The sequence below is a fragment of the Clostridium puniceum genome (assembly GCF_002006345.1).
In the GTDB taxonomy this organism is placed as follows: domain Bacteria; phylum Bacillota; class Clostridia; order Clostridiales; family Clostridiaceae; genus Clostridium; species Clostridium puniceum.
In genome coordinates this window covers 1-57,671 of the sequence record NZ_LZZM01000063.1, presented here as the reverse complement: position 1 = coordinate 57,671, position 57,671 = coordinate 1, and the positions used below count along the sequence as shown (strand labels likewise).

Annotated in this window: 50 protein-coding genes and 1 other annotated feature (1 of these 51 running past the window's edge); of the genes, 44 read left to right on the top strand and 6 right to left on the bottom strand. The window is 28.5% G+C overall.

Features of this window, described 5'->3' with window-relative positions; genetic code table 11:
• From CLPUN_RS05390 to mnmA, 5 genes are all read left to right on the top strand, one after another.
• A protein-coding gene (locus CLPUN_RS05390) for a replication-associated recombination protein A (RefSeq protein WP_077846304.1) crosses the window boundary here: on the top strand, window positions 1-953 show its 3' portion. The gene continues 295 nt to the left of window position 1, outside the view; only the last 953 of its 1,248 coding nucleotides appear in the window; its start codon lies off the left edge, out of view; its stop codon occupies window positions 951-953.
• Window positions 954-1,029: 76 nt separating this feature from the next.
• Complete coding sequence (locus tag CLPUN_RS05385; RefSeq protein WP_077846303.1) at window positions 1,030-1,482, top strand: RrF2 family transcriptional regulator; 453 nt, start codon at window positions 1,030-1,032, stop codon at window positions 1,480-1,482.
• Between the two features lie 2 nt (window positions 1,483-1,484).
• Complete coding sequence (nifS, locus tag CLPUN_RS05380) at window positions 1,485-2,666, top strand: cysteine desulfurase NifS (protein WP_077846302.1); 1,182 nt, start codon at window positions 1,485-1,487, stop codon at window positions 2,664-2,666.
• A gap of 1 nt (window position 2,667) precedes the next feature.
• Window positions 2,668-3,105, top strand: a complete 438-nt coding sequence (nifU, locus tag CLPUN_RS05375; protein ID WP_077846301.1) for a Fe-S cluster assembly scaffold protein NifU — start codon at window positions 2,668-2,670, stop codon at window positions 3,103-3,105.
• An 8-nt stretch (window positions 3,106-3,113) separates the two neighbouring features.
• Window positions 3,114-4,190, top strand: a complete 1,077-nt coding sequence (gene mnmA, locus CLPUN_RS05370) for a tRNA 2-thiouridine(34) synthase MnmA (RefSeq protein ID WP_077846300.1) — start codon at window positions 3,114-3,116, stop codon at window positions 4,188-4,190.
• Between the two features lie 661 nt (window positions 4,191-4,851).
• Here mnmA and CLPUN_RS05365 read toward each other — a convergent pair.
• On the bottom strand, window positions 4,852-5,139 hold the full coding sequence (locus CLPUN_RS05365) for a phosphotransferase (RefSeq protein WP_077846299.1): 288 nt from the start codon (window positions 5,137-5,139) through the stop codon (window positions 4,852-4,854).
• Between the two features lie 36 nt (window positions 5,140-5,175).
• Window positions 5,176-5,298, bottom strand: coding sequence for a hypothetical protein (locus CLPUN_RS29120; protein WP_278281602.1), 123 nt, complete (start codon window positions 5,296-5,298; stop codon window positions 5,176-5,178).
• 294 nt (window positions 5,299-5,592) lie between these two features.
• Here CLPUN_RS29120 and CLPUN_RS05360 point away from each other — a divergent pair, with 294 nt between their 5' ends.
• Complete coding sequence (locus CLPUN_RS05360; protein WP_077846298.1) at window positions 5,593-6,093, top strand: PRC-barrel domain-containing protein; 501 nt, start codon at window positions 5,593-5,595, stop codon at window positions 6,091-6,093.
• The gene (locus CLPUN_RS05355) at window positions 6,074-7,102 is read left to right on the top strand and encodes an AI-2E family transporter (RefSeq protein ID WP_077846297.1); all 1,029 of its coding nucleotides are present in this window, start codon (window positions 6,074-6,076) and stop codon (window positions 7,100-7,102) included. The genes CLPUN_RS05360 and CLPUN_RS05355 overlap by 20 nt, the downstream gene beginning before the upstream one ends.
• 128 nt (window positions 7,103-7,230) lie before the next feature.
• Here the strand turns inward: CLPUN_RS05355 and CLPUN_RS05350 are convergent, their stop codons facing one another.
• Window positions 7,231-8,580 carry a jacalin-like lectin gene (locus CLPUN_RS05350; protein WP_242954053.1) on the bottom strand — a complete coding sequence of 450 codons (1,350 nt, stop codon included), beginning with the start codon at window positions 8,578-8,580 and terminating at the stop codon, window positions 7,231-7,233.
• Between the two features lie 464 nt (window positions 8,581-9,044).
• Between CLPUN_RS05350 and CLPUN_RS05345 the strand changes: the two genes are divergently transcribed.
• The 21 genes from CLPUN_RS05345 (at window position 9,045) to CLPUN_RS05255 (ending at window position 37,681) form a co-directional block, all read left to right on the top strand.
• The gene (locus CLPUN_RS05345; protein WP_077846296.1) at window positions 9,045-9,875 is read left to right on the top strand and encodes a polysaccharide deacetylase family protein; all 831 of its coding nucleotides are present in this window, start codon (window positions 9,045-9,047) and stop codon (window positions 9,873-9,875) included.
• Between the two features lie 69 nt (window positions 9,876-9,944).
• The gene (locus tag CLPUN_RS27975; RefSeq protein ID WP_198944289.1) at window positions 9,945-10,100 is read left to right on the top strand and encodes a hypothetical protein; all 156 of its coding nucleotides are present in this window, start codon (window positions 9,945-9,947) and stop codon (window positions 10,098-10,100) included.
• Between the two features lie 272 nt (window positions 10,101-10,372).
• Window positions 10,373-13,384, top strand: coding sequence for a hypothetical protein (locus tag CLPUN_RS05340; RefSeq protein WP_077846295.1), 3,012 nt, complete (start codon window positions 10,373-10,375; stop codon window positions 13,382-13,384).
• The gene (locus CLPUN_RS05335) at window positions 13,374-15,182 is read left to right on the top strand and encodes a hypothetical protein (protein WP_077846294.1); all 1,809 of its coding nucleotides are present in this window, start codon (window positions 13,374-13,376) and stop codon (window positions 15,180-15,182) included. Before CLPUN_RS05340 ends, CLPUN_RS05335 begins: the two co-directional genes overlap by 11 nt.
• Entirely contained in the window at window positions 15,179-16,756 is a 1,578-nt protein-coding gene (locus CLPUN_RS05330; protein WP_077846293.1) for a reverse transcriptase domain-containing protein, read from the top strand. Before CLPUN_RS05335 ends, CLPUN_RS05330 begins: the two co-directional genes overlap by 4 nt.
• 494 nt (window positions 16,757-17,250) lie before the next feature.
• Window positions 17,251-18,627 carry an aldehyde dehydrogenase gene (locus CLPUN_RS05325; protein WP_198944291.1) on the top strand — a complete coding sequence of 459 codons (1,377 nt, stop codon included), beginning with the start codon at window positions 17,251-17,253 and terminating at the stop codon, window positions 18,625-18,627.
• 230 nt (window positions 18,628-18,857) lie between these two features.
• Window positions 18,858-20,243 carry a L,D-transpeptidase family protein gene (locus tag CLPUN_RS05320; RefSeq protein ID WP_077846291.1) on the top strand — a complete coding sequence of 462 codons (1,386 nt, stop codon included), beginning with the start codon at window positions 18,858-18,860 and terminating at the stop codon, window positions 20,241-20,243.
• 218 nt (window positions 20,244-20,461) lie between these two features.
• A complete protein-coding gene (locus CLPUN_RS05315) occupies window positions 20,462-22,126 on the top strand; it encodes a flavin monoamine oxidase family protein (protein WP_198944290.1) in 1,665 nt (554 codons plus the stop codon).
• A gap of 119 nt (window positions 22,127-22,245) precedes the next feature.
• On the top strand, window positions 22,246-23,631 hold the full coding sequence (locus tag CLPUN_RS05310) for a L,D-transpeptidase family protein (RefSeq protein WP_077846289.1): 1,386 nt from the start codon (window positions 22,246-22,248) through the stop codon (window positions 23,629-23,631).
• Window positions 23,632-24,178: 547 nt separating this feature from the next.
• Complete coding sequence (trxB, locus tag CLPUN_RS05305) at window positions 24,179-25,087, top strand: thioredoxin-disulfide reductase (protein ID WP_077846288.1); 909 nt, start codon at window positions 24,179-24,181, stop codon at window positions 25,085-25,087.
• 125 nt (window positions 25,088-25,212) lie between these two features.
• Complete coding sequence (gene tpx / locus CLPUN_RS05300; RefSeq protein ID WP_077846287.1) at window positions 25,213-25,698, top strand: thiol peroxidase; 486 nt, start codon at window positions 25,213-25,215, stop codon at window positions 25,696-25,698.
• 258 nt (window positions 25,699-25,956) lie between these two features.
• Window positions 25,957-26,946: an HlyD family secretion protein gene (locus tag CLPUN_RS05295; RefSeq protein ID WP_077846286.1), complete on the top strand. Its 990-nt coding sequence runs from the start codon at window positions 25,957-25,959 to the stop codon at window positions 26,944-26,946.
• Window positions 26,947-26,965: 19 nt separating this feature from the next.
• Window positions 26,966-27,619: an HlyD family secretion protein gene (locus CLPUN_RS05290; RefSeq protein WP_077846285.1), complete on the top strand. Its 654-nt coding sequence runs from the start codon at window positions 26,966-26,968 to the stop codon at window positions 27,617-27,619.
• 12 nt (window positions 27,620-27,631) lie between these two features.
• Complete coding sequence (locus tag CLPUN_RS05285) at window positions 27,632-29,155, top strand: DHA2 family efflux MFS transporter permease subunit (protein ID WP_077846284.1); 1,524 nt, start codon at window positions 27,632-27,634, stop codon at window positions 29,153-29,155.
• Window positions 29,156-29,179: 24 nt separating this feature from the next.
• On the top strand, window positions 29,180-29,662 hold the full coding sequence (locus tag CLPUN_RS05280; protein WP_077846283.1) for a MarR family winged helix-turn-helix transcriptional regulator: 483 nt from the start codon (window positions 29,180-29,182) through the stop codon (window positions 29,660-29,662).
• Window positions 29,663-29,888: 226 nt separating this feature from the next.
• Window positions 29,889-30,869, top strand: coding sequence for a LacI family DNA-binding transcriptional regulator (locus CLPUN_RS05275; protein ID WP_077846282.1), 981 nt, complete (start codon window positions 29,889-29,891; stop codon window positions 30,867-30,869).
• 4 nt (window positions 30,870-30,873) lie between these two features.
• Complete coding sequence (locus tag CLPUN_RS28550) at window positions 30,874-32,013, top strand: ABC transporter transmembrane domain-containing protein (RefSeq protein WP_242954052.1); 1,140 nt, start codon at window positions 30,874-30,876, stop codon at window positions 32,011-32,013.
• Window positions 31,929-32,663 (top strand): ABC transporter ATP-binding protein, encoded by a 735-nt coding sequence (locus CLPUN_RS28545; protein ID WP_341424242.1) that lies wholly within the window; start codon window positions 31,929-31,931, stop codon window positions 32,661-32,663. The genes CLPUN_RS28550 and CLPUN_RS28545 overlap by 85 nt, the downstream gene beginning before the upstream one ends.
• Window positions 32,602-34,380 (top strand): ABC transporter ATP-binding protein, encoded by a 1,779-nt coding sequence (locus CLPUN_RS05265; protein ID WP_077846281.1) that lies wholly within the window; start codon window positions 32,602-32,604, stop codon window positions 34,378-34,380. The genes CLPUN_RS28545 and CLPUN_RS05265 overlap by 62 nt, the downstream gene beginning before the upstream one ends.
• 297 nt (window positions 34,381-34,677) lie before the next feature.
• Window positions 34,678-35,916: an MFS transporter gene (locus CLPUN_RS05260; protein WP_077846280.1), complete on the top strand. Its 1,239-nt coding sequence runs from the start codon at window positions 34,678-34,680 to the stop codon at window positions 35,914-35,916.
• A gap of 355 nt (window positions 35,917-36,271) precedes the next feature.
• Window positions 36,272-37,681: an amino acid permease gene (locus CLPUN_RS05255; RefSeq protein WP_077846279.1), complete on the top strand. Its 1,410-nt coding sequence runs from the start codon at window positions 36,272-36,274 to the stop codon at window positions 37,679-37,681.
• A 115-nt stretch (window positions 37,682-37,796) separates the two neighbouring features.
• Here CLPUN_RS05255 and CLPUN_RS05250 read toward each other — a convergent pair whose 3' ends face one another.
• Window positions 37,797-38,294 (bottom strand): DUF6803 family protein, encoded by a 498-nt coding sequence (locus tag CLPUN_RS05250; protein ID WP_077846278.1) that lies wholly within the window; start codon window positions 38,292-38,294, stop codon window positions 37,797-37,799.
• A 302-nt stretch (window positions 38,295-38,596) separates the two neighbouring features.
• On the opposite strand from CLPUN_RS05250, the gene CLPUN_RS05245 reads away from it, so the two are divergent.
• Window positions 38,597-38,776 carry a hypothetical protein gene (locus tag CLPUN_RS05245; RefSeq protein WP_077846277.1) on the top strand — a complete coding sequence of 60 codons (180 nt, stop codon included), beginning with the start codon at window positions 38,597-38,599 and terminating at the stop codon, window positions 38,774-38,776.
• Between the two features lie 101 nt (window positions 38,777-38,877).
• Window positions 38,878-39,744, top strand: a complete 867-nt coding sequence (locus CLPUN_RS05240; protein WP_077846276.1) for a radical SAM protein — start codon at window positions 38,878-38,880, stop codon at window positions 39,742-39,744.
• Between the two features lie 726 nt (window positions 39,745-40,470).
• Here the strand turns inward: CLPUN_RS05240 and CLPUN_RS05235 are convergent.
• A complete protein-coding gene (locus tag CLPUN_RS05235; RefSeq protein ID WP_077846275.1) occupies window positions 40,471-41,364 on the bottom strand; it encodes an AraC family transcriptional regulator in 894 nt (297 codons plus the stop codon).
• Window positions 41,365-41,564: 200 nt separating this feature from the next.
• Here CLPUN_RS05235 and fabF point away from each other — a divergent pair, with 200 nt between their 5' ends.
• The gene (fabF, locus tag CLPUN_RS05230) at window positions 41,565-42,797 is read left to right on the top strand and encodes a beta-ketoacyl-ACP synthase II (RefSeq protein WP_077846274.1); all 1,233 of its coding nucleotides are present in this window, start codon (window positions 41,565-41,567) and stop codon (window positions 42,795-42,797) included.
• 66 nt (window positions 42,798-42,863) lie between these two features.
• On the opposite strand, the gene CLPUN_RS05225 is transcribed toward fabF, so the two are convergent.
• Window positions 42,864-43,313 carry a DUF1569 domain-containing protein gene (locus CLPUN_RS05225; RefSeq protein WP_158078708.1) on the bottom strand — a complete coding sequence of 150 codons (450 nt, stop codon included), beginning with the start codon at window positions 43,311-43,313 and terminating at the stop codon, window positions 42,864-42,866.
• 227 nt (window positions 43,314-43,540) lie between these two features.
• Here CLPUN_RS05225 and CLPUN_RS05220 point away from each other — a divergent pair, with 227 nt between their 5' ends.
• From CLPUN_RS05220 to CLPUN_RS05160, 13 genes are all read left to right on the top strand, one after another.
• On the top strand, window positions 43,541-43,732 hold the full coding sequence (locus CLPUN_RS05220; RefSeq protein ID WP_077846272.1) for a PspC domain-containing protein: 192 nt from the start codon (window positions 43,541-43,543) through the stop codon (window positions 43,730-43,732).
• A gap of 74 nt (window positions 43,733-43,806) precedes the next feature.
• Window positions 43,807-44,118, top strand: coding sequence for a hypothetical protein (locus CLPUN_RS05215; protein WP_077846271.1), 312 nt, complete (start codon window positions 43,807-43,809; stop codon window positions 44,116-44,118).
• A gap of 228 nt (window positions 44,119-44,346) precedes the next feature.
• Entirely contained in the window at window positions 44,347-45,408 is a 1,062-nt protein-coding gene (locus tag CLPUN_RS05210; RefSeq protein WP_077846270.1) for an iron-containing alcohol dehydrogenase family protein, read from the top strand.
• An 82-nt stretch (window positions 45,409-45,490) separates the two neighbouring features.
• Window positions 45,491-45,667: a binding site (T-box leader), on the top strand.
• A gap of 86 nt (window positions 45,668-45,753) precedes the next feature.
• Window positions 45,754-48,393, top strand: coding sequence for an alanine--tRNA ligase (gene alaS, locus CLPUN_RS05205; protein ID WP_077846269.1), 2,640 nt, complete (start codon window positions 45,754-45,756; stop codon window positions 48,391-48,393).
• Between the two features lie 137 nt (window positions 48,394-48,530).
• Window positions 48,531-48,788: an IreB family regulatory phosphoprotein gene (locus tag CLPUN_RS05200; protein WP_008424959.1), complete on the top strand. Its 258-nt coding sequence runs from the start codon at window positions 48,531-48,533 to the stop codon at window positions 48,786-48,788.
• Between the two features lie 50 nt (window positions 48,789-48,838).
• Complete coding sequence (gene ruvX / locus CLPUN_RS05195; protein WP_077846268.1) at window positions 48,839-49,252, top strand: Holliday junction resolvase RuvX; 414 nt, start codon at window positions 48,839-48,841, stop codon at window positions 49,250-49,252.
• A gap of 415 nt (window positions 49,253-49,667) precedes the next feature.
• Complete coding sequence (locus CLPUN_RS05190; protein ID WP_077846267.1) at window positions 49,668-49,943, top strand: DUF1292 domain-containing protein; 276 nt, start codon at window positions 49,668-49,670, stop codon at window positions 49,941-49,943.
• A 97-nt stretch (window positions 49,944-50,040) separates the two neighbouring features.
• The gene (locus CLPUN_RS05185; RefSeq protein ID WP_077846266.1) at window positions 50,041-50,505 is read left to right on the top strand and encodes a Fur family transcriptional regulator; all 465 of its coding nucleotides are present in this window, start codon (window positions 50,041-50,043) and stop codon (window positions 50,503-50,505) included.
• 62 nt (window positions 50,506-50,567) lie between these two features.
• Window positions 50,568-52,235: a ribonuclease J gene (locus CLPUN_RS05180; protein WP_077846265.1), complete on the top strand. Its 1,668-nt coding sequence runs from the start codon at window positions 50,568-50,570 to the stop codon at window positions 52,233-52,235.
• A gap of 374 nt (window positions 52,236-52,609) precedes the next feature.
• The gene (gene typA, locus CLPUN_RS05175) at window positions 52,610-54,436 is read left to right on the top strand and encodes a translational GTPase TypA (protein WP_077846264.1); all 1,827 of its coding nucleotides are present in this window, start codon (window positions 52,610-52,612) and stop codon (window positions 54,434-54,436) included.
• Between the two features lie 101 nt (window positions 54,437-54,537).
• Window positions 54,538-55,563 carry an endolytic transglycosylase MltG gene (gene mltG, locus CLPUN_RS05170; RefSeq protein ID WP_077846263.1) on the top strand — a complete coding sequence of 342 codons (1,026 nt, stop codon included), beginning with the start codon at window positions 54,538-54,540 and terminating at the stop codon, window positions 55,561-55,563.
• 79 nt (window positions 55,564-55,642) lie between these two features.
• The gene (locus tag CLPUN_RS05165) at window positions 55,643-56,287 is read left to right on the top strand and encodes an O-methyltransferase (RefSeq protein WP_077846262.1); all 645 of its coding nucleotides are present in this window, start codon (window positions 55,643-55,645) and stop codon (window positions 56,285-56,287) included.
• A gap of 6 nt (window positions 56,288-56,293) precedes the next feature.
• Window positions 56,294-57,514, top strand: a complete 1,221-nt coding sequence (locus tag CLPUN_RS05160; protein ID WP_077846261.1) for a peptidase U32 family protein — start codon at window positions 56,294-56,296, stop codon at window positions 57,512-57,514.
• Window positions 57,515-57,671 lie beyond the last annotated feature (157 nt).

Here is a 57,671-nt window from a genome sequence, read left to right as displayed (position 1 = left end):
TAGATGAGCTTCAGCATTTTAATAAAAAACAACAACAGGCATTATTAGAATTTATAGAAGATGGAAGAATAACGTTAATAGCAAGCACTACTGAAAATCCATACTTTGTTATACATAAAGCTATAATAAGCAGATGTAATATATTTTCTTTTAAACCATTAAATACACAGGATATTATAATAGGACTTGAAAATTCTATAGAGAGATTAATGAATGAGGGGTTAGAAATTCAGTATTCTGATGAAGCGCTTGATTATATTGGAGAAATATCTCAAGGTGATTATAGAAAAGCATATAATATTTTAGAACTTGCAATAAATTCTCAAGTAAAAAAAGTTAGAGAAATATCAAGTGAATATATAGAAAGTTTAGGTCAGTCTAATATGAGAGCTGATGCTAGTGGAGATGAGTTCTATAATTTATTAAGCGCACTCCAAAAGAGTATTAGAGGTAGTGATTCTGATGCAGCAATTCATTATTTGGCGAGATTAATTAAAGGTGGGAATTTAACTGCTATAGTTAGAAGAATATCAGTTATTGCAGCGGAAGATATAGGTCTTGCTTTTCCTAATGCCTTATCAGTTGTGAATTCAGGTATAGAGCTTGCATTAAAAGTTGGATTACCTGAAGCAAGAATAATTCTTTCTGAAATAGTTATATATTTAGCAACATTACCTAAATCTAATAGTGCTATTTTAGCCATTGATGTAGCCATGAAGGATTTAGAGAATATTAATTTTGGAGATGTTCCTATGCATTTAAAAGATGCACATTATTTAGGAGCAGCAAAGCTAGGTGTTGGCGGGTATAAATATCCACATAACTATAAAAATCACTATATAGAACAAGAATATTTGCCAAAGGAGTTAAAGGGAAAGAGGTATTATGAAGAGCAGCAAAATAAATATGAAGATAGCATAAAAAAATATTGGAATACAATAAAAAAGCGATAATTATGATTTGACAAAAGCAGAGTAGTTTGGTAAGATATAAACAAAATTAGTATTTAATATTAAAAGGGGTGAAAGAATGAAACTTTCAACAAAAGGAAGATATGGAGTTAGAGCTATGGTTGATTTAGCATCTAATTATGGTGGTGCCCCAGTTTCAATAAAAACTATATCAAAAAGAGAAAATCTTTCAGAATATTACTTAGAACAGTTATTTAGCCCACTTAGACGTGCTAATATTATAAGAAGTATAAGAGGTGCTCAGGGAGGATATGTTTTATGCAGACCACCGAGTGAAATAACAGTTGGAGATATAATGACTATTTTAGAGGGACCAATTGAAATAGCTGATTGCATTGATGGAGTAGACTGTGACAGCGCAGATTGTTGCGCAACAAAAGCTGTATGGGAAAAAATAAAAAATAGTATAGATAGTGTTATGAATTCAATAACATTACAAGATATACTTGATGACCATGAAGCTATGAATAAGAAAAAAGGTAACATCAAGATTGCCGATAGGAGTGAGTAATTATGAAAAATGTATATATGGACTATTCAGCTACAACTTATGTTAAACCAGAAGTTGTAGAAGAAATGCTTCCATACTTTACTGAGAAGTTTGGAAATCCATCTTCATTTTATGGAATATCAAGAGAAACAAAAAGAGCCATAGATAAATCAAGAGAACAAATAGCAAAAGCATTAAACTGTTTACCAGGTGAGATATATTTTACAGGTGGTGGATCAGAAGCTGATAACTGGGCAATTAAAGGTATTGCATCAGCTCATAAAAATAAAGGGAATCATATAATAACTACTAAAATAGAGCATCATGCAGTTCTTCACACTTGTGAATATTTAGAGAAAAATGGTTTTGAAGTTACATATTTAGATGTTGATGAAGAAGGTTTTGTTAGATTAGAGGACTTAAAGAATGCGATTACTGATAAAACAATTTTAGTAACCATTATGTTTGCTAATAATGAAATTGGAACAATTCAACCTATAAAGGAAATTAGTGAAATTTGCAAAGAAAAGAAAATTTTCTTCCATACAGATGCAGTTCAGGCTGTTGGAAATATTCCAGTAGATGTTAGAGAGATGAACATAGATATGCTATCACTTGCAGGACATAAAATTTATGGACCTAAAGGAATTGGTGTTTTATATATTAAAAAAGGAATTAAGATAGATAATTTAATTCATGGTGGAGCTCAAGAAAAGAATAGAAGAGCTGGAACAGAAAATATTGCATCAATTGTAGGACTTGGTAAAGCAATTGAAATTGCAACTGATAATTTAGAAGAACATATGAAAGAATTAACAGTACTTAGAGATAAATTAATGAATGGACTTTTACAAATTCCATATACTAAATTAAATGGCCCAAAAGGGGATAAGAGATTACCAGGTAATGTAAATGTATGCTTTAGATTTATTGAAGGAGAATCAATTCTTTTATCATTAGATTTTAAGGGCGTTTGTGCATCAAGTGGTAGTGCTTGTACATCAGGGTCTTTAGATCCATCTCATGTATTACTTTCGATTGGACTTCCTCATGAAATAGCTCATGGATCATTAAGGCTTACAATGGGGGATGGATCAACTGAAGAAGATGTAGATTATGTTCTTGATGTTGTACCGCCAATAATTGAAAGATTAAGAAATATGTCACCATTATGGGATGACTTTTTAAAGAAAGGGGAAAAATAATATGATATATAGTGAAAAGGTAATGGAACATTTCCAAAATCCAAGAAATGTTGGAGAAATAGAAGATGCAAATGGCGTAGGTGAAGTTGGGAATGCTAAGTGTGGAGATATAATGAAGATATACCTTAAGGTTGAAGATAATATAATAAAAGATGTTAAGTTTAAAACTTTTGGATGTGGCTCAGCCATTGCATCTTCATCAATGGCAACTGAATTAATTAAAGGAAAGACTTTAGATGAAGCTTGGGAATTAACTAATAAAGCAGTTGCAGAAGCATTAGATGGACTTCCACCAGTAAAAATGCATTGTTCAGTACTTGCAGAAGAAGCGATTCATAAAGCTATAAACGACTATAGAGCCAATAATGGATTAGAAGTAATACCAATGGAAGAGCATAGTGATGAGGATTTACATGCTACAGTACATGGAGAAGAATAGGAGAATTTATGAAGAAAAAAGTTTTAATAGGTATGAGTGGTGGTGTAGATAGTTCTGTTGCTGCATATTTATTGAAACAGCAGGGATATGAAGTCATTGGTGCTACAATGCAAATTTGGCAGCAAGATGATGAATTTGAAGAAAAAGAAGGGGGCTGTTGCTCCCTTTCTGCTGTTGAAGATGCAAGAAGAGTATGTGACAAACTTGATATACCTTTTTATGTTTTGAACTTTAGAGATTATTTTAAGGAAAAGGTAATAGAGCCTTTTGTTCAAGAGTATATAGATGGGAAAACACCTAATCCTTGTATTGAATGTAATAAACATCTGAAGTTTGATGAACTTTTAAGAAGAGCTAGAGGTATTGGTGCAGATTACGTAGCGACAGGTCATTATGCAAAAATTGAAAAACGTGGTGACAGATATCTTTTAGTAAGATCAGATGATGATAGTAAGGATCAAACTTATGCTTTATATAATTTTACACAAGATCAATTAGAACATACATTAATGCCTTGTGGAGAATATGAAAAAACAAAAATAAGAGAAATAGCAAAAGAAATAGGACTCGCTGTTCATAACAAAAAAGATAGTGAAGAAATTTGTTTTATTCCAGATAATAATCATGGTAAGTATATCTTAGAAGCAAAACCAGATAGAGTTAAACAAGGGAACTTTGTTGATAAAAATGGTAACATACTTGGAAAACATAAAGGAATTGTATATTATACTATAGGACAACGAAAAGGACTTGGACTTTCACTTGGAAGACCAGTTTTTGTAATAGGCATAAATGCTAAAACAAATGAAGTTGTATTAGGCGCTGAAGAAGATATATTCAAAACAGATTTAATTGCAATGGATATTAATTTTATTCCTTTTGATAAACTTGAAAAAGAAATAGAAATTAAAGCAAAAATAAGATATTCTGCAAAACCAGCAGATGCAATTTTAACTCCACTACCAAATGGTAGAGTTAAAGTATCTTTTAAAGAAAAGCAGAGAGCAATAACTAAAGGTCAATCAGTTGTATTTTATTATGATGAAATTGTTGTTGGTGGCGGAATAATCGAATCTATATTGTAAATTTTAATAATAAATATATTGCAATTGGAAATATATATAGAATTAAGTTGTAGGTTAAAATTTTATCAAGTGAAACTTGATTCAGGTGGTAATCTTCATCTGAATCTTAGTTGAACTCATAACCTCAAGGGTCACAATGTACCCTCAAGAGGTACCTAGTCAAGGAGCGTGCGGTCGTTATCTCCCCATTGAAGAAGGGGGAGGAATGCTAGCTATTGGATAAACGAATGATTTGCAATATTATAGAGAGTAATAGCTAAGAGTCAATTGATTCTTAGCTATTATTTATAATGGAAAATCCTTTTAAGTTCTACAGGATTTAAATATTTTTGTGTACTTTGATTTTTTAGAAATATATATGTTGTAAAAAATAATTTGCATTAAAACTAGCTATTGTTGTTTAGATTTCTTGTTTTGTGTTTTCATAAGAAATTGTATCATCAAAATTATTTATGGCAGATTGAATTTTTCCTTAATTTTTGTCAACGAAATAATATAAATTTGCAGCACCTTGTGCTAATAGTTCATCTTCATTATTAATGAAATATGCTACAAATAGTAATTCGATACAGCTCATAATGCAGCATATGCTTTCTTTTTCTAATTTTGTGAGTGGATTAGTTATTTCATAACCTTCTATAAATTTTGCAACTATATGATACTATTTATCTATATGTTCACTGTTTTTTTTATGGTCTATAAGAAGTCTTAGTAAAAAGTAGCAAATATCAAAAATTCTTATATTTTTTTGACTTAAGTCAAAATCTATATAACCTGAAAATTCGCAATTATTAAATAGGAAATTACCCAAATGAAGATCTCTATGAATTAGTTGTCTTTGAAGTTTATTGTAGCATCTATTTAATTTATCTAAATTTTTTTCAAAGTCAATGTTTTTCAAATATTTGTAATCATTTGCTTCCAGTGTATCACTTATCCAACCTGACATTTCGTCTAGGAGACTGTTATCCTAGCAAGTAATTTTCTATTCGCAAGTAATGAAGGCTGTATGCAGTTTAGCTATTCCTTTTTCAGTCTCATAAGCAATATTTATATAATCTGCTTCATATATATCTAAAATATGAGTTCCAGATAATTTATTCATCATAAGATAATACTGTTCATTAGCTTCTACATAATCCTAACCTATTATAGTTGGTATTGGATGTGCAACTGGTATTCCATATTCGTTTAAAGTTTTCATTAGTGTAATATTTCGATTTAAATCGTCTAAATTATTATTAGCCTTTATAACATAATTACATTTAATCTATAGAATCAGTGACTCAAGTTTATTTCTGATTAAATCTTAAGCAATCATAAATATAAAATGAATAAATTTCCTTATTAGAGGCAAGATATAAATAGTGATTGTATCCATATTAACAAATAGGAGGAGAACATGTTTAAAACTAGAGATTTTTACTTTAAAAAAGTTTATGATATTAAAGGCAAAAAAGTTGGAATTATCGAAGATATATATATAGATTTTTATTTAGGAAAAGTTATAGGATTTAAAGTATCCAACAGTATTTTGTTTTCTAAAAATAATTATGTTGATAAGGAGGAAATAATTGATATAGGTGAAGATATGATAATAAGTTATATAAGAAAGGGTACTGGTTTAGCTTTCAAAGAATTAAAATATATGGAGATCATTGATAAATTAAGTAATGTAAAAGGGGTGTTAGAAGATATAATAATAGATATTAAGGATTATTCAATTAAAGCTATAGTAATAAGTTCAGGATTAATAGATAAAATGATAAAAGGTAAGCAGATTATTCTTTTAAATAAATGCATACTTGGAGAAAAGTATATATTATATACTGGAAATGAAGGCATTTTATTTAAATCAATGCCACATAATATGGAAGGTTATAATGCAATTAAGAAAGCATAGGAAACTAATAATATCTATAATAATATTTACATGCGTTGTAGCTTTAATACTAGCTTATTTTTTTAATAATTCACTTAATACTATAGTCAATATTATTATAATATCATTTATACTAGCTTATACTTTAAGCCCTATTAGAGATACATTTGAAGTGAAGCTAAAGCTTAGCAGAAAAATAGCTTCGATATTAGTTATAACAATAATTATAAGTATTGTTGCTACTTGCATAATAGTTATAGTTCCAGCTTTGTTTAATGAAATGGTTAATATTAGTAACATATTTGATAACATAAGTAATTTCTTAGCTGATATGTTAGAAAAATTTAATTTGAAAAAAATTTTGTTAGCTAATTTATTGTATAGTGATATTTTGGAAAAAGGAAATACTATTTGGATAAAATTTTCAGAAAATGCAGTAGATAATTTGATTAAATTTAGTGACAATATTATTTCTTTTGCAATTATACCAGTAATGATTTACTATTTTTTATGCGATGGAAATAAGATATATTCGAAAAGTTTATTATTATTGTCCACAGAAAAAAGAGAAATAACTAGAAAATTTTTAAGTGATATAGATAGAGTATTAACTCGATATATAACAAGTCAGTTATTACTTTCCGGATTAATAGGAATATTAACTTTTGGCTTGCTTTTAATATTAAAAGTCAAATTTCCATTATGGATTTCTATTTTAAATGCAATATTAAATATAATACCTTATTTTGGACCAATTTTTGGTGCAGTACCAGCAGTTATTGTTGCACTTTTAGATTCACCGATTAAAGCATTTTGGGTGATTATTGGTATGTTTATAATCCAACAAATAGAAGGTGATATTTTAGCACCTAAAATGACTGGGGATAGTACAGATATGCACCCTTTTGTAATAATAATCTTATTGCTTATAGGAGATACGGTTGGAGGCTTTTTAGGAATGATATTAGCAGTTCCTATAGCTGTAATTATCAAAGTTTTATATGATGATATAAATTATTATTTATTTTAACTATTAGAAAAATCTAATAACTAGATTGTAAATGTATAATATTAAGCGTTTAATTTCATAAATCAAATTAAAAAAAGGTGGCTAAATTGCTACCCTTTTTAATTCTATATACACCTATTTAATATAAATTATTTTAAACTTTTATATATCGCACCTAATCTATCGACTTCTTTATCTGCAAAGCCATATACGCCAGCGATAGCATATCCATTTGGTGCAGTAAAGGTTGTAACATCATCTTTTGTACCACCTTCTAAGGTATGACCAAGATTTGTAGTTAGTTTAATATAAGAAATTCTATTTGTTCCAAGTACATTTTTTTGTGATTTGCAAAGGTCAATCGAAGTAATATATTCATTTTTGCCTAGGGTAAGCTCCTTATAGGTGCCACCGATGCCACCAACTTCAGTCACAACATTGTTGTAAGTGAAAGCTATTGAATCAAGACGTGTACCACTTTTAATAGCAACTTTTGTTGGGAAATTATCTCCCATTTTTTCACTGAAACTGAAGCCAGTTCCGCCACTACCGCCAAAGGTTTCACTCATTTTTATATCTTCATTAAGTGAATATTTAAATGTTGCAGTAATAGGATAATGATCAGAAAGTTGATTTCCGCTTGAATCTGTAAATTCACTTTCTAAAAGTGTATAGCTTGTTGTATTTAACTTAACATTTTTACCACTTCTATACCAAATTTTGTCAACCACCTCATTGTTTGGACCATTTCGTTTGGTAGTATCCATTAAAGCATCACCATCAGCAGGTACATTACCATTTCTAATAAGTTGAATCCATGCATCTGTTAAGCCACATTTTTTAACAACTGCATCTTCAAAATTATCTTCTGCTCTTGTGTAACGTGAATTAGTGTCTCCAATGACAATAACAGCTTTTCCAGTAGAACGCTCATCTATAAGATTTGCTAGTTGAATCATATTTGAACGTCTAGCAGCACAAGAATCAGCATCAGTATCGGCATCTGTATGGATATCATAAATATCTACAAGGTAGCCAGGTTCAATTTCTATAGAAGAATATAAAATGCCTTTTGGAGTCATCTGGTCAGCCCCATGTGAAATAAATCCAGATGAATCCTTCCATTTATAACGTGTTGTTTCATAAAGTGAAAAACGAGACATAAAGTTCATACCATCACCTAATGGAACATTTCCACTGGTTGGAGTCAAATATGTCAGAGTAACTTTTGATGTTAAATCATCATGATAAGCAAAATCTTCTTGAACACTAACAACATCATAGTTATTTAATAATGGACTCATCAAACGTGTATTTGCACTTGGGTTGCTACTAGAAAGTACTGCGGGTAATCCAGCTACATTTAAAGATAGAACATTAAAGGTTTTGTCTTGAACAGTAGCTTGAACAGTTTTACTTCCAGCAGGGAGTATAAATGTAGACATAATCATAAGGGTTGATAAAGTTGATACAATTTTTCTTTTACTTAATAAACTCACTTGAATTCCTCCTCAAAATAAATAATAGTTGCAATGTACACATAAGCCAATTTAAGTATAAGCCTTTTCAAATATAAATATTATATTTGAATAAGTATATGTAATAAGATGTAAAAAATAGAAATTAAATATAAAAATATAGTACTATAAATGGAGTTTTTTGTCTATTGCAAAAATGTTATTTATTGGTTAAATTATTTGTTGTTATTAAAAATACACTTAATAATAAATTTGATGGAGTTATTAATAAACAATTGAAAATAGAAATTCTGTATTGTATAATAATAACAATTAACTATACGTGCATTTCTTGAATTTAATAAATCAATAGGAGTTTTTTGCGTTTTTCGTCTCTTATAATAATAGGAGACTTTTTGTTTTTTATTAGTTAACAGTATAGGTGGCTTTATATAATTAAGACTGAATAATTTAGATAATCTAAGAATAAAAAGGAGTTGATTTATATGAGCAGTATTATTAATCTTTTTAAAGATGGAAGAAAAAAAGCTTTGACATTAAGCTATGATGATGGAATTACTCAAGATAAAAGGCTTGTTAGTATTTTTAACCAATATGCCTTAAAGGCAACTTTTAATATTAATTCTGGTATACAAAGTGAAGAAAATTATTGGATTAATAAAGGTAAGAAAATACAAAGAATGAATATTGATGAAATTGAAGAGGTATATAAAGGTCATGAAGTAGCTGCCCATAGTTTAACGCATCCTCAATTAGAAGATCTTCCAAGAGAAATGATTATAAATGAAATATTTGAAGATAGAAAGAATTTAGAAAAGATATTTGGTTATCCTGTAAGAGGTATGGCATATCCATATGGCACTTATAATGAAAAAGTGATTCAAGTAATGGAGAACTGTGGAATTGAATATTCAAGAACTGTAAACCAACACGAAAAATTTTATTTGCCAGAAAGATTTTTAGAATGGCATCCAACTTGTCATCATAAAAATCCTAAATTAATGGAGATAGCAAAGCATTTTATTGAAACTGACTTTAGAAGTATGTCATTACTATATGTGTGGGGACATAGCTATGAATTCGATATTGATGAAAATTGGGAACTTGCAGAAGAATTTTGTAAAACTGTAGGTAATGATGAGTCAATATGGTATGCAACTAATATTGAAATTGTAGATTATCTAAAGGCTTTAGATAGTTTGAGATATTCTGCAGATTGTGAAATTGTATACAATACTTCAGCAATACCTCTTTGGATAAGTGTTGATAAAAAGATTGTAGAAATTAAATCAGGTGCAACTATAAAAATAAAATAAATAGAATAAAAGTTTCTCTTTTAGGTAACAATAATTTATAATTTACTATTACTAAAGGAGGATTTTTTTGTGGAAATTTTGAAAAAAGGTGAACATGAAAAAGCTATGGAAAAAGCAAAAGAGATGCTTGATAAAGGCTGTGGTATGGGAGAAATAGTTAAAGAAACCCATCTTAGTGAAGAAAATGTGATGAAAGCAAAAAGAAAATGGGAAGATAGATCTTAAAATAAATAATATATATTTTTTTATAACTGTGAGCAAATCATTAAAACTCTTAAGTGTGATATGCTTACAGTTATTATATATTTATGAAGTATATAAGATTATAAAGAAGTCGTAAAGAATATTATTATGTTGATAAAACTAAAAAATATTTAGGGATTTTAGTATAATCATGGTAAAATTATCATATCTGATTAATTAAAAAATATTAATATAATCATAATATTGAAGAAGTAGTTTCAAGTTTAAATTAAAAAATAAGGTGGTTTACTATTATGTCAAAGTTTAAAGAAAACAGCTTTTTTAAATCAATCCGTTCTTTATTAAAGCTTAAAGAGCAGAAAACAGAAGAATTAAAGAAAAATGAAAATGAATATACTAAAAGTAGTTTAAGTGAAAAGTCTAGAATAAAAAAGAGAGTATGGAAAAAGGATTATAATCCATTAAGAAACGTGATTTTATGGGGATATGACAAAGAGAATAATCCAAGTTTTGTTATTCTTTATGGGGAGCATAAATTTAAAAGCAATGAAAATAATGGACAATCTATTAATAATGTTCTTGAAGAAAATATTAAATATACTAGCTATGCTTTATTTAAAGGTAAGGAAGGACACTTACCAGCCTTCCAAGCGGTAAAGATTATAGAGGAAAGTCCATATTATAATAAGCAAAAAGATGATAGAGCTCCAAAAATGTATTATAAAACAGGAATAAAATACTATTGGAGAAGAGACGAAAATTATAGGGTAAAAGAATTTAAAAGTCTAAATATAAAAGAACAAATTGTATTACCTTATTTTACATCAAATTCTTATGAAAAATATGTAAAGATAATTGAAACACAAAATATTAATTTTTTAGATTTTAAGTTAGCTAAACATCCTAATGAGATTTTAAAATTAAATGAAGATTCTTTTAAATACTATGAAATAATTTGTGATATGGTAAGCAATGAAAATCTTTATATGAGAAAAAAAGCATTAAATGAATTACTTGAAATGCAGCCTTCAAAAAATATATTTGAATTGCTTATGAAAATAGGAAGCGTTGAGTTAATAAGTGGTGTATTTTTAGAACTTGCGAAAAGAAAAAATTCAATATTAATTGATGAAGCTAAGACTATTTGCGAATCTGAAATAAAATGGGCAGAAGAAAGTTACATAAAGGGTGTAAAAAGATGCGCTCATATATACATGGCAGCTTTAAATGATGAATTAAGAGCTGAGAGAATAAAGAAAATATATGATTCACTACCACAAATGGATTTACATCTTATTAAAATTAATGATAATGATATTCCAAAAGGTAAAATTCTTGAAGGTTCTGCTTATAGAAAGTATGCAGCTCAAGGATTATTAAAAGAATATCAAGGAAGATATGATTATACTCAGAGTAAATGGATAGAGTATAGATGTTCTGAGCGTTATAACATAAGTACTTATAGTGATGGAGTAATACTAAAGACTTTAGAATTAAAAAATACTATTCAAGAAGCAGAAGCTTATGATCTTGCAGATGTTATTGGAAAAATAGCATATTATCTAGATGCACCAAGACTCAATTATTATTTCAAGGGAAATGAAAAGAGTAAGGAACTAAAATATTATAAAAGATACATACGAAGAATTCTTGATTCTTATGGAAAAAATGATCCTAAAAAATTTATACAAGCTATGAAAGCTCTTTTAACAAGTTATACAAAGTATGATTATGTATGTAAATTCCGTGGTAACTTTCAATTTAATGAGTTTTTAAAGCATTATTTGTATTATGATTTTACAGAAAAACCTCCTATTGGATGGGAAAATTGGCAAGCTAGAAGTAATTGGATGGAAAATGACCAATTAATGAGACTTCAAGGGCGTTATGAGTTTATGAAAGAAATTTGGGATAACCATCTTGAAGATGTATTGGAAATTGCAAGTTTAGCAAAAATAAATCCAGTATTAAAGGCTTGTTATTATATAATGAAGGCTTCTGAAAAGGCCAATGAGTTTATAAATAATATGTCTTATAAGGAGTTAGTTGCATTAGCAGAAGGTTCTTATGAACCACTTGCAAACATGTTTAAAGATTTACTTTGCAATAAATTAGATGTTGTTAATACTTTTGAAACTGAAATAATGCTTGTTTTAATGAGCAGTCCAAAGGAAGAAATTCATAATATTGCTAAGGAATTTATGAATAGAACTAATGGAGCATTTTCAGCTAAGGATTTAGTAGCTTTAATGCTGTTAGAAAATCTTGATATATGGATAGATTTATTTAAGGAAAGCATATTGTCTTTAGATAGCAATGAATATTGTAATTTTGTAAAAACTATTATAAATAGCAGTGAAAAATTCATAAATTCTAATACTGATATTTCCAAGGAAATAAAAGAAATACTTTCAATTTCTACAAATAAAATTCAAAATATATCAAAAGATGAAAAAGAAAATTTAATATCAAGTATGATTTCTGAAATTCTTAATGCAAGTAAAATGCCAGATTGGATGCAAGAATTTATAGAAGAAGTGATTTTTTCAGTTTCTTATGAAGATTTAGATAGTTTACTTAAGAAAATAACTATAGAGTCAACTAATAAAGCAATTTCACAAAAAGGTAGACAAGTTGTTGGGTTATTAGAAGCAATTCAAAGTAAGAAGTTGCCTTCAGATTCTGAGATTATAGGAATATTAGAAACTGGAACTTCTAAAATGATAAATATGTTATTTGAAGCTATTAATAATAATAGTGAAGAGCTAAGTACAAGATTTTCAACTTTATTAATTATGTTTGAATCTAATATAATTGTCTTAAATAAAATGGCAGAAGAGATTTTTGGTGGTATGACTGAGGAAAAGAGAAGGAAATTACATGGTATTATAATTGATTCTCCTGTAAATAAAGTTTATTCTTTTGGGATTAGAAAATTAGATGAATTTTATAAAGATTTAATTCCTAAGGAGTTTATTATTCAAATGCTTGAGCATACCTCTAGTGATGTTAAAGCTTATATTTCTAATAAGACAAATGAAATACTAGGTAATTTAGGCAATGGAGATAAAGAACTTTTTATGTATTATGTAAAAACTTTGATTTTTTTACCTAATAAAGTTTCTAAAAGTAAGGATAACCTTTATGAGGCTATTCCTAAATTTGTACTAAAGTATAAAGACAAAATAGAGGAATGTGAAGATATGCTACTAGATATTGGAGGCTCAAATATAATTATAGATTCAGAACGTGCACTTACAGCATTAGCAAAGATAAGAAAGGAGGTCGTGCAAGTTGAAGGTTAATTATCAATATTCAAGTCCATCCATGTGTGTTAATAAAGGTAACGAGACTGTTTTAGGTCTTAGCCCTGATCTTTCAAGAGATGAAAAGGTATCTTTCTTAGGGAAATTAAAGCATCCACTAATTTTTAGAGATGCAATGCTTATGTTACGTGAAATTGTCATTTCAGATACGAGTATAAAGAAAAAGGAAAGAGTTGAATTTTTTGAATGGCTTGATAGTGAAATAGAGAGAAGAATTTTAAGGCACGAACAATACTTGCCTGAAGTTAGAGAAAATTTAAACAAGGATATGAATGAATTATTAAGTATATTAGATGAAAAAAGTAGCGATATATCTAAGTTAGTTGAAATTAAAAATAAGCTTAAAAAAGAAATAGATAATCATGATGTATGGAAAGATTACTATAAGATTGAAAGAGATTTTTGGAAATTTATAAAAGATAGAGATTTAGATCTTTGGTTTGTATTAGATCCAGTAATAACAGTACATCCAGATCAAGTTTCCTTTGAAGCATTTTCTTTAGATGAATCTACCTATGGGTGTCTTTCAATTGATATGGAAGAATTTGAACTTCTACAAAAGCCTGGTTTAGGTACAACTAATATAGATTTTTCAGCTAAATTAGCTAAGGAAATTGAAAGATTTCGTACTTATAATGATGTTCAATTATCTGTTAATCCAGAAGGCTTTTCAGTAGATACAGGGATAATTCCAGAATATATGGAAAAGAAAATAGACCTTCCTGAAACTTGGATTAAAGGTTTTAATCAAGTTTCTTCAGCAGCAAGTCTAGGGGGAATAGATATTGAATTATCACCTGTAGATGTTTATGATATATGCTCATTTTTAAGAAGGCATAAAGCACAAAAAAGTCCTAGATATATGAAATGGATATTGGAACCGAAAAAGCCAGTGAAAATTGTTTTTGAACCCTTTGGTAGTGAGCTTACTCTAAAAGCAATATATAATGGTGAAAAATATAGAGAAGAAAAAATATGGGGAAGAAGACGTTGGCTAGTTATAGAAAAAACAATTCCTTTAGCAAAATCCTTTAAAGTAAGACTACTTAGCTTTGGAATGCCACAATTTATTACAGCTGATTTAGGTTCGATGAAAATGACTATTGGTTTTTCGGCATGGTCTTCTAATGACTGGGTTAAGGGCACTGCCTTTAATATCTTAGGAGGATTTATTGGGGATGGAAACTATGATAAAGTTTATAAATTAATGAAAGAAAAGCGTTTTGTTTCAATGGAAAGCATTTATGATAATTTAAAGGAAGATTCAAAAGCTACAAATAAGGCAGGGGTAGGTATGCTTTTAAAACGTGGTGAAGGTTATTTTGATGCCATAAATGATACTATAAGATTTAGAAGATTGTGCAATGAGTCTATTCCAAAGGAATTATATGAAACTACAGAAATGGAATTTAAGGTTAAAGAGCATATGAATGCAGGCATGGATAATTTCTCAGCAAGTATGAGTGAAGAAAATGAATATATTTTTAAACATTCTTTTAAAATGTCAAATAGTAAATATAAGAATTGGAAGTTCAGAGAAACAGAAGATTATAATAGAGAACATGATTTAACTGAAACAGAATTAATAATTGATGAAGATGGTCAAATTTCTAAAGTAAAATGTAAATGTAGAGAGTTTAATAAAGGACCTAGAAATATTTCAGCTCCTTGTGCACATATTCTTGCTTTATACTTAATTTCTTCAAAGTTTACAAGATTAAAACTAGAAAAGAATAAAGAATACAAAATTAATGATATTATGGAGACAATATTATGATTGAGAATCAAGAAAATACTAAAAATAAAAGACAAGATTATAGAGAAATAGTAAATCAAATGGGTAAAAAAGAATTTACCCTATTGAAGATGCAAGAATATGGATTTTGGCCAAAGAATTTACCTACACCTTATGAAAGACAAGAAAATGAGACAAAAGAAGAATATGCACAAAGAAAAAGCTTAATAAAGGAATACGAAAAAATCATCAATCAAATTTCAGAGTTATATGAAGGAAAAGATAAAATCAATCAAAAACTGCATGAGCTTAAGAAGAAATATGATGAAACTTGGGATTATGAGAAAATTAGAGTAGATGTAGCTAAAGCTATAATGGCAGAATCAATTGCAAGACGTAAAGAGAGAAAAGAAAAGAGGGCACTTGAAAAAAGGCAAAAAGGTGAAGCATGGGAAAAGAGAAAGTCAGAGAGTATTGTTTTTATTGGAAAAGGCTATTCAAGCTTATTAAATGATAAAGAAAATGATAATGACAAGCTATTGTTACAAGGTTTACCAATTATAAAAGATGATAAAGCTTTAGCTGAGTTCCTTGGGATTGAATATAAAAAACTAAGATTTTTAATTTACCATAGGGATGTAGTTTCAGTAGATCATTATCATAGATTCACTATTCCTAAGAAAAAAGGTGGAGAGCGTAATATTGCAGCTCCAAAATCAATACTTAAAAATGCCCAAAGAAAAGTTTTAGAAGATATTTTATCAAAAATGCCAGTATCAAATTATGCTCATGGATTCTTAAAAGGAAAATCAGTTGTATCAGGGGCGAAAGCTCATGTAGCGGAAAAGGGTTACCTGTCAGAAGAAACTGATATGGTAGAAAAAGCTTTTGTTGTAGAAAAGGTTCATGGGACAGACAAAGTTTCTAGTGAGAATACACAATTATTAATTAATATGGATCTTGAAAATTTCTTTCCAACGATTACTTTTGAAAGAGTTAGAGGAATGTTCAAAGCTTTTGGATATTCTGGTTACATTTCATCATTACTTGCTATGATTTGTACCTATTGCGAACGCATGGCAATAGAAGTTAGAGGAGAAATAAAATACGTTAAAACCTCAAATAGAATTTTACCTCAAGGTTCACCAGCAAGCCCTATGATTACAAACATTATTTGTGCAAAATTAGATAAAAGATTAAGTGGACTGGCTTATAAGCATAATTGCACCTATACAAGATATGCAGATGATATGAGTTTTAGCTTTAAGGAAGAAAGCAGTGACTTAAATATTGGAAGATTCATGGGATTAGTTTCAAAGATAGTAAGCGAAGAAGGACTTAACATAAATAAAAAGAAGACACGTTTTCTTAGGGAAAACAATCGTCAATGTATAACAGGAATAGTTATAAATAATGATGAAATTGGAGTTCCTAAAAAGTGGATAAAAACATTGAGAGCTGCAATTTATAATGCTAATAAACTTAAGAACAATGGGAAAGAAGTGCCAGTTAAGACTATAAATGAAATTAGTGGAATGGTTTCATGGGTTAAAGGTGTTAATACAGAAAGATATGCAGGTATAATTAGAGAGGGAATGGAGTTAATTGACAGTTAACAATGGGTAATGGAGAAATAAAAGGTTAGCAAATCTTAACCGTCAATTGTAAATATTAAAATTGTTTGAATTTATTTCATTAACATGTTATAATTTAATAGTCAGAAAATTGAATTGTTAAAAGATAGATTTCTTGGCCTTTATGCTGTGGTGTTGCGCCATGGTTGAGATTTGTCACATACACAACATTAGGTTGCGCGCAATTCGCTGCGCTACCACTACTGTGCACATTTAAAATCGAGCCTTCGGTTATGTGACAGTAGTGGTGCTACGCTGAAGTGTCTCAACCAAATATGAGAATAGTTAGCAAGAAATCTATCAGAAATATTAAAAGATTATCACTCATTTTATATAGAAGAGGTAATCTTTTTTTCATAAAATTAATTAATAGAGTCCTACAGAAATGTAAATAATAAAAAAGGTTAGTAACGCTGAAATTTTTAGAAATAGATAGAAATAATATTAAATAATTTAATTGGAAGTTTTAAGGAGGAATTATGGATATTAAGAAACTTGTACATAAACAAAAAGAATTCTTTCAAAAAGGAAAACAATTAGATATAAATTTTAGGAAAGAAATGTTAATAAAGTTGAAAAAAATAATTAAAGATAATGAACAAAAAATATTAAATGCAATTAAGAAGGATTTGAATAAATCTGAATTTGAAAGTTATTTAAGTGAGGTTGCTATGGTATATGAAGAAATAAATCTTCATATAAAGAATATACAAAAATGGAGCAAAAGAAAAAGGGTAAGCAGTTCATTTGTGTTTTTTCCAAGTCAGAATTATATTGAAAAAGAACCTTATGGAACAGTTTTGATAATAGGTCCTTTTAACTATCCATTTCAACTGGTTATTTTGCCATTAATAGGAGCCATTGCAGCAGGAAATACTGTAGTAATTAAACCATCAGAACATACGATAAATACATCAAAATTAGTCGAAAAGATTATTAATGAGAATTTTAATGAAGAATATATAAAAGTTGTAGGTGCTGATGAAGGAAAAGAATGTGTTGAAGAATTATTGGATAAGGAATTTGATTATATATTTTTTACAGGAAGTATAAAAGTAGGAAAAATAATAATGGAGAAAGCTTCAAAAAGGCTTATACCTGTAACCTTAGAATTGGGGGGGAAAAGCCCATGTATCATAGATAAGGATGGTAATTTAAAAAAGGCAGCAAAGAGAATTGTTTGGGGGAAATTATTAAATTCAGGACAAACCTGTGTTGCACCAGATTACCTATTTATTCAAGAGGAGATTAAAGAGGAATTTTTAAGATTAATAATAAAAGAGTTCCATCTTCAATATGGAGAAAATATTAAAGAAAGTAAAGATTATCCTAGAATAATAAGCAAACGTGAAATAAATAGACTATCAGCATATTTAAAAGATGGAAATATATATTATGGTGGAAATTATGATGAAGAAACACTATATTTTGAACCAACTATTTTAACTGATATAATAGAAGGTGGTAACGTTCTAAAAGAAGAGATATTTGGACCAATATTTCCTGTAATGACTTTTGACAATTTAGATGAAGTAATAAAATATGTAAATAAAAGAAATAAACCTTTAGCTTTATATTATTTTTCAGAAAATAAAAATAATATAAAAAAGATAATTAAAGAAACTTCATCAGGAGGAGTTACAATAAATGATACAATCCTTCATGTTGGTATCGCTAATCTTCCTTTTGGAGGAGTTGGAACAAGTGGAATGGGAGCATACCATGGAAAAAAAAGCTTTGATACCTTTACACATGAAAAGAGTATAGCAAAAAGAGGTACCTTTATTGAGTTTCCTTTTAGATTTGCACCATTTAATAATAAAATTAAGCTCTTAAAAAAAGTGATGAAATAAAAGTTAATATATATTTAAGATTGTATGAATTCAAGATCTGATTTCCATGTTCAATTGGAATCAGATCTTTTATATTGCTATGAAATCTTTTTTTGATAAGGATAATTAGTTATAAATTAATTTTCTTAACTTTTTGTATGTATGAAATTTTTGTAAATAAGAGACGATTGAAAGTGCAAATAATTACTTCTATATTTCGGTATAATGATAACGGGGGTGGGGTAGTTATTATGGGAAATAGAAAAAATAAGCGTAATAAAATTACTATGGGTATTATAATTTCTTTTTGTGCTCTAATTATTTTATATTTTGGAATAACAATGTATTTTATAAATCATTTTTACTTTGGATCTACCATTAGTTGCATTAATGTTTCAGGGAAAACTGTGGAGAGAGCAGAGGAACAAATGATAGCAGAAGTTGAAGAATATAAATTAGAATTAGAAGAGAGAGAGAATATAAAAGAAGAAATTAAAGGTTCTGACATTGATTTAGAATATAATTCAAGTGGAAAAGTTAAAGAACTAAAAGAAAAACAGAATCCATTTGGATGGATTATCAGAATTTTTGATAAAAAAGATTCGAAAGTTGAAGAGGTGATATTATATAATGAAAAATTATTACAGGAGGAATTCGATAAGCTTTCTTGTTTTGATAGCAATAATATAATTGAGCCACAAAATCCGAGTTTTAGATATAAAGAGGATGGGTATGTAATTGAAGAAGTTAAAGGAAACAAAATTAACAGGGATATTTTATATAATCAAGTGGTAAAGGCAATTCTTAAAGGAGAAAAAACAATAAATTTAGAAGCAAGTGGCTGTTATGAAAAAACGAAATATAATTCAGAAGATCAAGAAGTTATAGATGCTGAGAATCTTCTTAATAAATATACAGGGGCAGAAATTACTTATAACTTTGGAGATAAGACCGAAGTTATAAATGGATCCATAATAAATGAGTGGCTTAAAGCTGATGAAAATTTACAAATCACATTTGATGAAGAAAAAATGAAAAAATATTTAGATAAACTTTCTAATACTTATGATACTGTTGGTAAAGTACGAGAGTTTAATACATCATTAAAAATAATAAAAAAAGTAAGTGGTGGAGATTATGGTTGGTTAATTAACAAAAATGAAGAAATACAAGAATTAATTGAAGTAATAAAGGAAGGACGAATAATAACAAAAGAGCCAATATATACTCAAACAGCATTGTCTCGTGAAAATAATGATATTGGAAATACTTATGTAGAAATTAATATGGCAAAACAACATTTATGGTTTTATAAAAATGGAATTCTTGTTGTAGAAGGAGATATAGTTACGGGAAATGTAAATAATAATTGTTCAACTCCTACAGGAATATATAAATTAAAATATAAGCAAAAAGATGCTACTTTAAAAGGTGATAATTATATAACACAAGTAAATTTTTGGATGCCATTTAATGGAGGAATAGGAATTCATGATGCAAATTGGAGGTATGAATTTGGAGGAAATATATATAAGATAAATGGATCACATGGATGTGTAAATGCACCATATTATTTAGCTAACGCAATATTTGAAAATATTGAAGCAGATGATCCTATTATTTGTTATTATGAGTAAATGGATAAATCATAAAAAAGAATTATTATTTTTTTCTTATACAAATAAATTTATGTTAATGAAAAGACTAGCAAAATGCTGGTCTTTTCTTGTAAATTCAATAATATATTTAATTATATAAATTAGATATGTAATTGAAAAGGAGTTGAATTTATTTGGCTAGAGAGATTAATGAATATATACAGCCAATTAATCCAACTGATGAAGAAAGATATAAAATGTTAGAAATTACATTAGAAGAAGCAAATCGAATGGAGGACTTTTATAATATAATAGAGTTGCTTAGTCCGCCTAAAGATATTACAACAATTAAAGCTCCAGGAAGCTGCAGAGGAATTAGAGTAGGAATAATAGGTGGAGGTCTTGCTGGACTAGCTTCTGCGTTTGAACTTAGAAAACTTGGTTTTGATATTACAATTTTTGAAGAACAAGAAAATCGTATTGGAGGCCGTGTCTATACTCACTATTTTGATAAAGAAAAAAAGTTTTATGGTGAATTTGGAGCTATGAGAATACCTGCATCTCATGAAACTACATGGCATTATATAAATACTTTTGGGTTAAAAACAAGACCGTTTATTCAAAATAATAAAAATACATTTATATACATAAGAAATAAACGTGCAAGAAATGATCCTCAAGGCAAAAGTGTAATGGAAAATATTTATCCTGAATTTAATTTAACTCCAATGGAAAGAAATACACCTTGGCAAAAACTTATTGGTGATGCACTCGCAAGTAATTTATCAAAAATAAATCCTCAGATAAGAAAAGAATTATTACAGGTAAAATATGAATATTCACCAATAATTCAATATTTAGGAAGCCTTAGAATAAGAGAAGTGCTTGAAAAAATGGGATTAAGTGAAGGAGCTATTGAGTTAATATCAGGATTAGCTCCTTTTCTTGGTTCATTTTATTATAATAGTTATTCTGAAAATTTAATTGAAGAATATACTGTAGATTATGCTTATAGGTATGAAATTGTTGGAGGTATGATTAATTTTCCACTGTCATTTTATTATTCCTTATTATCTGAAAGACCTAAAGAATATTTTAATATTAAAGAAGTAGATTTAGGTAAAATAACCTGGGAAAATGGAAAAATAGTAACTAGCATATTTAGAGATGATAAATCAAATAATGTTATACTTGAATATAAAAATCAAAAATCACTAGAAACATTAAGACAATCCTTTGATTTTGTTATTTGTGCGATTCCGTTTTCAAGTCTTCGTAATGTAGGCGTATATCCTATGTTTAGTGCTGGAAAAATGCAAGCTATAAAAGAAGTTTTTTATACATCAGCTCAAAAAACTGTTTTTATGTGCAAAGAACAATTTTGGGAAAAAGGTAGTGAAAGTGAACGGATAGTTGGAGGGGGATCAAGTACTGATTTACCAATTTCAACTATATGGTATCCTAGTCACAATGTAAGTATTAATGATGCTACAATGAAAAGTGAAGGTGCTTTTGATATAAAAAATAATAATTTGTATAATAAACCAGGAGTATTACTATCGTCATATAATTTAAACTTAGATGCGATACGCGTTGGAAATTTAGACGATTACGTGCGGTTTGAAAAAATAAAAAGACAGGTTGAAGCTGTTCATGGACTTGAAAAAGGATATCTTGATTCAATAGTAGAAGAATCTATTACTGTAGATTGGAATAGGGAAAAAGGTTTTTATGGAGGATTTTGTTATTTTATGCCAGAGCAGCAGAAACTGTTCTCATATGCTATGGAACAGCCTGAATATGATAATAAAGTTTATTTTGCAGGGGAACATATTTCTTTAACACATGGATGGATAGAAGGATCTTTAAGTACAGCAATGAAAGCTGCCAATAGTATAGCAGAGTATTGTAAAAGAATATAATAATCGGCTACCTTAAAATAAGGGAAGAATATTCTGTTTTTTGGTGGCTTTTTTGTAGAAAAGTATATATTAATAATTACATTTTTTTAGTATAATGATACTTGAAGGGAGTAATTATAATGAGAAGAAAAAGAAGTAATAATCACAGTAAAGTTATATTAGGTGGTGTGATTTCTCTTTGTAGTTTAATGGCTATATATTTAGGAGTATCATTATATTGTATTAATCATTTTAATTTTGGTTCTACAATTAATGGGATAGATGTTTCTGGGAGGACAGTTGAAGAAGCTGAAAATAAGTTATCATCAGAAATAAATAAATATACTTTAAGCTTAGATGAAAGAGGAAATAAAACAGAAGAAATTAAAGCCGCAAATATAGGTTTGAAATATGATAGTAGTAAAATTAAGGAATTGAAAGATAACCAAAACCCTTTTACATGGATTTCTACGCTTTTAAAGAAAAATGATTCTGATATATATCAAATAGTTAGCTATGATGATGAATTATTAAATAAAGCTATAGATAAACTTAATTGTGTAAATAATAGTGAAATAGAAAAGCCACAAAATGCTAGCTTTACATATGTAGATGGAAGTTATCAAATAGTAAATGAAGTTTTAGGGAATAAGATAAATAAGGAATCTTTACATGATGCTTTAGGAAAGGCTATTCTTAATGTGCAGCCACAAATAAATTTAGATTCAAATAATTGTTATGAAGACCCCCAATATACTTCAGACTCGCCAGAAGTTATAGATACTAAAAAGGCACTTGATAAATATGTATCAACTAAAATTACATATAAATCAGATAATAAAAAAGAAGTTTTAGATGGAGCTACAATAAATAAGTGGCTTAATGTTAATGATAAGATGGAAATCACATTTGATGAAGCTAAAGTTCGGAATTATGTATATAAAATTTCAAGCATGTATAATACCTTTGGAAATACAAGAGATTTTGTTACAACATCTAAAAAAACAATACAAGTAAGTGGAGGGAATTATGGATGGATTGTTGACAATGCTAAGGAAGCAAAGGAATTAATAGAAGCTGTGAAAAATGGACAAGATATAACAAAGGAACCAATATTTTCACAAAAAGCAAAAGTCAAAGGCAGTAATGATGTCGGAAATACATATGTAGAAATTGATATGACAAAGCAGCATTTATGGTTTTATAAAAATAGTGTATTGGTTGTAGAAGGTGATGTTGTAACTGGAAATGCAAGTACAAATACGTTAACGCCAGCTGGTACATATGTATTAAATTATAAAGAAAGAAATGCTAAATTAGTAGGTGAAGATTATGTTTCGCCAGTTGACTATTGGATGCCTTTTAATGGGAATATAGGAATTCATGATGCTAGTTGGAGGAATGAGTTTGGTAAACAAATATATATAACTAATGGCTCTCATGGATGTATAAACTCACCTTATGAGTTAGCTAAGACAATTTATGAGAATATTGATGCAGGAACTCCTATTGTATGTTATTATTAATAAGTTATTATAAAAAGATTAATTATTAATGCATCATAATTAAAAGTCTTCCAATATTTATATTAAAAATATTGGAAGGCTTTTTTGTTTATAAAAGAGCTAATTGTAAATAATATAGTTAATTCAACCTTTTATATTTAGCCTAATTTTTTTATTAAACATAAGTTTTTATTCTAATATATGTTGGTATTTCAATTTTACCTTATTAATAATTAAATTAAAAAAAATGGCGAAGAGATTTTATCTTTAATTGCTAACCGCAATATATATTAATATCATTCAAAGATAAATGAAATTATAAATTGTGAATGAAAAATAAATTTTTATATCTATTTTATTAAGAGTAACAATCTTTTATCTTGATTATAGATAATGGAAAATAATTATTAATAAAAATTAAAAATTAGTTGACAAGTCATAGTAATAGAGTTAATATAAAATTGTAAAATATAATTGAATTAAATTAAATTTATAAAAATTATAAATCGGATTCTATTTACTAAATTATAAGAATAAAATATACATTAGCTAAAAAGGGGAATGTAGTATGAAAGATGTTATTATAGTTGGTGGAGGACCAGCAGGTTTAGTTGCAGCATTATATGCAGGAAGAGCACAATTAGATGCTTTAATGATTGAAAAACAATTTCAAGGTGGTCAAATGGTTACTACAAATGAAGTTGAAAATTATCCAGGATTTGTAGATATAACAGGATCTGATCTTGCAAATATTATGTATGAGCATGCAAGGAAGTTTGGTGGAACAATGGAATATAAGGAAGTTTTAGATATACAAATTGATGGAGAGATAAAAAAGGTTATAACAGATACTGAAATATATGAAGCTAAAGTAGTTATATTATCAATGGGAGCTAAGCCTAGAAAGTTAGGGGTCGAGAAAGAAGAAGAATTAGGAGGAAGAGGAGTATCTTATTGTGCTACTTGTGATGGTGGATTTTTTAGAAATAAAATAGTTGCTGTTGTAGGTGGTGGAGATACAGCTGTAGAAGATGCATTACACCTTTCAAGAATAGCTGAAAAAGTGTATTTAATTAGTAGACGTGATACTTTGAAAGCTAATAAAGTTGCACAAGAAAAATTATTTAAAACTAATAATGTAGAAATAATTTGGGATAGTATAGTTACAAAACTATATGGTGATAATAAATTAGAGCAAATACAAGTTACAAATAACAATACTAATAAAATAGTTGAATTAGAAATGAATGGTTTGTTTGTAGCAGTTGGAAGTAACCCATCAACAGAACTTGTTAAAGATTTAGTTGACTTAGATAAGAATGGTTATATAATTGCAGGTGAAGATTGTAAAACAAGTATAGATGGTATATTTGCAATAGGAGATATACGTACAAAATCAGTTAGACAAGTATTAACAGCTGCATCTGATGGCGCAGTTAGCATTTATGAGGCTGAAAAATATTTAATAAATCATTAAAACAAGGAAAAATATAAATATATAAAATTGATAGTGTAAAGTAAGTTATGAAAAAATAGAAGTGAAAAAGTAATCTACACTATTAAGTAAAAATGTTTAATTTTACAATTTTGAGGAGGAAAAATATGAACGTTAAATTTAAAGGAAATGAAGTAACATTAGAAGGAAATACAGTTAAGGTTAGAGATATTGCTCCAAATTTTGTGGCAATAGATAATGGTATTAATCAACTTGATTCAAAAGAGCTAAAAGGAAAGAGAGTATATGTAAGCGTACCTTCAATTGATACAGCAGTGTGTGATATGGAAGTAAGAAGATTTAATCAAGAAGCTTCAAATTTGCAAGGGGTAAAAATATATATAATATCAATGGATTTACCTTTTGCTCAAGCAAGATGGTGTGGAAATGCAGGAATAGAAAATGTACAGACATTGTCAGATTATAAGGATAGAAGCTTTGGAAAAGAATTTGGTACTTATATTAAGGAACTTGGTCTTTTAACAAGAGTAGTATTTGTAATAGATGAAAATAATATAGTAACTTATGTTGAATACTGTGAAGAAGTAACATCAGAACCTAATTATGGAGCAGTTTTAAATGCTTTAAAATAATATAAGTCATATAAAACTACTTAATTAAAAGCTCATCTCAAATAGGGATGAGCTTTTTAAATATATTTTAAATAACATATGTTAAAAGAATGATTAGCATGCAAAAGTGAGTGAAAGCAAATAAATAAAAAAATTAAACTATCAGTCAATTTGCCCTTGAATATGTAAAAAAATAATTGTATAATACATACTGTTAGTATACGAACAATATGCATGGAAATAATGTGTATGAGAATAATTAATATATGGAGGGATAAGATGAAAAAGACTATGTTAGTTGGTTTGGTTATAGCAATGATGTTAAGCATAAGCGGTTGTAGTTCAGCCAACAGTTCAAATTTAAATAATATTTCTAAAACTACTGAAAATAATACTAACCAAACTAAAAATAAATATATTATGGCAGGAAAAATCGATACAAACGATCAAGTAAATATAGCTTCAAAAATTTCAGCCAGGGTTTCAGAAGTGTTCGTTGATATTGGAACAAAGGTTAATGCGGGAGATGCTATTATTAAACTGGATATACAAGATTTACAGGCACAAGTGGATCAAGCTCAAGCAGCAGTAAATACTGCAAATGCAAATTTAACTAATGCTATGAACAGTACACGTCCAGAGCAAATTGCTCAAAATCAGGCAACATTAGATAGTGCAACTGAAAGCTATAAAGTTGCAAATAAAAATTATGAACGTACAAAAACTTTAGTTGAAGCAGGAGCAAGTACTCAGCAACAATTAGAAACTGCACATCAACAGCTTGTGGCAGCAGAAGCACAAAAAAAGTCAGCTGAAGAACAGTTGAATGCACTTAAAAATGGTGCAACAGAAACATCTATAAATGTTTACAAGGCACAAGTTGAACAATCCGAGGCAGCCTTAAAAACTGCTCAAACAACATTAAATAATGGAACTATTTCATCACCAATTTCAGGAGTGGTAAATGCTAAAAGTATTAATGTTGGTGAAATGGCTTCACCAGGTGTGACTCTTGCTTCAATATCTAATGCAAATGCATTATGTGTAAATGCTTATGCACCACTAGATGTTATAGGTCAACTTCAAGAAGGACAAGATGTTGTTGTTAAAGTAGCAGAAGTGGAAAATATAGAGCTTGAAGGAAAAATAACAGTGATAAATACTAAATTAAATTCTCAAAGCAGAAATATTTTAGTTAAAGTAGCTTTATCTGATCCAAAGTCTCAGTTAAAACCAGGAATGTTAGCAGAAGTCGGATTAAAAGAATAAGGGAAGAGGTGATTTTAATATGAAGGAAAAGCGTAAATTATTAATTATTGGAATTTTAATAACAATTGTGATAGCATTAGGTGGGATTGTGTTTTACTATTGGTATGAAAATACATATTATGTTTCAACTGACGATGCAAGGGTTAGTGCGGATTTAGTTAGTGTAACTCCACAAATTACGGGGAAATTATTAGAACTTAATGTGATAGAAGGAGATACAGTTACTAAAAATGAAATATTAGCTCGTCAAGACATGAATGGGCTTCCAGATACAAGCATTGAACAATCGTTGATGAGGGCACCTATTAACGGTGTAGTTGTAAAAAAACAAGGAACAGTTGGAGAATTTTTATCAGCAGGCCAAAGTACAATTAGCTTAATAGATCCTAGTAAACTATATATAACTGCAGATATTGAAGAAACAAAACTTGGAAAAATAAAAGTTGGTCAACCTGTTGAGGTTACTATAGATCAATATGATTCAAAAAAATTTACTGGAAAAGTTAAATCTATAGGAGAAGTTTCCAATTCAGCTTTATCAATTTTACCATCATCAACTAGTGGTACATTTACAAAAGTAGTTCAAAGAGTAGCAGTGAAAATTGAACTTGATGATTTTGACAGCAAAATTCTCCCAGGAACCAATGCCGTTGTTAAGATTCATGTTAAGTAATGGGGTGATAACATGGAAGAGAAGAGTAAAGGATTATTAAATAGCTGGTTAGCATTAGGTGTAGTTGTAATAGGAACCTTCATGTCTATACTAGACAGTAGTATAGTTAATATTGCTCTTCCAAAGATGATGTCTGTTTTTGGAATGCCTTTAGATGATGCTAAGTGGATTATAACAGCTTATTCATTAACACTTGGAGCTATTATACCATTAACGGGATTTCTTCAAGATACTTTTGGATCTAAAAAAATATATATGTTTGCTTTAGGTATGTTTTCTGTAGGGTCTTTATTGTGTGGTTTTGCCTGGAGTGGTGGAACTATGATAGCCTTTCGTATACTTCAAGCTCTTGGTGGTGGTATGATAATGCCAGTAGGAATGTCAATCATATATAGCTTGTTTCCTAGAGAAAAAATAGGACTTGCTCTTGGTTATTGGGGAATAGCAGCTATGGCTGCACCAGCTATAGGACCAACACTTGGAGGATTTATTATCGAAAAGTTGGACTGGAGAATGATTTTTAATGTAAATGTTCCTATAGGGGTAGTCGGCGTAATAATGGCAGGAATTTTATTAAAAGATTCAGAAAAAAAACCATTTAAATCATTTGATATAATAGGATTTTTATCTTGTACAATTGGATTAGTGAGTGTGTTATATGTGCTTGGGGAAGGTTCTTCAATTGATTGGAGTAAGATGGAAAATGCAATATTAATGACCCTTGGAATATTAAGTCTTATATTATTTGTAGTAAATGAGCTTACACATCCAAATCCCTTATTAGATTTGCGAGTTCTTAAGCTGTTTGATTTTAGTATAAGTTTAATTATAACTAGTGTTTTAACTTTAGCACTTATGGGATCATCTTATATATTACCTATGTTTTTGCAAAATATAAGAGGATATACTGCTATTGAAACAGGTCTTATTATGTTACCTTCTGCATTGGTAATGGGAGTTTTGATGCCTATAAGTGGGAAGATGTTTGATAAAATGGGTGCAAAACCTCTTGTAATACCGGGACTAATTATATTAGGTATTAGTTCTTATGAACTTGCAAATACTATAAATACGAATACAAGTAAAGAGTATATAATATTAGTTACTTGTATTAGATCAATCGGACTTGGGCTTGCCATGATGCCAATTAGTACAGCTGGAATGAATGCTGTAAAAACAGAATTAGTATCACGGGCATCAGCTCTTAATAATACGATTAGGCAAATAGCAGGTGCACTTGCTGTAACTATAGTATCTACTATAATGCAAGGGAGAAGCGATTATAATTATGCTAAATTAGCAGAACAAATTAATGTTTATAATAAAGCTTCAAATGATATGATAAGTACGTTAACCAAATTATATATGCATTCAGGAATGCCACAAAGTAGTGCTAAAGCTTCAGCAGTATCTAAATTGACACAAATTATACAAGGTCAGGCAACTATCGATGGGATGGCATATGCTGTCATGGTAACAGTTGCGGCAGTAATAATGGCTTTGATTTTGACTTTATTTATGAAAACTAGAAGATAACTTTAAAATACGGAGGTGAGAAAAGTGAATTCCAGAAAGGATTTACCTAGTGTAAATGATGAATTAACTCAAAAACAAGCAGATGAGATAATTGATATATTTAAAAACATTAGAAAGGCTATTAGCTTCAAATCTGAAAAAAGTGCGAAAAAGTATGGGTTTACAGCACCTCAATTAGGTGTCATATTTCATTTATATATGATGCCGTCAATAACTCTTAATAATCTAAGCGAGCATATGGTTTTAACTAAAAGTACAGTTTCAGGCATAGTTGATCGGTTAGAAAAACAAGGTGTTGTAAAAAGAGAAATACCAAAAAATAATCGAAGAATTGTAAAGTTATCACTTTCGGAAGAATTCAAAAAAAATAATGATGTATGTAAAATGAAAAAAGAATTTATTACTGGTTTTATAGCTGAGGCTATAAAAAACACTGATTCAGATGAAATAAAAAATATGATTGATGGATTAAGACAATTAAGCATATTGTTAAATGAAAATGAATAAAAATTTCAAAGAAGCACCTCATTAATATAAAACTGCTTTAATGCAGATTATATTAATGAGGTGCTTTTTAGGTAGAATTTTCAATATGTTTACAATATTTTGTAACTTTAGTATAATTAATATTATTGCGTTATAATTTTTGAGAATATAGCGTAATAATATCTATATGCTAACGTAATAATAGATAGATAGATAGAAGAAATAAATTGGGTAGGAGGTATATTTTTTGAAAAGTAATAAAGTAAAAATTTCGGACGTAGCAAAAGCACTTGAAACCTCTACAATTTCTGTTAGTAGAGCACTTTCGGGGCGAGTAGGTGTTGGTGAAGAATTAAGAAATAAAATTTTAAGTAAAGCAAAAGAGATGGGATATTTTAAAGAAAAAACTAATAATGAAATTAAAATATTCGTCCTTCATCAAAAGCCGTTTGTACAAGATACTAGTAACTATAGTCATATGGTCCAAGGCATTGAAAAAGCTATACAAAAAATTGGTTCAGAATATGATTTAGAATTTGTAGATAAAGATCATCAAGAAGAACTTTATTTACCTTATAAACTTCAAAAGGGAATAAGTTTTGATGGAATTATATTTATTGGAAGATTCAATAATAAGTATGTAGAGTTTATTTCTAGTAAAATAAAGAATCAAGTTTTTTACACTGGTTATTCACCTTCTTTTGACTGTGATAGTGTTTGGTATAACTTTAATAATGGTGGTTATAAACAATGTGAATATTTGATTAAAAAAGGCCATACCCAAATAGGTTTTTTAGGAAACAGCAGTGTATATAAAAATAAAGAAAAGGTTCTTGGAATAACTTCAGCTTTGGAAGATTATAAGTTGACTACAAAAGATGAATTTTTTATATATAAAGAAAACTTTGAAGAAAAGATGCTTAATTTAATTAATAGCAAGGATAGACCAACTGCCATAGTGTGTCAATGGGATTATACAGCAATAAAACTTATAAAGTTTTTATACGATAAAGGAATAAAAGTGCCAGAAGATATATCTGTTATTGGTAGTGGAAATACTGAAATGTCTTCATTATCTATACCAGCCTTAACAACTTTGGAATTAAACATTGATTATGCTTGTGAAGTTGCTGTGTCACTTCTTTTTAAAAGAATAAGAAATCCAGAAAAGCCTTATGAAAATATTACAATAAATAGTGTTTTAGTTGAAAGAGATTCTGTAAAATGATAATTTGTTTAAGATTTTCACTTGGAATAGGAGATGTTATATAGGTAAAACGATATTAATTAATTTTATTAAAGAACATAAAATTTCATATTTTATTGGAATAATATTTGTGCTAGTTACATCTTACATTCAAACTCTTTTTCCCAAAGTACTTGGAAATACAATAGATATTTTAAAGGAAAATGATTTTAAATCGAGTTTTGTACACGTAAATATTGGTTATATGATGCTTATTGCATTAGGTACCTTTGTAAGTACTTATATATGGAGAAATCTTATTATTGGAAATGGAAGGAAGATGGAGTGTTTTCTTAGAGAAAAACTTTTTGAACATTTTCAAAAATTATCGCTTGAATTTTATAATAGAAGAAAAACAGGAGATTTAATTGCTTATGCTATAAATGCTATAAATGCTGTTAGAATGACCTTTGGACCTGCAACTGCAATGTTAGTTAATGGAATTGTAATATGTGTTATATCTATTTATTCAATGGCACAATCTATAAATTGGGAAATCACTCTTTTATCACTAATGCCAATACCTTTTATTGTATTTATAATGTTTAATATTGGTAAAGTTGTAAAAAGATGCTTTATTGAGGTTCAAGAAAATTTTGCTTCAATTTCAGATAGAGTACAGGAAAATATAAATGGTATTAGAGTCATTAAAGCTTATGTACAGGAAGATGAAGAATGTACAAAATTTGAAGAATTAAATGAAAGAATGTCAAAATCAAATTTAGATATGGTACATACATCATCTTATGTATCACCAGTGATTGAAATATGTTTTACTATAAGTTTTGTTTTAAATCTTATTATTGGTGGAAAAATGGTATTAAAAGGTGATATTTCATTAGGAGATTTTATTACTTTTAATGGATATCTTACTATGATAATGACACCTATAATTTCAATAGGTCGTATTATTACAATATTTCAAAGAGGTATGGCATCTTTAAATAGGTTAAATGAAATATTTGATAATGAAATCGAAATAAAGGGAAATGAAAATTCTATAAAAACTTTTTTTAAGGGAAATATAGAAATAAAAAATTTATCTTTTTCATATCTAGGTTCAAAGGAAACAGTTTTAAAAGATATAAATTTGAGCATTCTCAAAGGGTATACTTTGGCATTATAGGAAAAACAGGTTCAGGCAAAAGTACGTTAGTTAATTTATTATTAAGAATGTATAATGTTCAAAATGAAATGATATTCTTTGATGGAATAGATATAAATGATTATAATCCTAAAAATTTAAGAGATAGCTTTGGATTTGTACCACAAGATAATTTTTTATTTAAAGCATCAATATCAGATAATATAAAGTTTTTTAAAGAAATATATTCTGATGAGGAAGTTACAGATGCTGCTAAAAATAGCTGTATATTTGAAAGCATCATGGATTTTCCAAAAAAATTTAATACAATCCTTGGGGAAAGAGGAGTTAATATTTCTGGTGGACAAAAACAGAGAATTTCGATTGCAAGAGCTTTAATTAAAAATCCTGAAATACTTATATTAGATGATTCACTTTCAGCAGTAGACACGATTACTGAAGCACAAATTTTAAAAAATATTAGAAGAACAAGAAAAGATAAAACTTCAATAATAGTAGCTCATAGAATATCACAAGTTTTAGATGCTGATGAAATTATAGTAATGGATAATGGGAAAATAGCTGAAAGGGGTACTCATTTAGAATTAATTGAGAAAGGAGGATTATATTATGATATCTACAAATCTCAATTTAATGGAGAAAAAAATGGATTTAAAAGTGAAATATCCTAAAACTATAAGAAGGCTATTAAAGTTAATGCTACCATATAAAAAAAGAGTTATTCTTGCATGTATATGTGTAATTATAGTAAATGCAGCTCAATTAATTAAACCATACATATTAAAATTAGTAATCGATGATTTCTTAACTAAACATATTGTAGAAGATGGATTGTATTCAATAACAACTATGGGAATATTATATTTTGCAGTAGTTGTTATGAGTGTTTTTTTCTCAATTACTCAGGTAATGTTAATAAACAAAGTAGGACAAGATATAATGAAAATACTAAGAAGCAGAGTATTCAAAACTGTACAGTTATTACCTCTTTGGTATTTAGACAAAACTTCATCAGGAAGCTTAATAACAAGAGCGACAAATGATGTTGAAGCATTAAGTGAAATGTATACAGATGTTTTAATCAGTTTTTTTAAAGATGTATTTTTAATAATTGGAATAGTATATACTATGTTGATTATAAATGTAAAGCTTGCTTTAATTTTATTTTGCGTAGTTCCTTTTATGTTTGGAGTAGTATTTATTTTGAAAACCAAAATAAAAAGAAATTTTACTAAGATGAAAAGTTTAATTGGTAAAATAAATGGATTTATGGCTGAAAATATATTAGGAATGAAGTTAGTACAAATATTTCATGGAGAAAAAGAAAAAAAAGAAGAATTTTGTGAGCTGAATAATGAATATTTTAAAGCTACATTATTTCAAGTTTGGATGAACAGCTTTTTAAAACCTGTAGCAGATGTGTTTCAAAGTTTGGCGGTAGCTATATTAATTTGGTACGGTATGGGTAAAATTACTGACCAAAGCTTAAGTGTAGGAATATTATATGCATTTACAACATATATAAAGCAATTTTTTAACCCTATATCTGATTCAGCAGATAATTATACAACTATTCAATCAGCTTTAGTTTCAGCTGATAGGATATTTGAATTATTAGATGAGGAGGAAAATCTAGAAAATTTAGATTTAGGTATTGGAGCAAGTTATTTCCGAGGAAATATAGAATTTAAGAACGTATGGTTTTCTTATAATAATAAAGATTGGATTTTGAGGAATGTAAACTTTAAGTTAAATAAAGGACAAACAGCTGCTTTTGTTGGAGAAACAGGGGCTGGAAAGACAACTATAATTAGTCTTATTAGTGGATTTTATAAGGTACAAAAAGGTGAAATTTTAATTGATGGAATAAATATTAATGAATTAAAGAAAAGAGATCTTAGAAGAAATATAGCAGTGGTGCTCCAAGAAGTATTTTTATTTTTAGGAACTATTGAGAAAAATATAACCTTAAATGACATTATTGAAAAAGATGAAATAGAAAGAGCTTTAGAAATTTCTTATGGAAATGAAGTTGTAAAAGGTTTAGCATGGGGAATCAATGAGCCAGTTATGGAAAGAGGGAGTACTCTTTCATTAGGACAAAAACAATTGTTATCTTTTGCTAGAGCAGTAGCTCATAATCCTTCAATTTTTGTATTAGACGAAGCAACTTCTAATATTGATACTCAAACTGAAAAGCTGATTCAAAAGGCTATTAATAATATTACAAAAGAAAAAACAACGCTAATAATAGCTCATAGGCTTTCAACAATTAGAAATGCAGATGTAATAATTGTGCTGAAGAATGGTGAAGTTTTAGAAATAAGAAATCATGATTCTCTTATGGAATTAGGGGGATATTATAGAGAATTAATTGTAAAGAAGTAAAACAATTAGTATTAATATATAAGTTCTAATTAATTTACTACATTAAAATTATGTTCAGCAGCTAAGTATATGTATTTTATTTATTAGAATATGGTTAAATAATAAAAAGGAGTGCAATAATTTTAAAGACACAATTTAAAATATAAGTCATTCAAGAAAATAATTATATATTGTGGTTTAAAAACTTAATTCTAACTTTTTGTGAGCTAATCAGAATATATATATTATAAACTTAAAAAATAACCTATAAAAATACAATTATCATTTAAAGAATAAAAGTGAAAGAGAGATATTATAATGAATGTTACCAATGAAGTAAAAAATACATTTAATAATCCTTTTATTGCATTGAAGCATAAGAATTTTAGATATTATTGGATAGGTATGTGCATTTCCTTAATAGGAACTTGGATGCAGAATATAGCTCAACCATGGCTGGCATATACCTTAACAAATTCACCATTTTTATTAAGTTTGATTGGAATTGTCCAATTTACACCAATGTTGATATTTGCTTTATTTGCAGGTGTTTTTGTGGATAAATTTTCTAAAAAGAAAATTTTATTATTTACCCAATCAGCTTCACTTATAATTACTCTAATACTTGCAATATTAATATGGGTAGGGAAGATTGAATATTGGCATATTTTAATTATGTCCACAATTCTTGGCATAGTTAATACAATTGATATGCCTGCACGTCAGTCAATGGTCATAGAGCTGGTCGGAAAAGAAGATTTAATGAATGGAATTGCATTAAATTCTATGGTTTTTAATTTAGCTAGAATTATTGGACCAGCACTTGCGGGTATAGTAATGGGATATGCTGGAATTGCAGTTTGTTTTTTTGCAAATGCAATAAGCTTTGGAGCAGTTGTAATAAGCTTATTTTTTATTAAGTTAAAGCCAATAGAAAGAAAAACTAAAGTTGATACTAAATTATTAGAAGAAATAAAAGATGGACTTAAATACATATATCATAAGAAGATTCTTTTGTATACTTTATTAGTTATGGCAATAGTAGGTACTTTTGTTCCTAATTTTAATATTCTTGTTCCTGTATTTACAAAGGAAGTATTAAAACAAAATGAAGCAGGGTTTGGTATTCTAATGTCTTTTATGGGTGGAGGATCATTTTTAGGTGCAATGTTTATAGCTACCTTAAGTAAATCTGGACCAAAAAAATTTGTTGTTTATATTGTACCTTTAATAGTAGGAGTTTTATTAATTGCTACTGGGTATACCAATGTTTATTTATTAACTGGAATATTTCTTGGGATTACTGGATTTTTTTTTATTTCCTTTACTTCAAGTGCAAATTCAACTTTGCAGCTTAATTCTAATAATGAATATCGAGGCAGAGTTATGAGTGTATATACTTTGGTTTTTGCGGGATCTACACCTTTTGGAAATCTTTATGCTGGATTGTTCGCAGAGCATTTTAATGCAAGAATAGGATTTGCAGCTTGTGGTGGAATAATAATTTTGCTTATGATTCCATTATTGATATATAAAAGATATAGAAGTGATATTTAATAAATTAGATCAAAAGATGAATATATCAAAAATATATAGTTTTATATTTAGCAACAATTTTTTTTAACGTAGTGTTAAATTTATATGAAACAGTGTCTACATAAAAGAAGCTTTTAATATTACGAAATATATTGTTGAAGGCTTTTTACTGATTTTTCTTTTTTGTATGATGTTTAAACTGGTAAGTATAGTTAAAATGATCATTTGCATAAATAAAAATTCCAATATTAACAAATAAATATACAATAAATAGAAAAAATAAGATGAATTTGTCGAATCTATATACATATGTACAAAAATAGTATAATATTTTAATGTAAATATTAAAAATAGAAAATATAGGAGAGAAAAACTTATGTCAGAAAAAAATGATAAAAAGATTCTTTGGTACAGTTTAGCATTTATGGCGTTTTCAACAGTTTGGGGTTTTGGTAACGTTATTAATGGTTTTTCTGAATATAATGGCCTTAAGGCAATTGTATCTTGGATAATAATTTTTGCTATTTATTTTGTACCTTATGCTTTAATGGTTGGAGAACTAGGATCTGCATTTAAAGATTTTGGAGGGGGAGTTAGTTCATGGATTAATGAAACTATAAGCCCTAAAATTGCATATTATGCAGGATGGACATATTGGGTAGTTCATATGCCTTATATTTCACAAAAACCATCAGGTTTTATGATTGCAACAAGCTGGGCTATATTTCAAGATAAAAGGATCAGTAGCATGGATCCAAGATTATTACAATTATGTTGTTTAGTAATTTTTATAATTGGACTTTACATAGCATCAAAAGGATTAAATCCATTGAAAAAATTGGCAACACTTGCAGGAACATCTATGTTTGTAATGTCTATTTTATTTATTGTTTTAATGATAGCAGCACCTGCAATTACAGATGCACACTTAAATTCTATAGATTGGTCTTTGAAAACCTTTATGCCAACCTTTGATATGAAGTTTTTCACTAGCTTATCTATTTTAGTTTTTGCAGTTGGTGGCTGTGAAAAAATTTCACCATATGTTAATCAAATGAAGGATCCAGCAAAAGGATTTTCAAAAGGAATGATTACATTAGCAATTATGGTTGCTGTATGTGCTATCTTAGGTACTATTTCACTTGGAATGATGTTTAACTCAAATAATGTTCCTAAAGATTTAATGACTAATGGTGCATATTATGCTTTCCAAAAGTTAGGAGAATATTACAACTTAGGAAATTTCTTTGTGGTGATATATGCGATAACAAATATGATTGGTCAATTTGCTGTATTAATTATATCAATTGATGCACCTTTACGTATGTTACTAGATAGCGCAGATAAAAACTTTATACCTAAAAAAATGTTTGTAAAAAACAAGTTTGGAGCATATATTAATGGCCATAAACTTATATTAATAATAGTTTCAATATTAATAATTGTACCAGCCTTTGGTATTAAAGATGTAGATGCATTAGTTAAGTGGTTAGTAAAATTAAATGCAGTATGTATGCCTCTTCGTTATTTATGGGTGTTTGCGGCATATATTGCACTTAAAAAAGCAGGAGAAAAGTTTAAAGCTGAGTATCATTTTATAAAAAATAGAACAATTGGAATTATATTCGGTGCATGGTGTTTTGGATTTACTGCATTTGCATGCATTGGAGGAATGTATTCAACAGATACATTTCAATTAGTACTTAATATTATAACTCCATTTATATTGCTTGGTTTAGGTTTAATTATGCCATATTTTGCGAAAAAGAATAATGCACAAGAATAATTTATACAAAATATAAAAAAGGGATTTTAGCACTGAATAAATTTCAATGTTAAAATCCCTTTAATAATATATTGGTATAAATTATATAAAATAAATTTATTATTTTATAAGATTACTACATACCAGGCATAGTAGACATATCAGACATATTAGATATAAGTTCTGGATTTACCATACCAAATATCATTGCAATATGTGCAACAACTAAAAATCCACCAATAAGAATAAAGTGAAGTTTCATTTTTTCGTCAGTTGTCTTATTTTTGAAGATTATTCCAAGTTCCATTAGAGAAATAGGAAGTAAGAAGATAACACCAGATAAATAGAAGCCAACTGCTAATACATCTATTAGACCATGCCATCCACCTGTACTAGTTAATGGAATAACAGCTGTTGCGAACAAGTAAACAAAAATACCTGTAAAGTATAAACCATCAAAAACACCAATTATTTTATTAAAGGTTCTTAAAGTTCCACTTTTGCTTTTGTTAAATAGGATGAAAAACTCTGATATTGTAAGAGCTTCAGCACAAATAACTGGTATAGCCATAAAAATAATAAGATTCCAAGGTTGATTATCAGCAAGTAGCGACATGTAATGAGTCATATTCATAATTGATACCTCCATTAAATTTTCTAAGATCATCTTACAAAATTATTATGAAGATTTTATGAAGAGGATTAAAATTTCTATATAAAATATGAGATTCAAGAATAGGATGGATAAGTTAATTAAATAAAAATAATAGAAAGATAATTAGAATTATAGCAATAATTAATTTAAATTATAATAACCATATTTACAAAGAATAATTCGAAATATAAAATAAAACTTAGATGAAAAATTACATTGTGAAAATTAATAATGTAAATAAGAATTTTAACTTAAAATATTAAATAAATGGAGGAGATATTATGTTTACGAAAGAAGAACTTTTAGTAATTGAAGAGGCACTTAAAATCGCGGATGCAGAATATATAAGATTAATTGATGAAAATAAAAATAATAAAAACAGGATGGTTGCATTTAATAGAAAACAAAAGAAATTATGGTTGGTTCAAAATAAAACGAAGAAGCTTATGGAAGAAAAATAGAAAAATTATTTTATAGTTACTACTAAATAAATCTTATTTAGAAATGTAGACTTTTAATAAAGCTTACTTATATATAAAAATTATAAGGGGAGAAAATATTTATGTACAACTATCCATTGTATAGACCACCTAGTGAAGGAAATAGTCTTATAGTACAAGTGGCTTTGGGGTGTTCTCACAATAAATGCAGTTTTTGTAATATGTATAAATCTAAAAAATTTATAATAAAGTCTTTAGAAGACATTAAAAAGGATATAGATTATTTTAGGGAAAGATATAGTTATGTTCAAAAAGTATTTTTGGCTGATGGAGATGCTTTGATTATACAAACAAAAGATTTAATTGAAATATTAAGATATATAAAAAAGATATTCCCAGAATGTATTAGAGTTACACTTTATGGTTCTCCAAAATCTATATTGCTTAAAACGTCGCAGGAATTAGAAGAGCTTAAAGTTTTAGGTCTATCTATGATATATATGGGGGTCGAAAGTGGCGATGATGAAGTTTTAAATGAGATAAATAAAGGTGTTAATAGTGAAGAATTAGTTAAGGCAGCAAGAAAGGTTAAGAAATCTGGAATATTATTATCTGTAACTGTAATAGCTGGCATTGGTGGAAGAGAAAAAAGCAAAAATCATGCAGTTAGAACTGGTAAAATAATAAGCAGTATGCGTCCACATTATTTAGGTGTGCTAACTCTTATGATAGAAGAAGGAACTTCTATGCATAACAAAATTATAAATAAAGAATTTACGCTTTTAAATGACAAGGAAATTTTAGAAGAAATTAAAATATTAGTTGAAAGTATTAATGTCAGGGAACAAATAGTATTTAGGTGCAACCATGCATCAAATTATATTTCATTAAGGGGAAATTTTCCTAGAGATAAAGAGGTGCTCTTAAATCAGATTGATCATTATAAAGATACAAATAAATTAAAAAAAGAAGAGGCAAGAAGATTATAGATAATATACTAGTGATTGTTATTATTTATGGTTTATATATAAAGGCGATAATAATTTTATTCGCATTATTCCTTTTAAAGATCATGTTAATATTGAAGCGAAAGCGCTTATTTCTCATGAAGATGAATTGTTAGGATATAAGATAACACCTAAAGGCATGCTACAAATTTTTCATAATCAACAGGTTACGTATGAAGTGTTAAAAATAATATTTAAAGAAAGTTTGGAGGGAATTGCTATTTAAATACAAATGTATCTGACCTATGAGGTTGAGTATACAATTAGTTGTAATTATTAAAATAAAAACAAAAGCATTTAACAAAGAAATGTAGAGCCACCTAGATATGATAAGGTAGAGTCTGAAATAGATATTATCAAGAAGTTTATTGCCTATAAAATTGAAGCGGATAATCAAATTATAGGTGCATTATTATATTAATCCTATCTGATGTAGTGAATAATAAAAAAATAAAAAATAGAATTCACCATCTGAAAAGTTATATGTTGACTTATTTCAAATTTTATATAATTACAAATTCTATACAGAATAAATTTAATAATGTCATAGTAGAAATACGATATACTAACTGAGGATATTTCATAATTGAAATATCCTCAGTTAGTAAAACAAGAAAATTAGCAACTGAGTAAATATGAGATTCTCTTAGTTAATAAAAAATATTAAGTTTAAGTTATGAATTAAAAATGATTGTATTTTGCGCGGATTTATAAAGTATTAGATATAGATTCTATTGGTTGATATACATATAATTCACAATAATTATCTTTTGATATGGAACTATCTATATATTCGAATCTAAAGGTATCTGCAAATTTATAATCTGATCTTAAAATCCATTTTCTGTACAATTGAACCAATAATCGTCCCAAATGTCTTCCGTTAAGTTCGTCTGGTCGAAAAAAACCAACAAAACGAAATACAACATATTTATAAGCTGGTATGGAAATACATGACATTCCTTCTGGTATTTCGTTTAAGTCAGAAACTTCTGCACTTGGTATATAATATATAAATTCATTACTACTCCAATCTGTATATCCATAGTATACATTTGAATTTATAATATTGTTAATTTTATCTTTATGATTATAGAAGAAATCTCTGCCATATGAATTGGCACTTTTATCTCCAGATTTACTTAGTATTTTATACTTAACACCAATTAAGTTAAATTTTTGTTTAAAAACAAAATGGGGAGTGTACGTAATCGAATTCCCTAGAGAAAAAATATTATCAGCATTTATTTTTTCTGTAAGAACCAAACTTAAGGCTGCCTTGGCTGACTTTACTTTTAAAGGGGTAAAACCAAATTTCTTCTTGAAAGCTCTTATATAAGATTGTTCGTAATAAAAACCGTAATTTAAACCAATATCTATAATTCGCATGTTAGTATTTAAAAGTTCATTAAGACTGCTGGTTAATTTACGTGATTGAACATATTCCATAATGGACTCTCCTGTCAAGGATTTAAAAATTCTATGGAGATAATATTTTGATAATCCAGTATAAAGAGATATATCATCTAAAGAAATCCTATTAGAAAGATTTTTTTCAATATAAACTATAGTTGTAACTATAGTTTCTTTTAAGTCCTTCATAGTTTAACACCTTTTCCTATTAAATAGTTATTATATTAAAAAGCAATATTTGTTCATTTTAATAAATAATATCTATTAGAATTATATTTGAAGGAAACACTAATTCATTTGAAATCATTATATATAATGTAGCTATTAAAGTAAAGAAGATTAAATTTTTTTAAATTACATTATTTTTATTTAATTTAGGAGGTTTTTTGATGAAAAGAAGAGTAGTTATTACAGGAGTCGGAAGTGTATCATCTCTTGGGATTGGATCGTATAATCTTTGGAAATCAATAAGAGTCGGAAAATGTGGAATAAGCACAATTGAAAGTATTGATGTTTGTGATTTGCCTGTTAAGGTTGGAGCCGAAATAAAGGATTTTGATCCAAGTGATTTTATAGAGAAAAAAGAAATAAAAAGAACTGATAGATTTGCACAGTTTTCATTGGCAGCAGCTAAAATGGCAATTGAAGATTCAAAGCTTAATTTAGACAAAGTAAATAAAGAACGAATGGGGGTAATAATTGGAACTGGTGTTGGAGGCATTGAAACTATGTTAAATCAACATAGCGAATTTCTTGAAAAAGGTTATCGAAGAGTTAGTCCTTTTGTAGTTCCGATGATGATACCTAATATGGCAGCAGGGCTTGTAGCTATAAAGTATGGTGCTAGAGGGTTTAATGAATGTACTGTTACAGCTTGTGCATCGTCTACTAATTCTATAGGTAATTCATTTAAAGTAATACAAAGAAATGATGCAGATATAATGATAGCAGGGGGAGCAGAAGCGTGTATTAATGGGTTAACCTTAGCAGGCTTTTCTGCAAGTAAAGCAATGACCACCAATGATGATCCGAGTGTAGCATGCAGACCATTTGACTTAGAAAGGAATGGATTTGTATTAGGTGAAGTTGCAGGTATTCTTATACTTGAAGAACTTGAACATGCGTTAAATAGGGGAGCAGATATTATTGCTGAAATAGTTGGATATGGTTGCACAAATGATGCATACCATATGACTGCACCTGCTGAAGGTGGAGAAGGCGCAGCAAAATGTATGAAACTTGCAATTGAAGATGCAAAGATAAATGCTTTGGATATTGGATATATAAATGCACATGGAACTTCAACAAAAGCAAATGATAAAGGTGAAACTGCAGCAGTGAAAGCTGTATTTGATAAATATGCATATAAATTATCTATTAGTTCAACAAAATCAATGACAGGTCATTTATTAGGAGCCTCAGGAGCTATTGAAGCTATTATAACTTCATTTGCACTGAAAGAAGGTTTTTTACCTCCAACAATAAATTATAAAACTCCAGATCCAGAATGTGATCTTAATTATGTACCTAACATAGGAAAAGAGGCTGATTTTACTTATGCGTTAACAAATTCTTTTGGTTTTGGCGGGCATAATGCATCTTTGATTTTGAAGGCTTTATAAATAAAAAAGGAACGCTAAAACTTAAAAGTGATTTAGTATTCCTTTTTCATTCTTATAGGTATTATATTAAAATGTATATGTTACTTCTGATAAATGATCAGCTATATGCATTGCAAAATAATGATCATATTTATCTTTAGATAAATTACCAAACAAAAGATGTGGATATAACTCGTCATCATATTTAATAAATTTATCTATTATAGATATTAAATTTTCAATTGCAAGTTTTTCATCGCCGTTATCAGTAATTTCAGGAGAGCCTGGAACAAGAGCTGTTAAGTCATGTTTCATAAAACCTTGTTTTAGAAATTTATTGATGGCTATTTTACCAATAGTAAATTGTAGAATTTTAGGTTTCAATTCCGGATATCCTTTCATTGAATATTCTATTGTTTGGGTACAATGTACAAGAATTTTATACAAAGACCACCTTGAAGTTTTTATATTATTTGATTTTAAAAGTTCTAAAAGTTTAATTTTTGCTTCAGCAAGTGAAGAAAATTTATATTCCATTATAATCACCACCATAATAATTTATATTATAAAATGAATTATGTATATATTAACAAAAAATGGAACGATGCACAATGATTATTAGTAAGTAAAAAATAATATCAATATGTGTCAACAAAGTAAGAAAAAGATTGAATACTTTTAATTAAAAGCTTAAAATGGTATAATCGTGAATAAGAACCAGTTATATAGAAGATTATTTGCAAAAATTAAAAGGAGTGGTTGTTATGGAAAGAAGGCTTTGTTTATCTTCAACAGACAAAAAAATAGCTGGGGTATGTGGAGGCTTTGCTAACTATTTTGACCTTGATTCTACTTTAGTTAGAATTGGGTATGTAGCATTAGTTCTATTTGGAGGAACAGGAGTACTTTTATATATAATTTGTGCATTAGTGATGCCAGCAGAAGATACGTTATAATGGACTAAAGCAAATAGGCTTAGCATTTTAAGCTTATTTTTACAAGAAATAGTGCTAAAAATGGAGGATATAATATGGAAGAAATAAATAGTTTAATAAGTAAAAACCCATTACAGCTTACAACTAACACTATACTTTTAATGGCGGTGGCTATTATTGCTCTTTATATTTTAATAAAAGCAATAGGAAATATGATAAAAATAGCAGCTATGATAGGAGTTTGTTACTTTGTGTTAATGTCGCTTCAAAGTACAAATATTGTTAATATACCAATAATAAAACAAACTTATACTGTTATAGAAAAAGTAATTCCTTCAAAGGAATTGTGGACAGAAGCACTAGATAAAGTTGATAAAATAAATAAGGTTGTTAATGATTTGAATTAAGTTAATGGGAAAGAATATTGTTGATAAAGAGGCTGCATATACTTATTTACTGTATATTGTTTTAATATGGGCAATTAATTAGAACTTATAGAATATAATTATTTAAGAAAGTTAATTCATGAACTAGTTTTAATGCAGATTATTTTGGGAAGTATATATAATAAGAAAAACTAAACTTATATGTAAGTTTTATTGAATTTAACTAGGTATAAAAGGAGTGAAAGATATATGAAGACTTCAACTCATAGAATAGCTATTCCTTCAATTTTGGAAATTGGAAAAGGAAATATTAAAAATGTAGGAAATTTAATAAAGAAGGCTCTGTTTAAAAAAGTTTTAATATGCTTTGGCGAAGGTATAGAAGAATTATTTGGAGCTTCAATAAGGGAATCTTTAAAAGAGGTAAATATTGAAATTTCTAAGAGTGAAATTATTTCAAATATAAACTTTGAGGAAATTAGTTTAAAAGCGTTTGAAATATCAAATGATGTAGAAGCCTTAATTGGAGTAGGCGGAGGAAAAGCCATTGATGCAGTGAAATATATGAGCTTTTTGAAAAAACTACCTTTTATTAGCATTCCAACGTCAACATCTAATGATGGTTTTTCAAGTCAGGGGGCCTCACTTTTGGTTAATGGAAGACGCATGTCACTTTCTGCTAAAACACCATATGGCATAATTATTGATATTGATATAATTAAAGGTGCCCCTGAAAAATTTATATTTTCAGGAATTGGAGATTTAGTATCTAATATCACAGCTCTTTATGATTGGAAATTTGAAGAGGAAAATGGAAAAGTAATTATTGATGATTTTGCAACTATGATTTCCAAAAAAGCAGTTAACAGTTTTGTGCGAACTGAATTTAAATCTATTAAAGATGATTTGTTTTTAAAAGAATTAGTAGAATCATTAACTTTGAATGGTATATCTATGGAAATAGCAGGAGACAGCTCACCAGCTTCAGGGGCTGAACATTTGATTTCTCATGCTTTAGATAAATTTATTGAAACTCCACAGCTTCATGGGATACAAGTTGGAATAGCGACTTATATTATGTCTAAGGTACAAAACCATAGATTCGAAAGAATTTCAAAAGTATTAACAGAAACTGGATTTTTTGAATATGTTAAAACTTTAAAAATGAAAAAAGAAGATTTCAAGAAAGCTATAGATATGGCTCCATCAATAAAATCTAACAGATATACTTATATTCATGTTGAAGAGAACAGGATACTGGCCAAGAAAATTATTGATGAAGATGAAATTTTAAATAATGTATTAATATAAATACAAACAATAATAATTCGAATTAAGTTATATATTGACATAATTATCTATATGAAATATAATTTTTGGTGAAATAATAAAATATTAAGCGATGAATAGGATGAGTAAATTTATTATAGACATTTAGAGAGGAAGTGGCTGGTGAAAACTTCTTGCTAGATATTTTGAAGCTACCTAGGAGCTATAAATTACTAAGTGATGTATAAGCAGTTATACATAATTAGGGTGGTACCACGGAATTTCAGCTTTCGTCCCTTTGTTGATTAGGGAGAAAGCTTTTTTTGATGGTATATATAGAATTAAAATGAATTAAATTTGATATATGATATAATGGAGGAATAATTTATGAAATTTACAAAAACAAATGACTTAAGAGAAGCATATCTAAAATTTTTTGAAGGTAAAGAACATTTAAGATTAGAGAGTTATTCATTAGTTCCAAAGAATGATAAGAGTTTATTATTAATAAATGCTGGTATGGCTCCTTTAAAACCTTATTTTACAGGGTTACAAGAACCACCTAAGAGAAGAATCACAACTTGTCAAAAATGTGTTAGAACTGGTGATATTGAAAATGTAGGAGTTACAAGCAGACATTGTACTTTCTTCGAAATGCTTGGGAATTTCTCTTTTGGAGATTACTTTAAGAGAGAAATAATTCCATGGGCATGGGAATTTATAACCGAAGTTTTAGAAATGCCAAAGGAAAAATTATATGTAACAATATATTTAGATGATGATGAAGCTTATGAATTCTGGACTACTCTTACAGATGTAGATAAGAGTCATATATTTAGATTAGGAAAAGAAGATAATTTCTGGGAACATGGTGCAGGTCCTTGTGGTCCTTGCACAGAAATTCATTTTAGCAGAACTGATGAAGTTCCAACTAACTCAGAAGAATTTGTTAAACTCGCAGATCAAGATAAGATAATAGAGTTCTGGAATCTTGTATTTACTCAATTTGATGGAGATGGAAAAGGTAACTATGAAAAACTTGCCAGTACTAATATAGATACAGGAATGGGGCTTGAAAGACTTGCAGTTGTAATGCAAGAAAAAAGCAGTGTATTTGAAATTGATACTTTAGAAAATATATTAAATGAAGCTTCAAAACTTGCTAATATTAAATATGGAACTGGAAGTAAATCAGATACTTCTTTAAGAATAATAACTGATCATATCAGATCTATAACTTTCATGATTTCAGATGATGTAATGCCATCCAATGAAGGAAGAGGATATGTACTAAGAAGACTTCTTAGAAGAGCTGCAAGACATGGAAAGACTTTAGGTATTAAAGATGCATTTTTATGCAATTTATGTGATATTGTTATAAGAGATTCAGCAGAAGCATATCCAGAATTAAGTGTAAAAAAAGAATATATTAAAAAAGTAATTAAAATAGAAGAAGATAAATTTAGAGAAACTTTAGATTCAGGAATGGAAATATTAAATGGTTTCATAGATGAATTAAAGGAAAAGAACGTAACAATTCTTAGTGGTGCAGATGGATTTAAATTATATGATACGTTTGGATTCCCAATGGAATTAACAAAGGAAATATTAGAAGATGAAGGTTTATCCTTAGACGAAGGTGCTTTTCAAGAAGAAATGAAAGTTCAAAGAGAAAGAGCAAGAAGTGCAAGAAAAACTTCTAACTATATGGGAGCTGATGTTAAAACTTCAGATGCAATAGCTTCAGATATTGAAACTGTTTTTGATGGATATGATAATGATACTTTAAATGCAGAAGTTAAAGTGTTAATTGAAGGTGAAGATTTTGTAGAAACTATTACAGAAGGAAATAAAGCTGTTGTAGTTACAGATGTTACTCCTTTATATGCAGAAATGGGAGGACAAATAGGAGATACAGGTATCATATTTAATGACAGCTTCAAAGCTAAAGTTGTTGATACTAAGAAGAACATTGGTGGAAAGATAATTCACTTTATAGAAGTTTTATCTGGAGAACTTAAAGTTGGTGATAAGGTTACTTTAGAAGTAGATAAAGTTAGACGCGAAAATATTAAGAAAAATCATACTGCAACTCACCTTTTAGATAGAGCATTAGTTAAAGTTCTTGGGTCACATGTTCACCAAGCTGGATCATATGTAAGTCATGATAGACTTAGATTTGACTTTTCGCATTTTGAAGGGTTAACAGAAGAAGAAATATCAAAGATTGAAGATTTAGTAAATGAAGCGATAACTAGTGTAACCACAGTAGTTACAAAGGTTATGGATCTTCAAGAAGCTAAAAATACTGGTGCTATAGGTATATTTGATGATAAATATTCTGATAAAGTAAGAGTTGTAGTGGCTGGAGAATATTCTAAAGAATTATGTGGTGGAACACATATAGATAATACTGGAAAGATAGGATTATTTAAAATCATATCAGAAAGTGGAATTGCAGCAGGAACAAGAAGAATAGAAGCTGTAATCGGAAAAGAAGCATATAAGCTAGTAAATGAAAAGAAAGAATTAATAAAAGAAATTTCAAGTAAGCTTAAATGTTCTGAAAAAGAACTTTTAACTAAGCTTGATCAACAAGTAAAAGAATTAAAGGAAAAAGATAAAGAAATAGGAATTTTAAAGGCAAAATTTGCATCAATGGGAATAGATGACATTTTAGCATCTGTAAAGAACATCAAAGATATTAATGTAATTGCATATGAATTAAGAGATGTTGATAGTGATGCTTTAAGAGATGTTTGTGAAAAAGTAAGAGATAAGGTTGAAAATAGCATAGTGGTACTTATAAGCTCAAAAGATGGAAAAGTTATTATATGTGCTATGGCAACAAAAGAAGCAGTAGTTAAGGGAGCTCATTGTGGAAAATTAATAAAAGAAGTATCTTCTATACTTGGTGGTGGCGGTGGTGGTAGACCCGACATGGCTCAAGCCGGCGGAAAATCACCAGAAAAGATACAAGAAGCAATAGAAGCATCTTATAAAATAGTGGAAACTTTAGCAAAGTAGTATACTTTTTATAAAAAATAGGTTATAATCTAAATATAAATTATGCGAATATATTTAAAAAATTAAGTAAATAATAAATATGGATATCGTTTCCTTAGACAATGATTAAGGGGGGTGAGTTGCGTAAGCAACGTGCTATGAGTAATAATATTGAACATACAATGCAATTTGATTTAAGTAAGAATAAAGAAGCTCTTACAAAGACAATATTAACAGAGGTTTATAATTCTTTACAAGAAAAAGGATATAATCCTATAAATCAGTTAGTTGGATATTTGATTTCAGGAGACCCTACTTACATCACTAATTACAACGGAGCAAGAGCTTTAGTAAGAAAACTCGAAAGAGATGACATACTAGAAGAAGTTATAAAGTCTTATTTAGAGATAAAGTAGAGAGTGCCCGTTTATAACGGGCACTCTTATTTTTTAAGAGGTGCTGAAATTTGAGAATATTGGGATTAGATGTAGGTTCAAAAACTATAGGTGTCGCAGTAAGTGATCCACTGGGATATACAGCTCAAGGGATAACTACAATAAGAAGAACTAACAGAGGAAAAGACATAGAAGAAATCAAAAAAATTCGTGATGAATACAATGCAGAAGTTATAGTAATTGGACTTCCAAAGAATATGAATGGAACAATAGGTTCATCAGGAGAAATTATAATGGCTTTTGGGAAGTTAATAGAAGAAGAACTTAAAATTGAAATAAAATTTTGGGATGAGCGATTAACTACTGTTGCTGCGCATAAGGCAATGCTTGAAGCTGATTTATCAAGAAGCAAAAGGAAAAAAATAGTTGATAAAGTAGCGTCAACTTATATTCTTCAAGGATATTTGGATATGATTTCAAGATAAGATAATAATTATTGGATTTTATAAGTAGTTTTTATAAAATTTAAATATGCTTTAATCAATGAATATTTGAGAAAATAATAAGTCAACAAACTAATCTATTTTGTGTTAACAAGGAAGTATTTACGTGTGCACTTGATTAATAAGTAATCACACAAAATTATAAATTTCACTGTGTTAAAGTTTGAGAACACAAATGTAAAGTGCTCGTAGAGAAAGTTCGAAGAATTAAATGTAAAATTTTGTTTTTTATTTTGGGAGCATCACTTTTGTTTTTCAGTTTATACCAGCATGTGGGCTAATTGTGAACTATGACATAAATATACTTACTTATTTCACATTTAATATATATGCATTATGGCTTGTTATTTTCTTTCATACGCTTAAATAAAAAATAAAAGAAAGAAAGGATATGTTTATGGATAAGGATGCAAAATACGTATATATACCAGATGAAAATGGAAATGATGTTAAGTTTGAGGTTATTATATACTTTGAAATAGAAAAATTAAAAGGACAATATATTGTTGCAACACCTGCTTTTGAAGAAAGTGATGAAGCATATGCATTTAAAATCTTTAAGGATGAGGATGGAAGCGAAATATTCATTGCATTAGAAGATGAAGATGAAGAATTTGAAATGGTATTAGAAACTTATGAAACTCTTATGGATGAAGATGGCTTAGATGAATAACAGTCTGTAATGGCTATTTTTAGTGGATTTTATTTTAAAATAAAGAAAGATAATTTACATTAATTATAAATTTAATATGAAAAGTGAGGTGTTATGTATGGATAAATCGAATTTGGTTGATATGAATGCCTTGAAAGAAGAATTGAAAAAAAAAGGTTATAAATTAACTCCACAGAGAAGATCCATAGTGGACACGATTATTGAAAATGAAGGTCAACATCTAACAGCAGAAGAAATATATGATAAAGTAAAAAAAGACTGCCCAGAAATTGGATTAGCAACAGTATATAGAACTATTCTTGTATTGGAAGAATTAGGAGTTATATCTAGGCTTGATTTAAATGATGGGTGTAGCAGATATGAAATAGTACATTCTAATGAAGCACATCGACATCATCATCTTGTTTGCAATATCTGTAGTAGTGTTTCAGAAGTTCAGGATGATTTATTAGAAGAACTTGAAGCGAGTATTGAAAAGAAATATAAGTTTAAAATTTTAGATCATAGTTTAAAATTTTATGGAATATGTGATGATTGTCAAAAAAAACTTAATGATGAATAAAAGGTGTCTTTATAAAGAAAGAGCCTTTGTTTATAAATGATACTAGAAAAAGGAGGGGAAATATGAAAAATGAAAGAGCGAAAATAAAAATAATTCCTCTTGGCGGCATAAATGAAATTGGAAAAAACATAACAGCTATTGAATATAAGGAAGATATTATAGTAATAGACTGTGGATTAAAATTTCCAGATGACGATATGTTTGGAATAGATATTGTAATACCTGATATTTCATATCTAATTAAAAATGCCGAAAAGATTAAGGGAATATTTTTAACTCACGGACATGAAGACCATATAGGGGCACTACCATATATATTGAAACAATTAAATGTTCCAGTTTATGGTACTAAGCTTACTATTGGTATAGTTGAGACGAAATTAAAAGAACATGGGTTGTTAGCATCAACAGAATTGATGAGAGTAAAACCAAAAGATATTATTAAATTAGAGAGCGTTTCGGTAGAATTTATAAAGACAAACCATTCTATTGCAGATTCCGTTGCAATTGCTATTCATACACCACTTGGAGTAGTGCTGCATACAGGAGATTTTAAAATTGATTATACACCAATTGATGGGGAAATGATGGATTTTGGAAGATTAGCGGAATTAGGTAGAAAAGGAGTTTTAGTAATGATGGCAGATTCAACTAATGTTGAAAGAGCTGGATATACTATGACAGAAAGAGTTGTTGGAGAAACCTTCTTAAGGCTGTTTGGTAAAGCTAAAGGAAGAATAATAGTTGCTACATTTGCATCTAACATTCATAGAATTCAACAAATTATTACAGCAGCACAGGCGTATGATAAAAAAGTAGCTGTATCTGGACGTAGTATGGAAAATATTGTTCAAGTAGCAGCAGAACTTGGATATCTTAATTTTGAAAATGAGGTACTTATACCAGTAGATCAGATTTCAAAATATCCCAATGAAAAGGTTGTAATAATAACAACTGGAAGTCAAGGAGAACCAATGTCTGCACTTGCAAGAATGGCGACTTCAGAACATAGGAAGATTAATGTTGTGCCTGGAGATACTGTTATTATTTCGGCAACACCAATTCCTGGAAATGAAAAATTGGTTTCAAAAGTAGTTAATCAACTGTTTAAAAAGGGTGCAGAAGTGATATATGATTCTATTGAAAAGATTCATGTTTCAGGGCATGCATGTCAAGAAGAATTAAAATTAATGCAAGCACTGGTTAAACCAAGGTTTTTTATACCAGTTCATGGTGAGTATAGACATTTGAAAAAGCATGGTGAATTAGCAGTGGAACTTGGTCTGCCAGAAAAAAATTTAATTATACCTGAAAATGGAGATATAATTGAAATTGCAAGAAATTACATTAAAAAAAGTGGTACAGCTGTGGCTGGGCAAGTTTTTGTTGATGGACTTGGTGTTGGAGATGTAGGAAATATAGTTTTGAGAGATAGAAAACATCTATCGCAAGATGGTATTTTAACAATTGTAGTTACAATAGAGAAGCAATCTGGCAGAGTTGTATCTGGTCCGGATATAATTTCAAGAGGTTTTGTATATGTAAGAGAATCAGAAGGTCTTATGGATGAAGCAAGAGATATTGTTAAGGCAGTACTTAGAGATTGCGAAGAAAGACAAATCACTGATTGGGCAACATTAAAGTCTAAAATGAGGGATGAACTTAGAGAATTCCTTTATGAAAAGACTAAGAGAAAACCTATGATATTACCAATAATTATGGAGTTTTAAAATATTTGAAGCAAAATTGACGTTTGAATCAGAAAATGGATTTTAATAATTTTTGAAATATTAAAATTTATAATATAAGTTTTAATGGGGTTGACTTTTTTTGATGGAAAGAGTAAAATTTAAGATAGTTGTGTAGGAAATTGGATACTTTAAGTATCCAATTTTCTTTTTGGAAAAAACAGTTATAGGTTTACATTAATCTATGGGTGAAGTTATTAAGTTTATGTAGTAAGAAATATGCTTTTCTAAAATAGAATTTAATAAGAAATTATTTACAATATATACTTAAATTTTTACTTATTTATATACATAACTAAAGACAAACTACTAAAAAGAAAAATTCGCAGTTTAATGCTGTTTGGAGGAATAAAAGAATGGAATTAACAAAAAGAGAAGATATAAGAAATATTGCTATTATTGCCCACGTTGATCATGGGAAGACTACTTTAGTAGATGCTTTATTTAAACAAAGTCATGTATTTAGAAGTAATGAAAAAGTAGAAGAAAGAGTAATGGATTCAAATGATTTAGAAAAAGAAAGAGGAATTACAATTCTTTCAAAAAACACTGCAGTAATCCATGATGGTATAAAAATTAACATAGTAGATACTCCAGGACATGCTGATTTCGGTGGAGAAGTTGAACGTGTACTTAAGATGGTTGATTCGGTTTTACTTGTTGTTGACTCTTATGAAGGGCCAATGCCACAAACTAAATTCGTTTTAAAGAAATCATTGGAATTAGGATTAAAACCAATAGTTGTAGTTAATAAGATAGATAAACCAGATGCAAGACCTGTAGAAGTTATTGATGAAGTTTTTGACTTATTTGTAGAACTTGGTGCCAATGATGAACAATTAGATTTCCAAATTATTTATGCATCAGCTAGAGAAGGTTTTGCAAGATATAATGTAGAAGATACAAATATTGATATGCAACCTATATTTGAGACAATAATAAAATATGTTGCACCACCAGAAGGTTATATGGATGAACCACTTCAAATGTTAGTTAGTACATTAGATACAAATGAATATGTTGGGAAAATTGCAATAGGTAAGATTCATAGAGGTAAAGTAAAAAGAAATCAATCAGTTACTTTATTAAAAACTGATGGATCAAGTGCTAATTATAAAATAACTAGCTTATTCACATACAATGGATTAAAGAGAGAAGAAACAGAAGAAGCTGGAATGGGAGATATAGTTGCAGTAAGTGGTGTTCTTGATGCTAATATAGGTGAAACTATAGCCGATTCATCAGCACCAGAAGCATTACCATTTCTTGAAATAGATGAGCCAACATTAAACATGAACTTCATGGTTAATGATTCACCATTTGCAGGTCAAGAAGGTGATTTTGTAACATCAAGACATTTAAGAGATAGATTAATGAAAGAACTTGAAACAAATGTAAGTTTAAGAGTAAGAGAAATTACTCCAGATTGCTTTGAAGTTGCAGGAAGAGGAGAGCTTCATCTTTCAGTTCTTATTGAAACAATGAGAAGAGAAGGATATGAATTCCAAGTTTCAAAAGCTAATGTTATATTTAGAGAAGAAAATGGTCATAAAGAAGAACCAATTGAATATTTAACAATTGATGTTCCAGAAGAATTTATGGGACCTGTTATGGAAAAGTTAGGGCCTAGAAAAGCTGAAATGGTTAATATGACATCAGCAGTAAATGGATATACAAGATTAGAATTTACAGTTCCAGCTAGAGGTCTTATTGGATTTAGAAATGAATTCATGACTGATACAAAGGGGAATGGAATTATGAATCACGTATTCCATTCATATGAAAAATACAAAGGTGAAATTCCAGGAAGAAGCAGAGGATCAATAGTTTCATTTGAGGCGGGAGATTCAATAGCGTATGGATTATATAATGCTCAAGAAAGAGGACAATTATTCATAGGTGCTGGTGTTCCAGTTTATGGTGGTATGATTGTTGGAGTTTCTGCAAGAGCAGAAGATCTTGAAATTAATATATGCAAAATGAAGAAACTTACTAATACAAGATCATCAGGTGCTGATGATGCGCTAAAATTAACTCCACCAATTGAAATGTCACTTGAACAATGTTTAGAGTTTATAAATAGCGATGAATTAGTGGAAGTTACACCAAAAAATATAAGAATGAGAAAAAGAATATTAGATAGTGCTGAAAGAAGAAGAATGATTAGCAGAAGTAAAAAATAGTTGAAATAAAAACATTTTAGATATTAAATAAAATAAATATAAATAAAAGTAAATAGTCTGTATTGGATTATTTACTTTTATTTATATCTAGGAGAACGTTTATGAACCAATATAAGCGCTTTAAAAGAATAATATTAACAGCTGTATTATTTATATTTGTTATAATATTGGCTTTCGAGATTTCTTATAATAGAGCAATAGAGAAGCCGTTGAAATCTGGTGAGAATACAATTTTGATTGAAGTAAAACAAGGTGAAGGTTTTTATGATATATTAAATAAATTAGATAAGGAAGATAAGCTTTTCAATAAACTTTTGCTCAAAGTAAATCTGGCCATAGATAAAAGAAGTATAAAATTAAGAGAAGGCGTATATGAAATAGATGCTAATTCAACCTTAGATAATTTAATAAGTTCTTTAGAAAATCAATCTGGTGATAAAGCTTTAGTAAAACTAACAATCCCAGAAGGATATTCAATAGAAGAAATAGCAAATGCTGTAGAAGAAAAAGAGCTTTGTTCAGAAAAAGAATTTTTAGAAGCAATTAAAAATTATGAATTACCTAAATATATTGGTGACAATAAGAAAAAAAGATATAATTTAGAAGGGTTTTTGTATCCAGATACATATTTTATAAAAAAGGGTTCAGATGCAAATTATATAATTAAGATAATGCTAAATAGGTTTGAACAAATATTAGATCAAGTGAAAGATGAATCCAAAGTTGATTTAAAAGATGAAGATGTGGAAAAAATAATTACTATAGCTTCGATGATAGAAAAAGAGGCTAAAGTTCAAAAAGATAGACCATTAATTTCATCAGTTATTTATAATAGGTTAGAGAAAAATATGAAGCTTCAAATAGATGCAGCAGTAATTTATGCTTTAGGGTATCATGTAGATGTAGTACTGAATAAGCATTTAGAAATAAATTCACCATATAATATTTATAAGTATGAAGGTCTGCCTATAGGTCCTATAGCTAACCCTGGAACTGATAGTATTAAAGCAGCATTACTTCCAGAAAAGACAGATTACTTATATTATATTTTACAAGCAGATAGTTCTCACTATTTTACCAATAATTATGATGACTTTTTAAATAAGAAAAAAGAATTAGGATATTAATCTGCTATTTTGTATTAAATTGAAAGGATAATTGTTAGAATTAACAAAATAGATAATATTAGAATTATGGAGGAAATTCATGAGCGAGATTACATATGATTATATGGAAGAATATATTAGAAGCTTAATTAATGATAGAGAAGGAATTTTAAAGGAAATAGAAGATTTTGCAAGAGGAAATGGCGTTCCTATTGTTCAAAAGGAAACTGGTGTGTTTCTTGAATTTATGACTAGCATGAAGAAGCCTAAAAGAATATTAGAGCTTGGAACAGCAGTAGGTTTTTCATCAATATTAATGTATCAAGCGTCTGGAACAGAACCAGAGATTATAACAATAGAACGCGATGAAAAAATGATAGAACTAGCTACTTTGAATTTAAATAAGTTTAATTTAAGCCATAAAATAAAGATTGAGCAAGGGGATTGTTTAGAAGTACTAGAAAAGTTAAATGAACCATTTGATTTAATTTTCATGGATGCAGGAAAAGGGCATTACAACCATTTCTTGCCTCACTGTTTAAGATTACTTAAGGAGGAGGGGATAATAGTAGCTGATAATGTTCTATTTAGAGGAATGGTGGCATCAGAAGAATTAGTTAAAAGAAGAAAAATAACAATAGTAAAAAGAATGAGAACTTATTTGGAATTAGTTACTCAAGATAAAAACTTAATTACATCTGTCATACCTATGGGAGATGGAATTGCAGTTACTAAGAGGAGGTAAATAAAAATGATAAGACCAGAAGTTTTAGCACCAGCAGGAAATTTAGATAAACTTAAAATAGCAATAGATTTTGGTGCAGATGCAGTATATCTTGGAGGAAGTAAGCTTAATTTAAGAGCATTTGCTGATAATTTTACAAATAAACAATTAAAAGAGGGGGTAGAATATGCTCATGCTAGGAATAGAAAAGTTTATGTAACAATGAATGTATTCCCTCACAATGTAGATTTAAATGGTGTTGAGGATTATATAAGAGAGTTATGTGACACAGGAGTTGATGCAATAATAGCCTCAGATCCAGCAATAATTGCAACAGCTAGAGAAGTTGCGCCAAACTTAGAAATTCATTTAAGTACTCAAGCTAATAATGTTAACTGGAGATCAGCTAAGTTTTGGTATGACCAAGGTGTTAAAAGAATAGTTATGGCTAGAGAATTAAGTTTAACTGAAATTAAAGAAATGAGAGATAATTTACCAGAAGAATGTGAAATTGAAGCGTTTGTTCATGGGTCAATGTGTATAAGTTATTCAGGGAGATGCCTGCTTTCTAATTATATGACTGGAAGAGATGCCAATAGAGGTGCTTGTGCTCAAGCATGTAGATATAATTACCATTTAGTCGAAGAAAAAAGACCTAATGATTATTATCCTATATATGAAGATGAAAAAGGAACATACATAATGAATTCAAAGGATTTATGTATGATTGAACATATAGAAGATGTTATTAATGCTGGAGTATATTCTTTAAAAATTGAAGGTAGAATGAAGAGTTTATATTATGTGGCAGCAGTTGTAAAATCATATAGACAGGCTGTAGATGCATATATGAAAGATCCTGAAAATTATAAATTTGATCCTAAATGGATGGAAAATTTAAATAGAGTAAGTCATAGGCAATATCATACAGGTTTTTATTATGGAGAAAATGGTGAGCAGGTTTATGAAGATTCAGCATATATAAGACAGGCCGATATAATTGGAATTGTAAGAGAATATAATGAAGAAACAAAGATAGCTACTATTGAACAAAAAAATAAAGTGCTAAATGAAGATATGGTAGAAGTTTTAAGACCAGAAGGAGATAATTTTGAAATAATTCTACATGATATGACAGAAAGCAATGGAACTCCAATAGAATCAGCGGCTAGAGCACAAATGATGTATAAAGTTAGAGTTGATCTACCATTAAGACCAAAGGATTTATTGATTAAAAACAAAGAATAATTTCATTGTTTTTATAGATTAAAAAAATATATATATAAGTTCTAATAAAGTTTCTACATCTTAATACATAGCCTGTCTATTGTTCGTGTAGGAACTTTATTTATTGTTTCAATGAAATTTTGTACAGCAACTCTAATACCAACCAAACTTTTAAAGA

Bases quoted from the DNA above. Each gene is read 5' to 3' on its own strand.
- CLPUN_RS05210 (WP_077846270.1), top strand. From the start codon at position 44,347: ATGAAGACTTCAACTCATAGAATAGCTATTCCTTCAATTTTGGAAATT.
- CLPUN_RS05215 (WP_077846271.1), top strand. From the start codon at position 43,807: ATGGAAGAAATAAATAGTTTAATAAGTAAAAACCCATTACAGCTTACA.
- CLPUN_RS05345 (WP_077846296.1), top strand. From the start codon at position 9,045: ATGAGCAGTATTATTAATCTTTTTAAAGATGGAAGAAAAAAAGCTTTG.
- CLPUN_RS05255 (WP_077846279.1), top strand. From the start codon at position 36,272: ATGTCAGAAAAAAATGATAAAAAGATTCTTTGGTACAGTTTAGCATTT.
- mltG (WP_077846263.1), top strand. From the start codon at position 54,538: ATGAACCAATATAAGCGCTTTAAAAGAATAATATTAACAGCTGTATTA.
- CLPUN_RS05355 (WP_077846297.1), top strand. From the start codon at position 6,074: ATGCAATTAAGAAAGCATAGGAAACTAATAATATCTATAATAATATTT.
- CLPUN_RS05265 (WP_077846281.1), top strand. From the start codon at position 32,602: ATGATATCTACAAATCTCAATTTAATGGAGAAAAAAATGGATTTAAAA.
- CLPUN_RS05160 (WP_077846261.1), top strand. From the start codon at position 56,294: ATGATAAGACCAGAAGTTTTAGCACCAGCAGGAAATTTAGATAAACTT.
- CLPUN_RS05330 (WP_077846293.1), top strand. From the start codon at position 15,179: ATGATTGAGAATCAAGAAAATACTAAAAATAAAAGACAAGATTATAGA.
- CLPUN_RS05190 (WP_077846267.1), top strand. From the start codon at position 49,668: ATGGATAAGGATGCAAAATACGTATATATACCAGATGAAAATGGAAAT.
- CLPUN_RS05225 (WP_158078708.1), bottom strand. From the start codon at position 43,313: ATGGAATATAAATTTTCTTCACTTGCTGAAGCAAAAATTAAACTTTTA.
- CLPUN_RS05365 (WP_077846299.1), bottom strand. From the start codon at position 5,139: ATGTCAGGTTGGATAAGTGATACACTGGAAGCAAATGATTACAAATAT.
- typA (WP_077846264.1), top strand. From the start codon at position 52,610: ATGGAATTAACAAAAAGAGAAGATATAAGAAATATTGCTATTATTGCC.
- CLPUN_RS05360 (WP_077846298.1), top strand. From the start codon at position 5,593: ATGTTTAAAACTAGAGATTTTTACTTTAAAAAAGTTTATGATATTAAA.
- CLPUN_RS05245 (WP_077846277.1), top strand. From the start codon at position 38,597: ATGTTTACGAAAGAAGAACTTTTAGTAATTGAAGAGGCACTTAAAATC.
- CLPUN_RS05320 (WP_077846291.1), top strand. From the start codon at position 18,858: ATGGGAAATAGAAAAAATAAGCGTAATAAAATTACTATGGGTATTATA.
- CLPUN_RS05315 (WP_198944290.1), top strand. From the start codon at position 20,462: ATGTTAGAAATTACATTAGAAGAAGCAAATCGAATGGAGGACTTTTAT.
- fabF (WP_077846274.1), top strand. From the start codon at position 41,565: ATGAAAAGAAGAGTAGTTATTACAGGAGTCGGAAGTGTATCATCTCTT.
- CLPUN_RS05260 (WP_077846280.1), top strand. From the start codon at position 34,678: ATGAATGTTACCAATGAAGTAAAAAATACATTTAATAATCCTTTTATT.
- alaS (WP_077846269.1), top strand. From the start codon at position 45,754: ATGAAATTTACAAAAACAAATGACTTAAGAGAAGCATATCTAAAATTT.
- CLPUN_RS05235 (WP_077846275.1), bottom strand. From the start codon at position 41,364: ATGAAGGACTTAAAAGAAACTATAGTTACAACTATAGTTTATATTGAA.
- nifS (WP_077846302.1), top strand. From the start codon at position 1,485: ATGAAAAATGTATATATGGACTATTCAGCTACAACTTATGTTAAACCA.
- CLPUN_RS29120 (WP_278281602.1), bottom strand. From the start codon at position 5,298: ATGATGAATAAATTATCTGGAACTCATATTTTAGATATATATGAAGCA.
- CLPUN_RS05340 (WP_077846295.1), top strand. From the start codon at position 10,373: ATGTCAAAGTTTAAAGAAAACAGCTTTTTTAAATCAATCCGTTCTTTA.
- CLPUN_RS05310 (WP_077846289.1), top strand. From the start codon at position 22,246: ATGAGAAGAAAAAGAAGTAATAATCACAGTAAAGTTATATTAGGTGGT.
- CLPUN_RS05295 (WP_077846286.1), top strand. From the start codon at position 25,957: ATGAAAAAGACTATGTTAGTTGGTTTGGTTATAGCAATGATGTTAAGC.
- CLPUN_RS05385 (WP_077846303.1), top strand. From the start codon at position 1,030: ATGAAACTTTCAACAAAAGGAAGATATGGAGTTAGAGCTATGGTTGAT.
- CLPUN_RS05250 (WP_077846278.1), bottom strand. From the start codon at position 38,294: ATGAATATGACTCATTACATGTCGCTACTTGCTGATAATCAACCTTGG.
- CLPUN_RS05290 (WP_077846285.1), top strand. From the start codon at position 26,966: ATGAAGGAAAAGCGTAAATTATTAATTATTGGAATTTTAATAACAATT.
- tpx (WP_077846287.1), top strand. From the start codon at position 25,213: ATGAACGTTAAATTTAAAGGAAATGAAGTAACATTAGAAGGAAATACA.
- CLPUN_RS05285 (WP_077846284.1), top strand. From the start codon at position 27,632: ATGGAAGAGAAGAGTAAAGGATTATTAAATAGCTGGTTAGCATTAGGT.
- CLPUN_RS05185 (WP_077846266.1), top strand. From the start codon at position 50,041: ATGGATAAATCGAATTTGGTTGATATGAATGCCTTGAAAGAAGAATTG.
- CLPUN_RS05220 (WP_077846272.1), top strand. From the start codon at position 43,541: ATGGAAAGAAGGCTTTGTTTATCTTCAACAGACAAAAAAATAGCTGGG.
- trxB (WP_077846288.1), top strand. From the start codon at position 24,179: ATGAAAGATGTTATTATAGTTGGTGGAGGACCAGCAGGTTTAGTTGCA.
- CLPUN_RS05240 (WP_077846276.1), top strand. From the start codon at position 38,878: ATGTACAACTATCCATTGTATAGACCACCTAGTGAAGGAAATAGTCTT.
- CLPUN_RS05165 (WP_077846262.1), top strand. From the start codon at position 55,643: ATGAGCGAGATTACATATGATTATATGGAAGAATATATTAGAAGCTTA.
- nifU (WP_077846301.1), top strand. From the start codon at position 2,668: ATGATATATAGTGAAAAGGTAATGGAACATTTCCAAAATCCAAGAAAT.
- CLPUN_RS05180 (WP_077846265.1), top strand. From the start codon at position 50,568: ATGAAAAATGAAAGAGCGAAAATAAAAATAATTCCTCTTGGCGGCATA.
- mnmA (WP_077846300.1), top strand. From the start codon at position 3,114: ATGAAGAAAAAAGTTTTAATAGGTATGAGTGGTGGTGTAGATAGTTCT.
- CLPUN_RS05200 (WP_008424959.1), top strand. From the start codon at position 48,531: ATGAGTAATAATATTGAACATACAATGCAATTTGATTTAAGTAAGAAT.